The sequence below is a fragment of the Glycocaulis abyssi genome (genome assembly GCF_041429775.1).
Lineage (GTDB): Bacteria > Pseudomonadota > Alphaproteobacteria > Caulobacterales > Maricaulaceae > Glycocaulis > Glycocaulis abyssi.
Genome location: NZ_CP163421.1, coordinates 2,308,304 through 2,363,286 on the forward strand (window position 1 = coordinate 2,308,304; position 54,983 = coordinate 2,363,286).

General features: G+C 63.3%; 56 protein-coding genes and 1 tRNA gene. 31 read left to right on the top strand and 26 right to left on the bottom strand.

The features are described from left to right. Positions 1-208: 208 nt before the first annotated feature. The 3 genes from AB6B38_RS11225 (at position 209) to AB6B38_RS11235 (ending at position 1,808) form a co-directional block, all read left to right on the top strand. A complete protein-coding gene (locus AB6B38_RS11225) occupies positions 209-1,081 on the top strand; it encodes a metallophosphoesterase (protein WP_371392945.1) in 873 nt (290 codons plus the stop codon). Positions 1,082-1,166: 85 nt separating this feature from the next. After that, a tRNA-Arg gene (locus AB6B38_RS11230) sits at positions 1,167-1,243 on the top strand. Between the two features lie 145 nt (positions 1,244-1,388). After that, the gene (locus AB6B38_RS11235; protein ID WP_371392946.1) at positions 1,389-1,808 is read left to right on the top strand and encodes a response regulator; all 420 of its coding nucleotides are present in this window, start codon (positions 1,389-1,391) and stop codon (positions 1,806-1,808) included. Positions 1,809-1,814: 6 nt separating this feature from the next. On the opposite strand, the gene AB6B38_RS11240 is transcribed toward AB6B38_RS11235, so the two are convergent. Beyond that, a complete protein-coding gene (locus tag AB6B38_RS11240) occupies positions 1,815-2,363 on the bottom strand; it encodes a GAF domain-containing protein (protein ID WP_371395096.1) in 549 nt (182 codons plus the stop codon). A 172-nt stretch (positions 2,364-2,535) separates the two neighbouring features. On the opposite strand from AB6B38_RS11240, the gene AB6B38_RS11245 reads away from it, so the two are divergent. Continuing rightward, positions 2,536-3,327, top strand: coding sequence for an SDR family NAD(P)-dependent oxidoreductase (locus tag AB6B38_RS11245; protein WP_371392947.1), 792 nt, complete (start codon positions 2,536-2,538; stop codon positions 3,325-3,327). Here the strand turns inward: AB6B38_RS11245 and AB6B38_RS11250 are convergent, their stop codons facing one another. Then, positions 3,328-4,014 (bottom strand): response regulator transcription factor, encoded by a 687-nt coding sequence (locus tag AB6B38_RS11250; RefSeq protein ID WP_371392948.1) that lies wholly within the window; start codon positions 4,012-4,014, stop codon positions 3,328-3,330. Positions 4,015-4,135: 121 nt separating this feature from the next. Here AB6B38_RS11250 and AB6B38_RS11255 point away from each other — a divergent pair, with 121 nt between their 5' ends. Beyond that, entirely contained in the window at positions 4,136-4,645 is a 510-nt protein-coding gene (locus AB6B38_RS11255; protein WP_371392949.1) for a L,D-transpeptidase, read from the top strand. On the opposite strand, the gene hslU is transcribed toward AB6B38_RS11255, so the two are convergent. The 5 genes from hslU to AB6B38_RS11280 form a co-directional block, all read right to left on the bottom strand. Beyond that, complete coding sequence (gene hslU / locus AB6B38_RS11260; RefSeq protein ID WP_371392950.1) at positions 4,642-5,943, bottom strand: ATP-dependent protease ATPase subunit HslU; 1,302 nt, start codon at positions 5,941-5,943, stop codon at positions 4,642-4,644. The two genes, AB6B38_RS11255 and hslU, sit on opposite strands and share 4 nt — an antisense overlap. Positions 5,944-6,031: 88 nt before the next feature. After that, positions 6,032-7,150 (bottom strand): tRNA epoxyqueuosine(34) reductase QueG, encoded by a 1,119-nt coding sequence (gene queG / locus AB6B38_RS11265; protein WP_371395097.1) that lies wholly within the window; start codon positions 7,148-7,150, stop codon positions 6,032-6,034. After that, positions 7,150-7,713 (bottom strand): Smr/MutS family protein, encoded by a 564-nt coding sequence (locus AB6B38_RS11270; RefSeq protein ID WP_371392951.1) that lies wholly within the window; start codon positions 7,711-7,713, stop codon positions 7,150-7,152. The genes queG and AB6B38_RS11270 overlap by 1 nt, the downstream gene beginning before the upstream one ends. 6 nt (positions 7,714-7,719) lie before the next feature. Further along, positions 7,720-8,946, bottom strand: a complete 1,227-nt coding sequence (locus AB6B38_RS11275) for a murein transglycosylase A (protein ID WP_371392952.1) — start codon at positions 8,944-8,946, stop codon at positions 7,720-7,722. Then, positions 8,894-9,571: a Tim44/TimA family putative adaptor protein gene (locus AB6B38_RS11280; protein WP_371392953.1), complete on the bottom strand. Its 678-nt coding sequence runs from the start codon at positions 9,569-9,571 to the stop codon at positions 8,894-8,896. Before AB6B38_RS11280 ends, AB6B38_RS11275 begins: the two co-directional genes overlap by 53 nt. Positions 9,572-9,831: 260 nt before the next feature. Here AB6B38_RS11280 and secB point away from each other — a divergent pair, with 260 nt between their 5' ends. Beyond that, the gene (gene secB / locus AB6B38_RS11285; RefSeq protein ID WP_371392954.1) at positions 9,832-10,335 is read left to right on the top strand and encodes a protein-export chaperone SecB; all 504 of its coding nucleotides are present in this window, start codon (positions 9,832-9,834) and stop codon (positions 10,333-10,335) included. Here the strand turns inward: secB and dnaQ are convergent, their stop codons facing one another. Genes dnaQ through AB6B38_RS11310 form a run of 5 tightly spaced genes read right to left on the bottom strand, consistent with a single transcriptional unit; the run spans position 10,336 to position 13,898 of the window. Further along, on the bottom strand, positions 10,336-11,022 hold the full coding sequence (dnaQ, locus tag AB6B38_RS11290) for a DNA polymerase III subunit epsilon (RefSeq protein ID WP_371392955.1): 687 nt from the start codon (positions 11,020-11,022) through the stop codon (positions 10,336-10,338). Beyond that, positions 11,019-11,627, bottom strand: a complete 609-nt coding sequence (coaE, locus tag AB6B38_RS11295; RefSeq protein ID WP_371392956.1) for a dephospho-CoA kinase — start codon at positions 11,625-11,627, stop codon at positions 11,019-11,021. The genes dnaQ and coaE overlap by 4 nt, the downstream gene beginning before the upstream one ends. Beyond that, the gene (gene aroE, locus AB6B38_RS11300; RefSeq protein ID WP_371392957.1) at positions 11,624-12,457 is read right to left on the bottom strand and encodes a shikimate dehydrogenase; all 834 of its coding nucleotides are present in this window, start codon (positions 12,455-12,457) and stop codon (positions 11,624-11,626) included. Before aroE ends, coaE begins: the two co-directional genes overlap by 4 nt. Further along, complete coding sequence (locus AB6B38_RS11305; RefSeq protein WP_371392958.1) at positions 12,457-13,044, bottom strand: nucleoside triphosphate pyrophosphatase; 588 nt, start codon at positions 13,042-13,044, stop codon at positions 12,457-12,459. Before AB6B38_RS11305 ends, aroE begins: the two co-directional genes overlap by 1 nt. After that, entirely contained in the window at positions 13,041-13,898 is an 858-nt protein-coding gene (locus AB6B38_RS11310; RefSeq protein ID WP_371392959.1) for a pyruvate, water dikinase regulatory protein, read from the bottom strand. The genes AB6B38_RS11305 and AB6B38_RS11310 overlap by 4 nt, the downstream gene beginning before the upstream one ends. A gap of 534 nt (positions 13,899-14,432) precedes the next feature. Here AB6B38_RS11310 and hemE point away from each other — a divergent pair. The 5 genes from hemE (at position 14,433) to AB6B38_RS11335 (ending at position 19,602) form a co-directional block, all read left to right on the top strand. Beyond that, positions 14,433-15,458: a uroporphyrinogen decarboxylase gene (gene hemE, locus AB6B38_RS11315; protein ID WP_371392960.1), complete on the top strand. Its 1,026-nt coding sequence runs from the start codon at positions 14,433-14,435 to the stop codon at positions 15,456-15,458. Positions 15,459-15,490: 32 nt separating this feature from the next. Further along, on the top strand, positions 15,491-16,552 hold the full coding sequence (gene hemH, locus AB6B38_RS11320; protein WP_371392961.1) for a ferrochelatase: 1,062 nt from the start codon (positions 15,491-15,493) through the stop codon (positions 16,550-16,552). Further along, on the top strand, positions 16,552-16,998 hold the full coding sequence (gene hemJ / locus AB6B38_RS11325) for a protoporphyrinogen oxidase HemJ (protein ID WP_371392962.1): 447 nt from the start codon (positions 16,552-16,554) through the stop codon (positions 16,996-16,998). The genes hemH and hemJ overlap by 1 nt, the downstream gene beginning before the upstream one ends. Positions 16,999-17,345: 347 nt before the next feature. Next, positions 17,346-18,602, top strand: a complete 1,257-nt coding sequence (gene rho / locus AB6B38_RS11330) for a transcription termination factor Rho (RefSeq protein ID WP_371395098.1) — start codon at positions 17,346-17,348, stop codon at positions 18,600-18,602. 370 nt (positions 18,603-18,972) lie between these two features. Next, on the top strand, positions 18,973-19,602 hold the full coding sequence (locus AB6B38_RS11335) for a glutathione S-transferase family protein (RefSeq protein ID WP_371392963.1): 630 nt from the start codon (positions 18,973-18,975) through the stop codon (positions 19,600-19,602). 110 nt (positions 19,603-19,712) lie between these two features. Here AB6B38_RS11335 and AB6B38_RS11340 read toward each other — a convergent pair whose 3' ends face one another. Beyond that, positions 19,713-20,393 carry a dienelactone hydrolase family protein gene (locus AB6B38_RS11340; RefSeq protein WP_371392964.1) on the bottom strand — a complete coding sequence of 227 codons (681 nt, stop codon included), beginning with the start codon at positions 20,391-20,393 and terminating at the stop codon, positions 19,713-19,715. Positions 20,394-20,476: 83 nt separating this feature from the next. On the opposite strand from AB6B38_RS11340, the gene AB6B38_RS11345 reads away from it, so the two are divergent. The 6 genes from AB6B38_RS11345 (at position 20,477) to AB6B38_RS11370 (ending at position 26,423) form a co-directional block, all read left to right on the top strand. Next, positions 20,477-20,716 (top strand): DUF6489 family protein, encoded by a 240-nt coding sequence (locus tag AB6B38_RS11345; protein WP_371392965.1) that lies wholly within the window; start codon positions 20,477-20,479, stop codon positions 20,714-20,716. A gap of 10 nt (positions 20,717-20,726) precedes the next feature. Next, positions 20,727-22,052, top strand: coding sequence for a tRNA uridine-5-carboxymethylaminomethyl(34) synthesis GTPase MnmE (mnmE, locus tag AB6B38_RS11350; RefSeq protein WP_371392966.1), 1,326 nt, complete (start codon positions 20,727-20,729; stop codon positions 22,050-22,052). A 76-nt stretch (positions 22,053-22,128) separates the two neighbouring features. After that, complete coding sequence (gene mnmG, locus AB6B38_RS11355) at positions 22,129-24,027, top strand: tRNA uridine-5-carboxymethylaminomethyl(34) synthesis enzyme MnmG (RefSeq protein WP_371392967.1); 1,899 nt, start codon at positions 22,129-22,131, stop codon at positions 24,025-24,027. A 35-nt stretch (positions 24,028-24,062) separates the two neighbouring features. Then, complete coding sequence (gene rsmG, locus AB6B38_RS11360) at positions 24,063-24,680, top strand: 16S rRNA (guanine(527)-N(7))-methyltransferase RsmG (protein WP_371392968.1); 618 nt, start codon at positions 24,063-24,065, stop codon at positions 24,678-24,680. After that, positions 24,670-25,521 (top strand): ParA family protein, encoded by an 852-nt coding sequence (locus tag AB6B38_RS11365; RefSeq protein ID WP_371392969.1) that lies wholly within the window; start codon positions 24,670-24,672, stop codon positions 25,519-25,521. Before rsmG ends, AB6B38_RS11365 begins: the two co-directional genes overlap by 11 nt. Then, the gene (locus tag AB6B38_RS11370) at positions 25,518-26,423 is read left to right on the top strand and encodes a ParB/RepB/Spo0J family partition protein (protein ID WP_371392970.1); all 906 of its coding nucleotides are present in this window, start codon (positions 25,518-25,520) and stop codon (positions 26,421-26,423) included. Before AB6B38_RS11365 ends, AB6B38_RS11370 begins: the two co-directional genes overlap by 4 nt. Here AB6B38_RS11370 and holA read toward each other — a convergent pair. Genes holA through AB6B38_RS11385 form a run of 3 tightly spaced genes read right to left on the bottom strand, consistent with a single transcriptional unit; the run spans position 26,420 to position 28,526 of the window. Beyond that, on the bottom strand, positions 26,420-27,454 hold the full coding sequence (gene holA / locus AB6B38_RS11375; RefSeq protein WP_371392971.1) for a DNA polymerase III subunit delta: 1,035 nt from the start codon (positions 27,452-27,454) through the stop codon (positions 26,420-26,422). The genes AB6B38_RS11370 and holA overlap by 4 nt on opposite strands. Beyond that, on the bottom strand, positions 27,448-28,008 hold the full coding sequence (locus tag AB6B38_RS11380; protein WP_371392972.1) for a hypothetical protein: 561 nt from the start codon (positions 28,006-28,008) through the stop codon (positions 27,448-27,450). Before AB6B38_RS11380 ends, holA begins: the two co-directional genes overlap by 7 nt. A 32-nt stretch (positions 28,009-28,040) precedes the next feature. After that, a complete protein-coding gene (locus AB6B38_RS11385; protein ID WP_371392973.1) occupies positions 28,041-28,526 on the bottom strand; it encodes a DUF3576 domain-containing protein in 486 nt (161 codons plus the stop codon). Positions 28,527-28,844: 318 nt separating this feature from the next. Here AB6B38_RS11385 and AB6B38_RS11390 point away from each other — a divergent pair, with 318 nt between their 5' ends. Together AB6B38_RS11390 and AB6B38_RS11395 are read left to right on the top strand one after the other, a co-directional pair. Next, the gene (locus AB6B38_RS11390) at positions 28,845-30,083 is read left to right on the top strand and encodes a hypothetical protein (RefSeq protein WP_371392974.1); all 1,239 of its coding nucleotides are present in this window, start codon (positions 28,845-28,847) and stop codon (positions 30,081-30,083) included. A gap of 95 nt (positions 30,084-30,178) precedes the next feature. Continuing rightward, entirely contained in the window at positions 30,179-30,745 is a 567-nt protein-coding gene (locus AB6B38_RS11395; protein WP_371392975.1) for an NtrZ family periplasmic regulatory protein, read from the top strand. Positions 30,746-30,754: 9 nt separating this feature from the next. Here AB6B38_RS11395 and AB6B38_RS11400 read toward each other — a convergent pair whose 3' ends face one another. After that, on the bottom strand, positions 30,755-31,510 hold the full coding sequence (locus tag AB6B38_RS11400; protein WP_371392976.1) for an alpha/beta fold hydrolase: 756 nt from the start codon (positions 31,508-31,510) through the stop codon (positions 30,755-30,757). A 112-nt stretch (positions 31,511-31,622) separates the two neighbouring features. Between AB6B38_RS11400 and AB6B38_RS11405 the strand changes: the two genes are divergently transcribed. The 10 genes from AB6B38_RS11405 (at position 31,623) to pheT (ending at position 42,565) form a co-directional block, all read left to right on the top strand. Then, positions 31,623-32,780 carry a glycosyltransferase family 4 protein gene (locus AB6B38_RS11405; RefSeq protein WP_371392977.1) on the top strand — a complete coding sequence of 386 codons (1,158 nt, stop codon included), beginning with the start codon at positions 31,623-31,625 and terminating at the stop codon, positions 32,778-32,780. Continuing rightward, positions 32,777-33,763: a glycosyltransferase family 9 protein gene (locus AB6B38_RS11410; RefSeq protein WP_371392978.1), complete on the top strand. Its 987-nt coding sequence runs from the start codon at positions 32,777-32,779 to the stop codon at positions 33,761-33,763. Before AB6B38_RS11405 ends, AB6B38_RS11410 begins: the two co-directional genes overlap by 4 nt. A 145-nt stretch (positions 33,764-33,908) precedes the next feature. Then, a complete protein-coding gene (gene infC / locus AB6B38_RS11415; protein ID WP_371395099.1) occupies positions 33,909-34,448 on the top strand; it encodes a translation initiation factor IF-3 in 540 nt (179 codons plus the stop codon). A 169-nt stretch (positions 34,449-34,617) separates the two neighbouring features. Continuing rightward, entirely contained in the window at positions 34,618-35,646 is a 1,029-nt protein-coding gene (locus tag AB6B38_RS11420) for an alpha/beta hydrolase (RefSeq protein ID WP_371392979.1), read from the top strand. A 145-nt stretch (positions 35,647-35,791) separates the two neighbouring features. After that, the gene (locus AB6B38_RS11425; RefSeq protein WP_371392980.1) at positions 35,792-37,567 is read left to right on the top strand and encodes a hypothetical protein; all 1,776 of its coding nucleotides are present in this window, start codon (positions 35,792-35,794) and stop codon (positions 37,565-37,567) included. A 163-nt stretch (positions 37,568-37,730) separates the two neighbouring features. Beyond that, complete coding sequence (gene rpmI / locus AB6B38_RS11430) at positions 37,731-37,934, top strand: 50S ribosomal protein L35 (RefSeq protein WP_371392981.1); 204 nt, start codon at positions 37,731-37,733, stop codon at positions 37,932-37,934. A 44-nt stretch (positions 37,935-37,978) separates the two neighbouring features. Then, entirely contained in the window at positions 37,979-38,338 is a 360-nt protein-coding gene (gene rplT, locus AB6B38_RS11435; protein ID WP_371392982.1) for a 50S ribosomal protein L20, read from the top strand. Between the two features lie 192 nt (positions 38,339-38,530). After that, positions 38,531-39,604 (top strand): phenylalanine--tRNA ligase subunit alpha, encoded by a 1,074-nt coding sequence (gene pheS, locus AB6B38_RS11440; protein ID WP_371395100.1) that lies wholly within the window; start codon positions 38,531-38,533, stop codon positions 39,602-39,604. Positions 39,605-39,615: 11 nt separating this feature from the next. Beyond that, positions 39,616-39,975, top strand: a complete 360-nt coding sequence (locus tag AB6B38_RS11445; protein WP_371392983.1) for a hypothetical protein — start codon at positions 39,616-39,618, stop codon at positions 39,973-39,975. 154 nt (positions 39,976-40,129) lie between these two features. Beyond that, positions 40,130-42,565, top strand: coding sequence for a phenylalanine--tRNA ligase subunit beta (gene pheT / locus AB6B38_RS11450; RefSeq protein WP_371392984.1), 2,436 nt, complete (start codon positions 40,130-40,132; stop codon positions 42,563-42,565). Between the two features lie 54 nt (positions 42,566-42,619). Here the strand turns inward: pheT and AB6B38_RS11455 are convergent, their stop codons facing one another. Then, a complete protein-coding gene (locus tag AB6B38_RS11455; RefSeq protein ID WP_371392985.1) occupies positions 42,620-43,270 on the bottom strand; it encodes a DUF1134 domain-containing protein in 651 nt (216 codons plus the stop codon). Between the two features lie 156 nt (positions 43,271-43,426). Next, on the bottom strand, positions 43,427-43,888 hold the full coding sequence (locus AB6B38_RS11460; protein ID WP_371392986.1) for a BLUF domain-containing protein: 462 nt from the start codon (positions 43,886-43,888) through the stop codon (positions 43,427-43,429). A 146-nt stretch (positions 43,889-44,034) separates the two neighbouring features. Between AB6B38_RS11460 and lepA the strand changes: the two genes are divergently transcribed. Next, entirely contained in the window at positions 44,035-45,843 is a 1,809-nt protein-coding gene (gene lepA / locus AB6B38_RS11465; protein ID WP_371392987.1) for a translation elongation factor 4, read from the top strand. Between the two features lie 8 nt (positions 45,844-45,851). Beyond that, positions 45,852-46,781 carry an HNH endonuclease gene (locus AB6B38_RS11470; RefSeq protein WP_371392988.1) on the top strand — a complete coding sequence of 310 codons (930 nt, stop codon included), beginning with the start codon at positions 45,852-45,854 and terminating at the stop codon, positions 46,779-46,781. Here the strand turns inward: AB6B38_RS11470 and AB6B38_RS11475 are convergent. From AB6B38_RS11475 to AB6B38_RS11505, 7 genes are all read right to left on the bottom strand, one after another. Beyond that, entirely contained in the window at positions 46,747-47,202 is a 456-nt protein-coding gene (locus AB6B38_RS11475; RefSeq protein ID WP_371392989.1) for a very short patch repair endonuclease, read from the bottom strand. The two genes, AB6B38_RS11470 and AB6B38_RS11475, sit on opposite strands and share 35 nt — an antisense overlap. Then, entirely contained in the window at positions 47,195-48,427 is a 1,233-nt protein-coding gene (dcm, locus tag AB6B38_RS11480; protein ID WP_371392990.1) for a DNA (cytosine-5-)-methyltransferase, read from the bottom strand. The genes AB6B38_RS11475 and dcm overlap by 8 nt, the downstream gene beginning before the upstream one ends. A gap of 128 nt (positions 48,428-48,555) precedes the next feature. Then, positions 48,556-49,230 (bottom strand): copper chaperone PCu(A)C, encoded by a 675-nt coding sequence (locus tag AB6B38_RS11485; protein WP_371392991.1) that lies wholly within the window; start codon positions 49,228-49,230, stop codon positions 48,556-48,558. Next, the gene (locus AB6B38_RS11490; protein WP_371392992.1) at positions 49,227-49,421 is read right to left on the bottom strand and encodes a hypothetical protein; all 195 of its coding nucleotides are present in this window, start codon (positions 49,419-49,421) and stop codon (positions 49,227-49,229) included. The genes AB6B38_RS11485 and AB6B38_RS11490 overlap by 4 nt, the downstream gene beginning before the upstream one ends. After that, the gene (gene trpS, locus AB6B38_RS11495; RefSeq protein WP_371392993.1) at positions 49,399-50,436 is read right to left on the bottom strand and encodes a tryptophan--tRNA ligase; all 1,038 of its coding nucleotides are present in this window, start codon (positions 50,434-50,436) and stop codon (positions 49,399-49,401) included. Before trpS ends, AB6B38_RS11490 begins: the two co-directional genes overlap by 23 nt. A 103-nt stretch (positions 50,437-50,539) precedes the next feature. Beyond that, entirely contained in the window at positions 50,540-52,141 is a 1,602-nt protein-coding gene (gene murJ, locus AB6B38_RS11500; protein WP_371392994.1) for a murein biosynthesis integral membrane protein MurJ, read from the bottom strand. Positions 52,142-52,145: 4 nt separating this feature from the next. Then, positions 52,146-54,968: a [protein-PII] uridylyltransferase gene (locus tag AB6B38_RS11505; RefSeq protein WP_371392995.1), complete on the bottom strand. Its 2,823-nt coding sequence runs from the start codon at positions 54,966-54,968 to the stop codon at positions 52,146-52,148. Positions 54,969-54,983 lie beyond the last annotated feature (15 nt).

Here is a 54,983-nt window from a genome sequence, read left to right on the forward strand (position 1 = left end):
GACAGGAGGCCGATGACAGCCCGGTCACGGACTGGTGAAGTCTTGGTGATGTTTCGATGACGGGAAAATTACCGATAGGCGTAAGTTTGGTGACAGCTCAAAGCCGATTTGCGGGGCTGCTTTAAGCCGCCGGTTTCACCGCCTTGTCACAAAACCCGCGCAGTATAGCGGCCAGTACAGTTCCATGACATCAGGGTTTGCAAACACCATGGCCAACAGATTTCTCGCTCGCGTTGCCGCGACACTCCTCGCCTTCCTGCCGGCAACGGGGGCGGCATTCGCCCAGGACGGGGCGATAGACAGTGTGAGTGTACGCTTCGCCGTGCTCGGCGACGCCGAGCCCAAGCCGTGTGCGCTATTTCCCGGCGTGGAGGCTGCGGTGCGCGATGTGAACGCCCTGGCCGAAACCGGCCAGATCGACTTTGTTCTCGGCGTGGGCGATCTCGCCCACAAGGGCACGGAAATTCAGTACGAGAACGTCACGCCGGCGCTGCAGTCACTGACCCGTCCCTTCTACCCGATCATGGGCAATGAGGAGCATGGCGACACGGTAGAGCGGTATCTGGAATTCGCCGGCCAGTGGAACCCGGACGTTACCGAGGTGAGCTATACGCTGGAAGCTGGCCCGCTCACGCTGGTGATGGCCTCGCCTGATTTCAGCCGCCAGTTCAACGATGAGAGCATAGACTGGATACTCGAACAGGTGCGCGGGGCAGCCCCCCGCCCGGTCTTCCTGGTGGTGCACGCCGCCCAGATGGGTGTCTATCCGGACAGCCCGGACAAGGGCGTTGAAAACCCGCGCTTCCTCGAGATTGTCGCCGAACCCAACCTCGCCGCCGTGATCTCCGGTGATCTGCATATGGATATGGACCGCGTCGTTCACTCCCGGCAGATCGAGCACGTGCACTATCTTCACATTCCCGGTCTGGAACGTACGAAAGTTCCTGACGAAACCAGCCACACGCCCATGTTCAGGGTCTTCACCGTGTTTGATAGCGGAGAGGTTCAGGTTGACACCTTCGAGACCGGAAATCCGGAGTCTCTCGCTCGGCACGAATACCGTTTCAGCCTGCTGCAATAGCAGCTAAAGGCTATTACGGTCTCACCTCCGGGATGCGACATGCGCCATGACAGGCGCGCGCGCGTTGGCTATTGTCCGCTCCAGTGTCCCCGTAGCTCAGCAGGATAGAGCATCAGATTCCTAATCTGGGGGCCACAGGTTCGAATCCTGTCGGGGACACCAGTATTCCTGTGCTGCGCCACGCCCTTTGCAGGAACACGATAGAAAGCCGTACCGATTTCGCGCTGCAGCACGCAATTAAAGATTGCCCGCATGCCAGTTTCGCCCCTAGGCTCGGTTCAGAAGGCTTGCAGGGCGATCATCGGGCATGGGCGACATCACGCAACCAGCACGCATACTTCTGGTCGAGGATGACGACACGGAGGCCGGCCTGTTTGCCCGTATGCTGATACGCAAATCACCCCAGTGCACGGTTGATCGGGCTGCCAGCGGAGGCGAGGCACTGGCAAGCCTGTCTGAAGGCCCGCTGCCCGACTGCATAGTTCTGGATTTGCGTTTGCCGGGCGAGGACGGGATCTGGATACTCGAGCGCCTTCTGGAATCGCCGCAATGGCGCACCATCCCGGTGATCGTGTTCTCCGGCGATGTCTCGCGCCTGGGTCCGGCTTCCAGCCAGTACCCCAATGTCGCATCCAGCGTGCGCAAGCCTCACAGTGTCGAGGAGTATGAAGCCACGCTGCTCATCGTGTGCGCCATAGTCGGCGCCACCGTGTCAGCCGCAGCCTGACAGCCCTCAGGCCCGGCGCGGCAGGGCTTGCGGTGCCGATAGATAGTCCTGGCCGTTCAGGCGCCGCCCCAGCTCTTTAAGCTCCAGCCGCGTGCGGTGCGCGTCAATCGCATGCATCACCGCATCGGCCAGATGGCCCAGCAGCCTGACCTGCTCAGGCGGCAGATCGCGCGGCCTGGTATCGAGAATGCACAGCGAGCCGAGCGCATAGCCATCTTCCTCGATCAGCGGCGCCCCGGCATAAAAGCGCACATGAGGCGCGCCCGTGACCAGCGGATTCTGGGCAAAGCGCGCATCACGCGTCACATCGGGGACGACCATCGGTTCAAACCCGCCGATCGTGTGACTGCAAAAAGAGACCGAGCGCGGCGTCTCACGCAAGCCCACGCCCAGCACGGACTTGAACCATTGCCGCTCGGCATCAACCAGCGACACCAGTGCTATGGGCACGTCAAATGCCAGCGCTGCCGCCCGCGTCAGGCAGTCAAAGGCCGGATGCGGTGCAGTGTCGAGTATGGCGCAGGCGCGCAGGGCCGCGAGGCGCTGGAGTTCCATAGACAATATATCACATCCACTGAATCGATTCAGTGAGCAACACTATAGATAGAGCGTTGCACAACCGTAAAGGGTCCAGCCCAGCTCAGTCACACCCATGTGACCGGGAATGATTGCCAAGCCGCGCGCGCCGTCTAGTCTGGCTGCAAACCGGGGTTAGGAGAGTATGAACATGGATTTGAGCGGCAAGACCGCCATCATCACGGGCGGGGCCAGTGGAATCGGGCTGGCTGTGGCAAGAGCCCTGAACGCGAAAGGCACCCAAATCGCCATTGCCGACCTCAACGCGAGCGCTGCAGCCGAGGCCGGCGCGGCGCTGGGTGGTTTTGGTGAGGCCGTCAATGTAGGCGACGAAGCGGCCCTGGTGCGTTTCATCAACAAGGTTGAGCGCACGCTCGGCCCCGTCGATATCTACATGTCCAATGCGGGCCTTGGCTTTACCGACGGGCCGGGCTGGGGCGCAGGCGATGCGCCGAACGCCGCCTGGGATCTGTGCTGGCAAGTCAATGTGATGGCCAGCGTGTTTGCCGCGCGCCATCTCGCCCGCAGAATCGCCGCCCGGCAGGGCCACTTCATCATCACCTCATCAGCGGCAGGGCTTCTCGCCCAGATCGGGGATGCGCCCTATTCGGCCACCAAGGCGGCGGCCGTGTCCTTTGCCGAGTGCCTGGCCATCACCCATGGCGATGAGGGCTTGAACGTCCACTGCCTGTGCCCGGAAGGGGTAAACACGCCGCTGGTGCAGGGCATTGAGGGCGGCGCACAGGGGCTTGGCGGATATCTGGAAGCCGACGAGGTTGCCGGCATTCTGCTCAAGGCGATGGAAGAGAAACGCTTTCTGGTGATGACCCACGCCAATACGCCAGGCTATGTCGCCAACAAGGGACAGGACCGCGACCGCTGGGTCGGTGGCATGCGCAAGCTGCGCCGCATGCTGCTGGAAAAGCTGGGCCGCCCGATGTGATCAGGCTTGCAGGCGGTAACCGCCCGTATCGGTGACCAGGAGGCGCGCCTTGCCCGGATCAGGCTCGATCTTCTGGCGCAGCCTGTAGATATGGGTTTCCAGCGTGTGGGTGTTGGCCTCGCGATGATAGCCCCACACCCGGTCCAGCAGCTCCTCGCGGGCGACCGGCTTGCCGCCCGCCCGGTAGAGATATTTCAGTATGCTGGTCTCCTTCTCGGTCAGGCGGATGCGCTTGCCTTCCTGATTGACCAGCTGCTTCATGCCGGGCGTGAACACGTAAGGGCCGATATTCAGCACCGCATCCTCTGACGCCTCATAGCGCCTGAGCTGGGTGCGTACCCGCTCCAGCAGGACCCGGAAGGCAATCGGTTTTGCCAGAAAATCGCTGGCCCCCGATTGCAGCCCCTTCACATGATCCTCATCGGCCGACTGCGCGGTCAGAAGGATGATCGGCACGCTCTCGCCTTCTTCGCGCAAGGCCGCGCAGGCATCGCGCCCGTCCATGTCCGGCAGGCCGACATCGAAAATGACAATATCGGGATTGTCGCCGCGCACACGCTCCATGCCCTGGCTGGCATTGGCTGCTGTAATCACGGCAAACCCGTCCTCCAGGGCAAACTGTTCGGCCAGCGCCTCGCGCAGATCGGTGTCATCATCGATAATGAGAACGGTTTTTTCACCGGCCATGGCGGGCCAAGCCTCCCTGATAGGCGCACCACGCAAACATAGGGTGCGTTGCGGCCCCGCGCCAACTGCCTCTGGCTGCTTGCCAGCCGGGCAGGGCTGGCATCAGTCTGCCGGAATGAAAATGACCGCTCACAGCAATGGCGTCCTGCTGGCCGCCGGCCGCACGTTTCGATGCGCGCTTGGGCGCTCCGGTGTTGTTCGCGCTGATGAGAAGCGCGAAGGGGATGGGGCGAGCCCGGCCGGGGTGTGGACGGTGCGCCGCGCCCTATGGCGCGCAGATAGGCTGGAAAAGCCCCTAACCGCCCTGCCGCTGCAGATGATCGCCAGCGATGATGGCTGGTGTGATGCGCCCGGTGACCCTGCCTATAACCGGCCCGTGCGCATGCCCTGGCCAACGAGCCATGAAGTGATGTCGCGCGAGGACGGGCTCTATGATGTCGTTGTGGTGCTCAGCCATAATGATAGCCCGCCCGTGCCGGGGCTGGGTTCGGCCATCTTCCTGCATTGCGCCGCGCCTGATTATGCGCCCACCGAGGGCTGTATCGCGATTGCCCGCGATGAGCTGGTGGCGCTGCTTGAAGACATGAGCCCGGCCAGCACGCTGGAGATCAGTCCCGCCGTCTCGCCCTAGAGAATGAACTTTGACAGATCGGCATTGGCCGCCAGCGCCTTGACCCGCTCATGCACATAGGCGGCATCAATCACCAGCGTCTCGCCGGAACGGTCCGACGCAGTATAGCTGATCTCCTCGACCAGCCGTTCCAGTATCGTGTGCAGGCGGCGCGCGCCGATATTCTCAACGCTGGCATTCACCTCGGCTGCATAATCGGCAATCGCCTCGATCGCGCTGTCATCAAGGCTGAGCTCAAACCCTTCAGTGGCCATCAGGGCCACATATTGCGTGACAAGGCTCGCTTCCGGCTCGGTCAAGATGGCGCGGAAATCCTCGCGGGTTAGCGCTTTGAGCTCGACACGGATCGGCAGGCGGCCCTGCAGCTCGGGCAGAAGATCGCTCGGCTTGGTGACGTGGAAGGCACCCGAGGCAATGAACAGCACATGGTCGGTCTTCACCGGGCCATATTTGGTGGCCACCGTTGCCCCCTCGATCAGGGGCAGAAGATCGCGCTGCACGCCTTCGCGTGACACATCGGCGCCCCGTGCCTCCGAGCGCGCGGCAATCTTGTCGATCTCATCGAGAAAGACGATGCCTTCGTTTTCGGTCAGCCGCACCGCCTCGGCCTGGATCTGGCTGTCATCAAGCAGACGGTCGGCCTCCTCGTGCAGCAAAGGCTCATAGGCTTCGCGCACCGTCGTGCGGATGGTCTTGCGGCGGCGGCCCATCCCCTTGCCCAGCATGTCTCCCAGATTGATCATGCCGACACCGCCCATGCCGGGCAGGTCCAGACCCTGCAGCGGATTGGCATCATCTATAAGCTCGATCTCGATCTCCTTGGCATCCAGCTCGCCTGCATGCAGCTTGCGCCGGAAGCTGTCGCGCGTCGTGGTGCTGGCACCCGGCCCGACCAGCGCGTCCAGCACGCGCTTTTCAGCCGCTTCCTCCGCCCGCCCGCGTACCTCCTCGCGGCGGCGCTCACGCACCAGCGAGATCGCAATCTCGACCAGATCGCGCACGATGGAATCCACATCCCGCCCGACATAGCCAACTTCAGTGAACTTGGTGGCTTCCACCTTCAGGAAGGGCGCGCCGGCCAGCTTGGCCAGACGCCGCGAAATCTCGGTCTTGCCGACACCGGTGGGGCCGATCATCAGAATGTTTTTCGGCGTGATCTCCGCGCGCAGGTTTTCGTCCACGCGCTTCCTGCGCCAGCGATTGCGCAGCGCAATGGCCACTGCCTTCTTGGCGTCATGCTGGCCGATAATGTGGCGGTCCAGCTCGGAGACAATTTCGCGCGGCGACAAATCGGTCATCTACAGCCCTTGAAAAACATTATGAGATCAGGCGACCGCGCTCATGTAGGCAATCGGAACCGTACGGGAAACCCTTGGACCAGAACCGCTAGCAGGGATCAGTGTTCCATTCGGCGCAGACATCGCTATCGGTCTCGGCGGCAACCCTTGACGTCCGTTCGGTGAGAAAGCGCGCCGCATCCAGCCGGGACAGCGCCCAGACCGCTGCGCCACGCACCAAAGCGCTGTCATCATCCAGCCGGTCCAACACCGCCTCCAGCGCGTCCGGGCCGGTATCATTGCCCAGCGCAATCAGCACATTGCGTACAAACCGGTCCCGCCCGATGCGCTTGACCGGCGAAGCGGTGAACAGCGCGCGGAAACCCGCATCATCGAGGCGTGAAAGCTCGGCCAGCAAGGGCGCTTCCAGCTCGGCGCGGGCATGAAATGCGGTCTCTTGCGTACGCGCGGCAAACTTGTTCCACGGGCACACGGCCAGGCAGTCATCACAGCCATAGATGCGATTGCCCATGGCGGCCCGGAATTCGCGCGGTATGGGGCCTTTATGCTCGATGGTGAGGTAGGAGATGCAGCGGCGCGCATCGAGTTGATAGGGCGCAGGAAACGCGTCTGTGGGGCAGATATCGAGGCAGGCCCGGCACGACCCGCAATAATCGGTCTCAGGTGTGTCGGGAACGAGTTCCGCCTCGGTCAGCATCACGCCCAGAAACAGCCAGCTGCCCCAGTCCCGGCTGACCAGATTGGTGTGCTTGCCCTGCCAGCCCAGCCCGGAGCGCGCCGCCAGCGGCTTTTCCATCAGGGGCGCGGTATCGACAAAGACCTTCACGCCCTCACCCGTTTCGCCGTGAAAGGCGCGCGCCATCTGTTTGAGGCGCTTTTTGAGAAGATCGTGATAGTCCCGGTTGCGCGCATAGACCGAAATGACGGCCCGGTCGGTATGCGCAAGATCATCGAGCGGATCATGCTCCGGCCCGTAATTGAGGCCCACCACCACCGCCGAGCGGGCTTCCGGCCACATGGCAGTGGGGTGAACGCGCCGGTCCAGCGTCTCTTCCATCCAGCCCATACTGCCATGATGACCAGCCTCGACAAACGCACGCAGCCGGTCTCCCGCCTCCCAGCGCGCATCCGCGCGGGTTATGCGCACGGCGTCAAACCCGGCATCGCGCGCCAGCGCGCGCACCCTGTCAGAAAGCTGGGCCTTCATCATGCCCGCAGCATGACATAGAAGGCCCCCGCCCCGCCATGACGGGCATGGGCGGGCGCATAACCGCTGACCAGCACGGCAAAGTCCGGCTCGGCCAGCCATAGGGGCAGGCTGCGGCGCAAGACCCCCGGCAGGGAGGGCGCATCCGGCGTCCAGGGCTCAAACCGGCTTGTATCCTCTGCCCGCCCGGCGGCCCCCTTGCCGGTGATGACGAGGATAGTCTGATGGCCCTTCATGGCCGCGCGGGACAGAAAAGCCAGCAGCATCTGGCGGGCACGGGCGGCCGTCTCGCCATGCAGATCAATGCGCGCATCAATCTCCACACGCCCGCGGCGCACCTTGCGTTCGGCGCCGCGCTCCACCGGTGCCTTGCGCGGCACAGACCCGGCATTCAGCGCGGCAGGCGCAGCGCCGCTCCTGCCTCTGAGCAGGGTGGCAAACCCTTCCTCATTCACCGGTGGCTGAACGCGCATTCCGCCTGCCGGCAGGGGCCGGGCCGTGCGCGACACCTTGCGCCAGAGGGCGCGTTCTTCCGGTGTCAGGGTGCGCTTCGGCCCGCTCATGGCCTGTCACGATGTCCGGCGCAGCCGGGCCGCCAGCGCGTTGGGGAGGAGCAAGTGCCAGCGCGCGAAACTGTTCTGGCGCCCGGCCGTCTGTCCGGCCTCGTCACCCCAGCCAAAAAAGAGATCGCCGCGCACCGGGCCAGTAATGGCCCCGCCGGCATCCTGCGCGATGACCAGCCCCTGCCAGCGGCCCTGCCCCGACACTTCGCCATCAATAAACACCGGCATGCCCCAGGCATGGAAGGCCGGATCGACCGCCAGGCTCGCCATCGGTGTCAGCGGCACGCCCTGTGATCCCATCGGGCCGGTATTGGCGTCAGCGATCTCCTGCAGATCGAAGAACACATAGCGCGGATTTTCGTTGAAGAGCGGCGTCCACGCCGACGGGCCGTTACGCACCAGCCAGTTTTCGATGTGGTGTTTGGACGCCTGTCCCGGCGGCAGCTCGCCCCGGTCCAGAAGCAACCGGCCAATAGACACGTAAGGATGACCATTATGGGCGGCAAAGGCGGCCCGGCGCTGACTGCCATCATCAAACACCAGACGGCCAGAGCCTTGAATCTGCATGAAGAACACGTCGATCGGGCGGCCCCAGGCCAGCGGCACGCCGATATTCATCGCCTCGATCTCGGCGCGCGGACGCGCCTCGTCCGCCCCGCCAAACCGGTTCGCATCAAGCCCGGCAATGAGCTGGGACATGTCCCCGCGCGGCGCAACGCCGGGCCGCGCCCGGATCGCCATGGAAAACTCATTATCGGGATAATGGCGCGCCTGAACCATGGGCTCGTAATAGCCGGTCAGCCGCCCCTCGCCGCCCACCGAAACAGGCGCGAAGCGCGCCTCGAAGAAGCTGCGTGCCATCTGGGGTGTTGCGCCGCGCGCGATCAGGGTGAGCGCTTCGTCGCACACCGCATGCCAGTCACCGGCCCGGCCCGCATAGGGCGCGCGCTCATTAAGTGGACGGTCGGCCGGGCGGCGCTGGATCGCCTCGCAGCTTTGTCCAAACGAGCGCAAGGCCGCGCTGGCATCATGCCGGCTCCAGCCTTCGAGCGCGCCAAACCCCGATAGCGGGCGTAGATCGAGAGATGATACGGCAGGGGGTTGCGGCGCAGTGCCAGGCCCGTCAGGCACGCTGGCACAGGCCGAGATGACAAGGGTCAGGCAGAGCGCAAGAAGGGCGTCAGGCCGGGCGTACAGCGGAAAGCCGCCAGTTGGGGTTGTCGCTCGTGACATCGCGCTCAAAGCTCCAGATCTCGGCTACCGGGTGCAACGCCGCGATATCGCCCGAAACCACGCTGCCATCGCTGGCGCGGGTCTCGTGGGCGATCTCGGCAACGAATCGCACCTTGATCTTGGCCTTCGGCCCGTTAAGGGAAGCTTCCTGCAGACGCGCTTCCTTGATCCGGTCAATCTCGGTGGTCAGGGTTTCACCCTTCGCCGCCCGCGCCTCGATGGCTTCACGATAGGCAGTCAGGACGCGCGGCGAGAGCAAGGGCTCAAGCGCTTCCACATCCCCGCGCGCGAACGCACCGGCAATCATGCCATAGGCGGCTCGCGCGCCCTGGATGAACTCGGCGGCATCGAAACTGCCATCGGCATCGGCTATGGCTTCAAGCCCGTCATAGGCCGTATCATCAACATCAACCGTGCTAAACGCGGCCTGCGCGCGTTGCGGCGTGTCCTGGGACAGGGCCGTGTCGGAAACGGGCGCTGGCGCATCGCGGGTAACGGCCTTCTCGGCTTCCTCGCGCGCATGCTCTTCGGGCGAGCGCCCCACCGGGCGGCCCAAGGCCATGTAAAGCCGGATGCCGATGAACACGGCAAGACCTGCAAAAAAGAGTATCTGCAACAATTCCACGCGCACTTACCTCTTGGCCGCCCGCCTCGCGGGCGTGAATCTGGCCGTCCCTGTCTACTCATATAGGCCGTCAGGCGCTACAGGTCAGCCCGCGCAATGCAGGCTGCTCTTCTTGGCCGTGGTCTTGATCGCTGGCTTGCCCGCCACGGCGCGGCATGCTACCCGCCCAGACCTTGCACAGGAAGCGGGCCCATTCCAGCCCTGCTGCCGGCCTTCCAATGCCAAGGCTGGAAAAACGCCTACAGGAGCTTGCACCGAACATGGCTGATACCCCCAACACACCCGATCAGAGCGCAAATCCGGCCAGCGGGCCGAGCGTGAGAATACTGGGGCAGTATGTAAAGGACCTCTCCTTCGAAAATCCCGGCGCGCCCGACACGCTGCGCGGCAGCGCGGCCCAGCCCAATATCGATCTGGGCATTGATGTGCGCGTACGCGCGCTGGATGCGGAAAACTTCGAGGTCGAGCTGCTTCTTTCGGCCAAGGCTGAGCGCGAGAATGCCACCTTGTTCGTCTGCGAGCTGAGCTATGCCGGCCTGTTCCAGATCCGCGGCATGGACGAGCAGTCGCGCGAAGCCTTCCTGCTGGTCGAGGCCCCGCGCCTGACCTTCCCGTTTGCCCGCGAAATCGTGGCCAGCGCGACGCAAAATGGCGGCTTCCCGCCGCTCATGCTGGAGCCTGTCGATTTTGCCAGCCTCTATCGCCAGCAGCTCGCCCAGCGCGCGCAAGGCGGTTCGGGCAATCCGCCAGCCGGCAACGCCTGATCAGACGCCGAACTTTTTCCAGACGCGCGCCTCGCCCATCTCGGCCACAAAGCCTGCATGGAGGGCGCGCTCTTCGGGCGTGCTTGAAGGCTGCAAGGGGGTTGGGCGCGGCGGGCGCGGAGCATAACGCACCGTGCGGTCCGTGCCTTCCAGCCCGGCAAAGTCCAGCGCGCGCGTGCGCCCGCCATTAAGCTCCAGATACACTTCTGCCAGCAGATAGGCATCGATCAGCGCGCCATGCTTGGTGCGGCTTTCCAGCGAGATATCAAAGCGTTTGCACAGCGCATCCAGATTGGCCGGCGAGCCTGGAAAGCGCTCGCGCGCCATCGCGGCCGTATCCTTGAACCGGCTGTCGGGATAAGGGTCCAGCCCGGCGCGCGTCAGCTCCATATTGATGAAGCCCCGGTCAAAGGGCGCATTGTGCGCCACCATCACCGCATCCCCGACAAAGGCGATGAAATCCTGCGCCACCTCTTCAAAGCGCGGCTTGTCGCGCAGCATTTCGCGCGTATGCCCGGTAATGGCTGTTACTTCTGCCGGGATATCGCGGTCTGGATTGATGAGGGCGTGAAACTCGCGCCCCGTCGGGATCATGTTGATCACCTCGACACAGCCCAGCTCGGTCACCCGGTCGCCCTCGAGCGGGTAGAGCCCGGTCGTCTCTGTATCGAATATGATCTCTCTCATGGGCGCGGATTCTGACTGCTTTTGCGCAAGGCATCCAGAACGGCGCGCACCTGATGGCGCGCATCATCCACACCTTTTGACGTGTCGATGATGAAATCCGCCCGTTGCCGCTTTTCGCCATCGGGCGTCTGGCGCGCGAGGATCATGTCCAGCTTTTCCGCGTGCATGCCGTCACGGGCGAGTACCCGCGTCCGCTGGATATCCTCTGGCGCAGAGACAACCACGATCACATCGACATGATCCTCCATGCCGGTCTCGAACAGGAGCGGAATATCAAAAAGCACGCACCAGGCCCCATCCTTGCGCGCCTGCTCCAGGAAGCCCGCGCGCCGCGCCGCCACCAGCGGATGCACGATGGCTTCAAGACGGGCGAAGTCCGCAGGGCTTTCTTTCAGATGGGCGCTAAGCGCCTCGCGATCCACGCGCCCGTCCCTGACCACATCAGGAAACATGGCGCCGACCGGCTTTACCGCCTCGCCGCCCGGCGCATACATCGCCGCCACCGCCGCATCGGCGTCAAAGACCGGCACGCCCTGTTGTGCAAACAGGGCGGCGGTCGTGCTCTTGCCCATGCCGATCGAGCCGGTGAGGCCAATCGCGATCATGGCCTGCCCTCCAGCGCCGCTTCCAGCATGGCCCTGACCGGCGTACGGGCAGGAACAGGCTTGCCAAAAAAGGCTTCAAAGGCCGGGCGGGCCTGTCCGATCAGCATGGAAAGCCCGCCTACCGTGCGTAGGGCCCGCGAGCGCGCCTGCTTCAAAAGCCCGGTTTCCAGCGGCACATAGACCATGTCGAACACCAGCGCGTCTGCGGGGAGAATATCCAGTGGCAGCGCCAGTGCGGGCTGGCCCTTCATGCCAAGGCTGGTGGCGTTGATGACCAGACGCGCGCCCTCCAGCGCCCTTGGCGCCGCGTCCAGCCCGTGGATCTCCGCCGCGCAGCCCATCGAACGGGCAAGCTCTGCTGCCCTGTCAGGGCTGCGATTGACGATGCGCGCCGGCACACCAGCGGCCTTGAGCACGTAAAGCGCAGCGCGGGCAGCCCCGCCCGCGCCGATCAATACCGCCGGGCCGGTTTCCGCCTGCCAGCCGCCCTCGTCCAGCGTGGCCCTGATGCCGGTAATGTCGGTATTGTCGGCGTGAATCCTTGCCTTTTCAAACACCAGAACATTGGCGGCCCCCGCCGCGCGCGCCGCATCACTGGCGGTGTCGGCCAGCGCCAGCGCCGCCTCCTTGTGAGGGAGGGTCACGTTCACCCCGGCATATCCGGCCTCTCGCAGACGATGGATTGTGTCTGCAAAATCCTCCGGCGCGGCAGCGACGGGGCTGTACTCGCCCTCAATGCCGGCATCGTTCAGCCAGGCGGTCATCATGGCGGGCGAGAGCGAATGGCCGACCGGCCAGCCAATCACACCGGCCTTTCTGACCCCGCCCATCACGCCTCCAGCGCGCCGTGCTGGCGCAGCGCATCCAGCAGAGGCAGGAGCGGCAGGCCCAGAACGGCAAAGAAATCACCCTCCACCCGGTCAAACAACTGCGCGCCCAGCCCTTCATAGGCATACCCGCCGACACCCGCAGTCAGAATGGACCCGGCATCGCGCATATAGCGGTCCAGAAAAGCATCAGAGAATGCGCGCACCTGCATCTCGCACCGGCTTTCATACTGCCAGACGATCTCGCCATCGCGTGCCAGCACCAGCCCGCCGACCAGCGCATGGGTCTGGCCGCGCAACATGATCAGACGCTTGCGCGCCTCGTCGGGATCACACGATTTGTCATAGGCGCGGCCCTCAAACTCCAGCACCTGATCGGCCCCGAGGACCAGCTTCCCAGGTTGGCGCGGTGATACGGCCAGCGCCTTTTGCCGGGCCAGCTCCAGCGCCAGCTCGGCAGGACTGCCTGAGAATTTTGCCTTGACCGCGCCCTCATCAATATCGGCCGGATCGATGGTGAAAGGCACGCCGGCCTTTTCCAGAATGGCCCGCCGCGAGGCCGAGCCAGACGCCAGCACCAGCGCGGTCATGGTTTGCCCCCCGACATCTTGCCGCGATGCTCAGTCAGGAGGTTGATGATCTTGGCCGCCGTTTCCTCGATGGAGCGCCGCGTCACATCTATGGAGGGCACGTTATGGCGCGCAAACAGCCGCTTGGCGTAGATCAGCTCATCCTTAACGGAGTCTTCGTCGATATAGTCCGTCGAGCGGTCCTCATTGAGGTTCAAAAGCCTGTTGCGGCGGATCTGGATGATGCGCTCCGGCGTGGCATAAAGCCCGACAATGGCGGGCTTTTTCAGCGAGAACAGATTGTCGGGAAGCGGTGTGCCCGGCACCAGGGGTATGTTGGCGGCACGCACGCCGCGATTGCCCAGATAAATCGAGGTCGGTGTTTTCGAGGTCCGGCTGATCCCCAGCAAGATCACATCGGCGCTGGCCAGATCATCGCCCTGCCCGTCATCATGGGCCATGCAGTAATTCATTGCCTCGATACGCCGGTAGTAGTCCGCATCCAGCGTACGCTGGGCACCGGCACGCCCGGTCATCGGCGCACCGAGATAAGCCGACAGCGTGGTCTCGATAGGATCGAGCAGGGCAATGGCCGGGATGGACAACTCCGCGCAGCGCGTCTCCAGAGCCTCACGCAAGTCCGGATTGACGACCGTGTACATGACCACGCCGGGAAAGGCTTCCACATGCTCCAGCGCGCGTGCCATCTGGCGCGGAGAGCGGACCAGAGCAAACAGATGCTCGATCGGCTGGCCGCGTTCAAACTGCGCCGCCGAGGCCCGCATCGCGCTCATCAGCGTCTCGCCGGTGGAGTCAGAGATCATATGGACATGGAAATAGGTCTTCATGTCCGGCGCACGTTGGGAAGTGGGCATGGCATCCTTCAAGGGCGGCATATCTGTCTGCTCACTGAGCGTCGTTTCCAGCGATAGCCCGTTCCGCCCGGCCTGTGAACAAGCTGTCGGCAAACTGCGCGCATTGTCCCCGCTGACCGGCCTGCCCGGCCCTTTCCGGCATCAGAGCCAATTCCAACCCACACACCCTCCCCGCTTCTCCACCAGCGGGCAAATTTGCGCCGCCGCGAACATGTCTTGATGTTGAACACGCTGGAAATCGGGGCCTGCACCGGCAGGTTTATACCCGCCGCAAGAAAATTTAATCCTTTGTTAAACAATGTAAATTTTGGGTTAATAGCGAAATTCACACACCTGGGCAAAGACTGACGTGCGGCCAATTTTCCCACAGGGTGTGAAATGTGCGGACAACGCGCTAGTGAGACCGGGTTTTCCACGATACGGACAGACCTACGACTCATCTCCTTCCATTTTCTTTTTTTTATTGGATAGAAAGGAAGGGCGGGAAAGCCGCCGGTGAGCAGGCTGGGCGTCCAGACAAAGGAATAGCGATAAATGGCCGAACGCGCGCTTTTGAAGGTTCTGGGTGGAGAAGCCCTCAAAACCCCGCCCGTATGGCTGATGCGCCAGGCCGGGCGTTATCTGCCCGAATATCGCGCGGTGCGTGCCCAGCAGCCTGATTTCATCGCCTTCTGCCTGAACCCGCAAGCTGCCGCCGAAGTGACCCTGCAACCGATCCGGCGCTACGGGTTTGATGCCTCCATCGTCTTTGCCGACATATTGCTCATCCCCAACGCCATGGGCCAGAAGGTGTGGTTTGAGAAGGGCGAGGGGCCAAGGCTGGCCGCGATGAGCCTTGAAGCGCTGGCCGGTTTATCGCCTGAGGGTGCCGCCACACGCCTTTCTGCGGTCTGTGAGACGCTGAAACTGGTGCGCGCCGGCCTGCCAGACAGCTGCACGCTGATCGGCTTTGCCGGCGCGCCCTGGACGGTGGCGACCTATATGATCGAAGGCGGTGGATCGAAAGACCGCTGGAAGGCCCGCACCGCCGCCTGGAGCGAGCCTGAGAAGATGGACCGGCTCTTGGCCAATCTGACGGATGCCACGGCTGATTACCTGATTGCGCAGGCCGAAGCCGGGGCGGATGTTCTCAAACTCTTTGAAAGCTGGGCTGAAGGCTTGCCCGCGCCCTTGTTCAACCGCGTCGTCATCGCGCCCACGCGGCGCATTGTCGAGCGCGTGCGTGCAGCGGGCATCACCGCCCCCATTATCGGTTTTCCCAAAGGGGCCGGGCCGCACTATGTGCGCTATGCGGCAGAGACCGGGATCGATGCTATCGCCACCGATCATGGCCTCGATACCGACTGGGCGGCGGCCAATCTGCCCCGTTCCATGCCTGTTCAGGGACAGCTCGATCCGGCTGTTCTGAAAGCGGGGGGTGAGGCGCTGAAAGCAGAGGTCAGCCGCTTGCTCGACGCATGGGGGGGACGGCCCTATGTCTTCAATCTCGGCCACGGGATCAATCCCGATGTGCCGCCAGACCATGTGAGCGAGCTGCTGGCCCATATTCGCGGGGGCTAGCACGCGCCACACCCCAAGCCGGAGCAAAGCCCATGAGCCGCAAAATCGCTGTTGTCCTGTTCAATCTGGGCGGGCCGGACGGTCAGGAAAGCGTGAAGCCCTTCCTGCGCAACCTCTTCAATGATCCGGCGATCATTTACGCGCCCTGGCCCATCCGGCCCATGCTGGCCTGGCTGATATCCACCACGCGCGGGCCGAAAGCGGCCAGGGAATACGCCAAGATGGGCGGCGGTTCGCCCATCGTGCCGGAAACCGAAAAACAGGCCGCCGCTCTCACATCCGCGCTTCAGGCAGCTCTGCCGGGTGACGAGATCCGCTGCTTTCTGGCCATGCGCTACTGGCACCCCTTTACCCATGAGGCTGTTGAGGCTGTGAAGGCCTGGGGGGCAGATGACGTCGTCCTGCTCCCGCTCTACCCGCAATTTTCAACCACGACGACGGCGAGCTCGCTCAAAGCCTGGTCCGATGCGGGCGGGATGGAAGCCCGCACGATATGCTGTTTCCCGCGCGAGACCGATTTCATCGCCGCGCATTCAGACCTGATCCGCAAGGCATGGGAAGAGGCCGGACGGCCAGCGGATGCGCGCGTCCTGCACTCGGCCCATGGCCTGCCGGAGATCACTATTGAGCGCGGTGATCCGTATCAATGGCAGGTGGAGGAGACGGTAAAGGCCGTCACCGCCCTGCTGCCGGAACTGGGCGATCACATCACCTGCTTCCAGTCGAAGGTCGGCCCGCTCAAATGGATCGGCCCGTCAACCGAAGACATGGTGGAAGAAGCTGCCAGAGACGGAAAACACATCATCCTCTCGCCCATCGCCTTCGTGTCCGAACACATCGAAACGCTGGTTGAGCTGGACGAGGAGTATGCCGAGCTCGCCCATGAAAAGGGCGCGGCGGGCTATACCCGCGTACCGGCGCTGGGCGTGACGGAGGGCTTTGTCAGGGCGCTGTCCGGCCTTGTGGTATCGGCGCTTGATGGCCCGGCCGGACTGAAACCGCCCTCGGGGGTGCCCATATGCCCGGCTGAATTTGGCCGCTGCCCCTGCCGCGAAGCGGGTTATAACGCAGAAGCAAGCAAGGACGCTGCCTGATGGATTTCCTCCTGCCCTTCTACGATGTGTTCAAGGCTCTACACATCGTGTCCGTGATCTTCTGGATGGCCGGCATGCTCTACCTGCCGCGCCTGTTTGTGTATCACCACACAGCCATCGCGGGCGGGGAGCTGGAGACAGCGCTTCTGACGCAGGAAAAGAACCTGAACCGTATCATCATGGGCCCGGCTCTGATCGCGGTCTGGGTCTTTGCCATTCTGATGATTGCGGCGAACCCGGCGCTGTTCAGCCAAGGCTGGTTTCACGCCAAGCTGGCACTGGTGATCGCGCTGTCTGGCGTTCATGGCTTCTATGCGGCCAGCGCAAAGCGCTTTGCAAAGGGCGAGCGCCCGCGCAGCGAGAAATTCTGGCGCATCATGAACGAAGTGCCCGCGATTGCGGCAATCGCTATTGTCTTGCTGGCGATACTGAAGCCTTTCGCTTGACGCCAGGCGGCCCTTGTGTCACGCCTAGCTCATAACCGCCCGCTTGCGGACGGCTTCCCCCCTTAAACGTGCAATCGGTGGCGCTTCGCCTCGCGATCCGTCACGCTCTCGAAACACAGCATTGCCCGCACATGGTCCTTCGGGGCCGCACTCGCGGGGCCGGAACCAGCAGCGTGTGCCGGGCATTAGCCGCAAAGCGCATGACTGCCCCGCGCAATGGCCGGTCCCGGTCAGACATTTCACCTTCCCGCCCGCCTTTTTAAAAAGACCTCCCCATGACCGATCAGAACGACACGCCCGAAACCGATCTCGACGAGATTGTGACGCCGACCCCTGACGGGCGGCGCATGTCCTTGCAGGAGCTGAAGGAGAAATCTCCGGCAGACCTTCTCCAGCTGGCCGAAAGCCTCGATATCGAGAACGCGGCCTCGCTGCGCAAGCAGGGCATGATGTTCGCGATCCTGAAAGCGCTCGCCGAAGAGGGCGTCGAGATCCATGGCGGCGGAACGCTGGAAGTGCTGCAGGACGGGTTTGGCTTCCTGCGCTCGCCGGAAGCCAATTATCTTGCCGGTCCGGATGATATCTATGTCTCGCCGACCCAGATCCGCAAATTCGGCCTGCGCAATGGCGATACGGTGGACGGCGAGATTCGCGCCCCGCGCGATGGCGAGCGCTATTTTGCGCTTCTCAAGGTCAACGCGATCAATTTCCAGCTGGCCGACCAGGCCAAGCACAAGGTCCATTTCGACAATCTGACCCCGCTCTATCCTGAGAGCCGGTTCATCATGGAAAACCCGGACCCGACCCGCAAGGACCGCACCGGGCGCGTGATCGACATCGTCGCCCCGCTCGGCAAGGGCCAGCGCGCACTGATCGTTGCCCCGCCGCGTACCGGTAAAACCATGGTGCTGCAGAATATCGCGCACGCCATCGAGACCAATCACCCCGAATGCTACCTCATGGTGCTGCTCATAGACGAGCGCCCGGAGGAAGTGACCGACATGCAGCGCACGGTGAAGGGCGAGGTTATTGCCTCGACCTTTGACGAGCCGGCCACGCGCCACGTCCAGGTCGCCGAAATGGTGATCGAGAAGGCCAAACGCCTCGTCGAGCATGGCCGCGATGTGGTGATCCTGCTGGATTCCATCACGCGCCTGGGCCGCGCCTACAACACGGTCGTCCCCAGCTCCGGCAAGGTGCTGACCGGCGGTGTGGACGCCAACGCGCTGCAGCGCCCCAAGCGCTTCTTCGGTGCCGCCCGCAATATCGAGGAAGGCGGCTCGCTGACCATTATCGCCACCGCCCTGATCGATACCGGCAGCCGCATGGACGAGGTGATCTTCGAGGAATTCAAGGGCACGGGTAACTCGGAAATCGTGCTCGACCGCAAGGTCGCCGACAAGCGCGTCTTCCCGGCCATCGACATCCTCAAGTCCGGCACCCGCAAAGAGGAGCTGCTGGTCGACAAGAAGAATCTGGCCAAGACCTATGTGCTGCGCCGCATCCTTAACCCGATGGGTCCGCAGGACGCGATCGACTTCCTGCTCGGCAAGCTCAAAGAGACCAAGAGCAATGACGAGTTCTTCGACTCGATGAATACGTAAGGTTCGCCGTCTGCTTATTGGGTGTGGCAGTCCGGCGAGCAGAAGAAGCAACCATCGGCTTTGGAGTATCCCCGGCGTTTCGCTTCGTCTACGGCTCCTTTGCAGGACGCAAACTCGCCCAGATCTTCGCGGTTGGTTACGTTGGGGAGATATGAGCAAGTTTCGGCGTGCACCTCGTGGTCGCCGTTGCTTTGGGCGTTCTTGTTTACATAGTAGCGCATAGCGCAGTTCCTTTCGAATCAGAGGTTGTAATGGACTCGACTCAACCTCTGATTCCAGCGGGCCTGTAAAGAGGCGTGCATGACTTACCGGTTGGGATCTAAAGATTCCAATGACTTGAACTGCATGAATCTTGTTCGGAGAAGAGCTAATGAGCCACGACGCAAACCTGATCCTGTTCCACGCCCCCATGACCCGTTCCATCCGCGCCCGCTGGGCGATGGAGGAGATGGGGCTGGATTACCGGCTCGAGCGCGTTGCCTTCGACCGCGGCAATGTCGGCGGGGAGGAGTACCGCAAAATCCATCCCTTGCAGAAGATCCCGGCGCTCAAAGACGGCGATACGGTGATACTGGAATCGGTCGCGATCCTGGAATACCTGATCAATCGCTATGGGCCGACGCCCTTGCGTGTGGACCCGTCAGAGGCCGATTACCCGCGCTATATCGAGTGGCTGCATTATGCCGAAGGCTCGCTGGGCATGCCGGTGAACCTGCTTCTGGCCCACACCACCCTCCTGCCCGAAGCCCAGCGCAATGAGGGCATCGCCCGCTGGGCAAAAAAGGAAGTGGAGAAGCATCTGGATCTGATCGGCACGCGGGGCCTGGAGGGCCGGGACTGGCTGGCTGCAGACCGGTTTACCGCTGCCGACATCTCGCTGGGTTATTTGCTCTATCTTCTGAAAATCATCCGCCAGCTGAAAGACGCGCCCGCGCCTGTCCTGGCCTATTGGGAGCGCCTCACCGCGATGGAAAGCTGGCAAAAGGCCAGCGCGGAGTAGGAAGCTTCTGCGTGAAACCCCGGAAGCCCGGAGGGCTATCCGGGGCCTTGGGCCGGTTCGGCGATGAGGTCCCGGCTCTGCGCTGCGCTCGGCCGGGGTTTCACCTGTCCCTACCCCAGATGCTTTTCAAGGAAGGCCATGGTGCGGTTATTGGCCATTTCGGCGTCTTCGCGATGGAAATGGGCGCCGCCAACACGCGCAAAGGCGTGGTCGCGCTCAGGATAGAGATGCATTTCCACCTTCGGGTTGGCTTTCAGCCCGTCCAGAATCATTTTCTGGGCCTCTGGCGGCACGAACTGGTCCTTGCCGGCGATATGCAGCAATAGCGGTTTGGTGATCTTCCCGCCCTCGCCGATGCGGTCCTGAATGCCGACCCCGTAATAGCCCACGCTCGCGTCGCAGTCCGTGCGGCACGCCGTGAGATAGGCCAGCAGCCCGCCCAGGCAGTAGCCGACAGCGCCAACCTTGGCGGCGCCTTCGCCGTGCGCATGTGCGATCGTGGCGGCAATGTCTTCGATCCCCTTGTCGGGATCAAATTTACCAAACAGATCGAAGGCCTGCTTCCATTCGGCGTCGGTCTTGTCTGTGAGCTCGATGCCCGGCTCGATCCGCCAGAACAGGTCCGGGCAGATGGCGCGGTAGCCGCTGGCGGCCAGATCATCACAGATATCGCGCATCACCTGATTGATGCCGAAAATCTCCTGGATGACGATGATGGCCGGGCCCCTCCCGCGCGCGTAAGCGGAAAAGCTGCCGTCGGCGGTCTTGATGGTGAGCGTTTCGGCGGACATGACGTCTCCTTTGGCATCTGGCGCGGCGCGGCTTATGGTCGGCGGACCAAGCGCGACCCCTTTAGAACCAAGACGAGGCAGGCATGAAGGTCAATATCGAAATCGACTGCACCCCGGCCGAGGCACGCGCCTTTTTCGGCCTGCCGGACGTGACCCCGCTCAACGAGCAGCTGGTCGGCGAAATGAGCAAGCGCATGAGCGCCAATATGGATGCGCTGGAGCCGGACGCCCTGATGCGAAACTGGATGAGCATGGGCGGCGAATGGCAAAAACAGTTCATGTCGCTGATGAACCAGGCGGCCGGCGGAAAGTCCGGAAGCTAGACGCCCAGAGATGACCGATACGATTTTTGCTCTGGCCAGCGGCGCAGGCCGCGCAGGCGTTGCTGTGGTGCGGGCCTCGGGTCCGGATGCAGCGCCTGCCCTTGCTGCGCTGGCAGGCGCCCTGCCCGAACCGCGCCGGGCTGTTCTGAGACCCTTGAAAGCCCGCGATGGCACAGTGATCGACCGCGCCTTGCTCATCTGGTTTCCCGCGCCGGCGAGCTTTACCGGCGAGGATGTTGCCGAGTTTCATGTTCATGGCGGCCCGGCCGTTATCGAGGCGCTCTCTGCGGCACTGATGGCCGAAGGCCTGCGCCCGGCAGAGCCGGGCGAGTTTTCACGGCGCGCCTTTGCCCATGGCCGGATGGATCTGACCGAGGCTGAAGGCCTCGCCGATCTGATTGACGCGGAAACTGAAGCGCAGCGCCTGCAGGCACTCGCGCAGATGGACGGGGCGCTTGGCTCGCTTTACGGCGAGTGGCGCGAAGCCCTGATCGATACGCTGGCGGCCATTGAGGGCGAGATCGATTTTCCCGACGAGGATGATGTACCCGAGGGCCTGTCTGAGCGCGCTGGTCCGCCCTTGCGGGCGCTGTGCACCGGCATGCGGGCGCACCTCGCCGACAATCATCGTGGCGAGAGGGTGCGGGACGGGTTCGCAATTGCGGTCATCGGCGCGCCAAATGCCGGAAAGTCCAGCTTTATCAACTATATGGCGCGGCGCGATGCCGCCATTGTCAGCGATATTCCCGGCACCACGCGTGATGTCGTGGAAGTGCGCCTGATCCGGGCCGGTTTTGTCGTCTATATGGCCGATACAGCCGGTTTGCGCGAAGCGTCCGATGTGATCGAAGCCGAAGGCGTGCGCCGGGCGCTTGCCCGCGCCGAAAGCGCCGATATGCGCTGCCTGATGATCGACGTTTCACGTGAAACGCCGGACGCGGACCGCTTCGCCATGCTGCGTCCGGGCGATGTGGTCCTGCTGAACAAGACCGATCTCGCCAGTGTTGATGCGCCCGTACCAGAGGGCGTTACCGCCTTTGCGGTGTCAGTAAAGAACGGATCCGGTCTGGATGCTTTCAATACCTGGCTGGATGGCGAGCTGGTGGCGAGGCTGGGCGGGGCCGAGGCAGCGCCCTTGTCGCGCGCGCGCCACCGCCAGCTGGTCGAGCGGGCACTAGGCTCGTTGGAAGAGGCGCTGTCGCTTTTGTCCTCAAGGCCGGAGCTGGCGGGCGCGGAAGTGAACCGGGCGATCCGGGCGCTGGGAGAGTTGACCGGCGCGGTTGATATCGAGGATGTGCTCGACCGGGTGTTCAGCCAGTTCTGCATCGGCAAATAGGCCGCGAACTCGACTTGGGCGCGCCGATCATGTAAGCACGCGCTCCCCGGCAGGCTGGGCCGGACACAAGAAAGCCATGACCAGAGATTTGCTCAAGCCGGCCGAGGCCGCGCAACGCCAATGGGATGTGATCGTGATCGGCGGCGGCCATGCAGGCTGCGAGGCCGCGAGCGCGGCTGTGCGCCTGGGCGCGGCTACGCTGCTCCTCACCCATAAGGCCGCGACTATTGGCGAGATGAGCTGCAATCCGGCGATTGGCGGGCTGGGCAAGGGCCATCTGGTGCGTGAAGTGGACGCGCTGGACGGGCTGATGGGCCGTGTCGCGGACGCGTCTGGCATTCAGTTCCGCATGCTGAACGCCTCGAAGGGGCCGGCCGTGCGCGGGCCGCGCACCCAGTCGGACCGCAGGCTCTACCGCGAGGCGATGCAGGCCGCCCTGGCTGAACAGGCGAACCTGCACATCGTTGAAGCCGCTGCCGAGGATCTGATTGTCGAGGACAAGCGCTGTGCGGGCGTGGTGGACGGTGAAGGCCGCGTCTACCGTTCTGGCGCGGTCGTGCTGACCACCGGAACCTTCCTCAAAGGTGTCATCCATCGCGGCGATGAGCGCATTCCGGCGGGGCGTGTCGGCGATGCGCCCTCCATCGGCCTGTCAGACCGGCTCTACGGGCTGGGCCTTTCCATGGGGCGGCTGAAAACCGGAACCCCGGCGCGCCTTGATGGCTCCACGATTGACTGGGCCGGGCTCGACATGCAGTCGGCCGATGATGTGCCAACCCCCTTCTCCTTCCTGAATGACCGGATCAGCGTGCCGCAGATTGCCTGCGGCATCACGCGTACGACCGTTCAGACTCACAAGATCATTGAAGAGAATCTCGGCCATTCCGCCGTCTATGGCGGCAAAATCGCGGGGCGTGGCCCGCGCTACTGCCCGTCCATCGAGGACAAGGTGGTGCGTTTCGCCGACCGGACCAGCCACCAGATATTCCTGGAACCGGAAGGGCTGGACGACGACACCGTCTATCCGAACGGCATCTCCACCTCCCTGCCCGACCATATCCAGGACGCCTTCCTGAAGACCATCCCGGGGCTGGAGCGGGTGAAGGTCCGCCGCTACGGCTATGCGATCGAGTATGATTATGTCGATCCGCGCGAGCTGGATGCGACGCTCGGCGCGAAGCGCCTGCCGGGCCTGTGGCTGGCTGGTCAGATCAACGGCACGACCGGCTATGAGGAAGCGGCCGCGCAAGGCCTGATGGCGGGCTTCAATGCGGCGCTCGCCTGCGCGGGCAATCCGGCCTTCGTGCTCGACCGCTCGCAAGCCTATATCGGCGTGATGATCGACGATCTGATCACGCGCGGCGTCACCGAGCCCTACCGCATGTTCACCTCGCGCGCCGAATACCGGCTCAGCCTGCGCGCCGACAATGCCGACCAGCGCCTGACGCCTCTGGCGATCAGCCTCGGTGCGGCGAGTGTTTCACGTGAAACATCGTTTACGGCGCGTGCCGAAGCCCTTTCGGACGCGCGCGCCCTGCTGGAGCGCCTGAACCTGACACCGACCGGGGCGGCGAAAGCGGGACTATCGATCAATCAGGATGGCAAGCGCCGTTCCGCCATGGAACTCGCGGCCCACCCCCAGGTGGGTTGGGGCGCGATTTGCAAGGTGTGGCCGGAAATCGCCGCTCTGGAGCCCCCCATAGCCGCCCAGATGCAGAACGAGGCGGTATATCATGGCTATCTCGACCGGCAGGAAGCCGATGTGATGGCCTTCCGCCGGGACGAAGGCGTGCGCATCCCCGCAGATTTCGATTACCGGACTGTGGGCGGGCTTTCTCACGAGGTGCGCGAGAAGCTGGAACGCGCCCGCCCGGCCACGCTGGGTCAGGCGGGCCGCGTAGAAGGCGTGACGCCGGGCGCGTTGACGGCGCTGCTGGCCAGCGTGAAGCGGCTGGATCGCCGCCGGGCAGGCTGATGAATCACGAACGGACGTACGGCGCGGAAAGCTTCTTGGCAGACACGGGTGTTTCACGTGAAACACTGGAGCGCTTCATCGCGTGGCGGCGCCTGCTGGCCGAATGGTCGGCGCACACCAATCTGGTTGGCCGCGCGACGCTGGATGATTTCTGGTTCCGGCATGCGCTGGACAGCTGGCAGCTGCTTGATCTGGCCCCGCCGGGCGCAAACCGTTGGGCCGATATCGGGGCTGGCGCCGGCTTTCCGGGGCTCGCCATCGCGTTTGGTCTCGCAGACCGGGCGGTGCCGAATGCCAGGGTGACGCTCATTGAGTCCGTCGGGAAAAAGGCGGCCTTCCTGCGCGCGGTGCTGGCGGAGACGGAGCTGACATCACAGGCCGAGGTGCTGGCAGAGCGTGTCGAGGCACTGAATAGCCTGCCGCCCTTTGACGTGGTGACGGCCCGCGCGGTCGCGCCTTTGGAGAAATTGCTGGGCCTTATGGCACCATTTGTGGAAAACGGCGCAATTGCGCTGATTCCCAAGGGTGCGCGCCATGCAGAGGAATTGACCGCGGCGCGTAAAAGCTGGAACTTCGAGGCGAGCCTTCATCCAAGCCGTACCAGCGATGAAGCCGCCATCATCCGCATTGAAAGGCTGACCCGTGTCCGTTGATCCCCGTTCCGATACAGCGCCGCGCGCTGGTGCGCCCAAAGTCATCGCCATCGCCAACCAGAAGGGCGGTGTCGGCAAGACGACGACGGCGATCAATCTGGCAACCGCCCTGGCGGCCATCGGCAAGCGGGTCATCGTTCTCGATCTCGATCCGCAGGGCAATGCGTCCACGGGCTTGGGCGTGCCGCGCACCGAGCGCAAGGCCACCAGCTATGATGTGCTGGTCAATGAGCGCCCGATCGAGGAAGCGCTCGTGGATACGGCCGTGCCGGGGCTTGGCATAATCCCTTCTGATGTCGATTTGTCGGGCGCAGAGCTGGAATTGTCCGCCGCGCCACGCCGCTCCTACCGGCTGCGCCATGCGGTCGACAAGTTCCGCCGCTTTCTCGCCGCCCGCGCAACCCATTGCGATTACATCCTGATTGACTGCCCGCCCTCGCTAAACCTGCTCACGGTCAATGCGATGACGGCGGCCGATTCCGTACTGGTTCCGCTGCAGTGCGAGTTCTTCGCGCTGGAGGGCCTCAGCCAGCTGATGCGAACGGTCGATCTGGTACGCGGCAATCTCAACAAGAATCTGGAGATTCAAGGGGTTGTGCTAACCATGTATGACCGCCGGAACAATCTGTCGTCTCAGGTCGCCGCCGATGTGCGCGCGCATTTCGGTGACCGGGTCTATGAGACGGTGATACCGCGCAATGTGCGTGTCTCCGAGGCGCCCTCCTTTGGCAAGCCAGTCCTGCTCTATGATCTCGCCTGCCCCGGATCACAGGCTTATGTCCGCCTCGCGCGTGAGCTGGTCCGTCAGGAGCGCAGGCCCGCTGAGGCGGTGCCGGCATGAGCGCGCAAGAACGCCCGCGCGGCCTCGGCCGCGGCCTTTCCGCCCTTCTTGGCGAGGGCGAAGACGCTGACAATATGCGCGGCGGCGACGCTGCGTCCGGTCAGTCTTCAGGCGCAGGGCCGAAGGCATTGCCGCTCGATATGATCGAGCCGAACCCGGACCAGCCGCGCAAACGCTTTTCCGAAGACGAGCTCGCCGCTCTAGCGGCCTCTATTGCCGAGCGCGGCGTGCTGCAGCCCATTCTGGTGCGTCCGGCTCCGGGTAAGACCGGGCACTACCAGATCGTGGCGGGCGAACGGCGCTGGCGCGCAGCCCAGCGCGCCCGGCTGCACGAGATTCCGGCCGTTATCCGCGAGTTTACCGACCGTGAAACGCTGGAAATCGCCATTGTCGAGAACGTCCAGCGCCAGGATCTTAATGCGGTGGAGGAAGCGCGCGGTTATCGCCAGCTGATCGAGGCATTCGGTCATACCCAGGAAGATGTGGCGCGGGCTGTTGGCAAGTCACGCGCCCACATCGCCAACACGCTGCGTCTTCTGGCCCTGCCCGCACCCGTTCTCGATCATCTCGAAGCTGGGCGTCTGTCGGCAGGCCACGCGCGTGCCATTGCCACGGCTGGCGATCCTTCGGCGCTGGCAGAAAAAATCATTGCCGATGGCCTGTCGGTGAGGGCTGCGGAGGCTCTGGCCCGCAAAGAGCAGGCCCCGGAGCGCAAGGCGCGCGGCGGCGGTCTGGAAAAAGCGCAAAAAGATGCTGATACGCGCTCGCTGGAAGCCGATCTCGCCGAGCGTCTGGGTCTCGATGTGGAAATTATCCATCGCGGCGAAGCAGGCGAGATACGCGTGCGCTATTCCACGCTGGAACAGCTCGACGATCTGTGCCGGCGCCTGTCCTCGCGCTAGCGGGCCCGGGCCGGAGAGGCTGCCCGCGCCAGACGCAGCAGGGTTTCGCCCGCCAGCGCCTCGGCCGGTGAGCCAGAGCGCTTGATCGCGCGCTCGGTTTCAAACGCGATTTCGCGCGCGCGCGCAATGCGCGCACGGCTCCAGGCCCGGGCAGCCGCCTGAAAGCGCTGCGCAGGCGGGCCAAAACGCGGCGCGCCGGACCGGGCGAGGGCGCCCTGATCGCCGCCCAGCTGATGGTAGCGCTCTATCTGGTCAATCTTGCGCTGCAGGGCGCGCACGATGGCGACCGGACTGGTGCCCGATTCCAGCGCGCGGCGGTATTGCAGGTCCGCTTCCTGGATTTCCCCGCACAAGGCAGCGTCTATCACCTTGTCCAGAGCCGCGTCAGCGCTTTCAGTGGAGATCGCCGCAATATCTTCCAGCGTGATCTCGCCTCCATCGAAGCCTTTGTAAAGTATCAGCTTTTCTATCTCTGAGCGCGCCAGCTCCCGGTCGCCTTCCAGAATCCCGGCCAGCGTGTGACGGGCATCGGCGGCCAGCGCCAATCCGGCAGTTTTGAAGCTTTCTTCCGCGATGGCGATGAGATCGCGGGCATTATCCTCATAGCAGGCAATGGCGGCGGACTTTTTGCCGTCTTCAGCAGCTTTGCGCAGCTTTGACGCCTTGGTGAGGTTACCGGCCTCGACGACCAGGCGTCCTTCGGCCGGCATTTCACCGGCTTCGAACTCGCTGATCCAGCGGGCTACTGGCGCGCTATCGCCTGACAGGCGCACCCGCACCAGGCGCTCGCCGCCCATGAGCGACATGGCCGCCATGGCATCGGCCAGCGCCGCCGCGTCGGCCTTGATGTCCTCATCGGTGAAGCGGGTGACATTGAAGGGATCGTCAGGATCACCGGCAATCGAGCGCGACAGGGCCTGTGCGCGCTCCCTGACCAGTCCGGAATCCGGTCCGAAGATCACAAAGACACGCAAATCAGGCGGCGGGGATTTGAGAAGCCGGTCAACAGATCCGCCCGACGGCTTCACCACGGCCCGTCACCCTCATAAGGCTCTTCCAGCGGATCATAAGCGGCCGGAGCAGGGTCGGGCCGGGTGCGGGCCTGTGCGCGCTGGCGCAGGTTTGCCAGAATATCGCGGACAACCGCGTCAGCGACCATCTCGGCCGCGCGCCGCTCGGCATTGCTCCGCGCCGCTACGAGCGCATAGGGCTCACGCGGCGTCTCAAAGACCACGCGTTCGGTAATGCGGCCTCTGGCCGGGTTTCTGCCTGAAAGCTGGTAGCTGGCACGGATATTCAGTGCGACGCGCGTTGCCTGTCCGTCGGCGGAGACGCCGAGGCGCTGCTGACGCGTTCTAAGTGTTACCGAAAGCGTGCCGGCATCGCCCTGCGAGACGCCAACGCGTTCAAGAAGGGCGGTTTCGGTGAGATAGGACAGTCTTTCATCACCGGAAACGCTGACCGTCACATTGGCAAGGGTCTCGGCGCTCTGACCCCCATAGAGCGGTTGAAAGCCGCAGGCCGCCAGCACGACAAACGCCGCGGCGGCAATCAGATTGCGGGCTGAAACCGGCACTGCGCGCATTGCGTTCGGGGCCTCGTGCCTTGCTCGTCCGGTCAGGAACCGGGAAGCTGGGAAATCCGCATCTGGCGCGCCCGCGTCAGGATGGCGTTTTCCACCTGGACGCGCGTGCCCTGATCCACGGCCACATCGGTCCAGTCCCCGGTATCGGGATTGCGGGCCTGACGGAAGATCTGGACACTCAGCGCATCGGCGCGCAGCCGGCTGTCAAGCACATAGACCGTTGCCTTGAAACGCTCTTCGGGAGCTTCAGGATTGGCATACCAGTCGGTGATGATGACACCGCCGAAAGGATCAATCTGGTCAAGCGGCATGAAGGAGAGCGTGTCCAGCGAGGCGCGCCACAGAAACGTGTTGACGCCAATGCCCGCATCGGGCGCTGTCGCGCGCGGTCCGCTGCCGAGCAGGCCGCCGAAAAGTCCGCGATTCTCGCGTTCGGTGCTCGACCGCGATGCGCAGCCGGCCACCATGCTGGCTACGGCGACAACACTCAGAACCGTTACAAGCGGCCGTGAGAGCATGGGGCAAACCTCCAGGGAAATGGATAACACTGATTAAGAGCGTATTTCGATAGCCGCCACAAAAGACCAGAGCGGACACAAGCGCAACCCGTCTCCTGCTTCTATAGCATGCGCCCGCGCCCTGGCCAGAGCGATGATCTGACAGGTCCGGAGCCGCCAGCGCCGCGCCGGACCGTTGCACTCTTGTGACACTTCGCCCCGCAAGCCCGCCGGGTGTGATCCCGGCAGCTTGACCGCCGGGATCGCCCTGCCGCATCGTCATCTCGCGCGTCCGGGGGAAAGCGGGGGCGCCCACGGCGAGGCCGCGAGAGAAGGACCATGATGACAGCGCTTCGCGCTCAGCTTCGGGCCTTCACAATTCTCGCGGCCGCGCCTGTTCTTGCCCTTGCTGCGTATTGCACGCCAGCGCAGGCGCAAGAGACCCCCTTCCAGCTCGATACAGATTTTCAGCTGAGCGCCGACATCGTGCTTGCGCCGGGCGCGAGCAGCGCTGCCCGTTCGGGCCCTTATGGCGAGATACGGCTCGATTTGACCGCTGAGCGCGTACTGGAGAATACAAACAGGATCGGCTTTGCCGGCGGCCTGGTGGCGCGCCGCGATTCCGGGCGGGCAGGGCTGGCCCAGAGCATCGGCAATTGTCCGCCGGGCGCGGCTGACTGCTTTGATGCAGGCGGTCTGGTGCCGGTGGGCGCCTTTACCGGATTTGCCGCAGGCCCCGGGATTGCGGGCGATGATCCCGCCTTTGCGGTGGAAACCGCCTTTGTCTACTGGCGTGGCGGGCTGGCAGAAGTGCGCGCCGGCTACGGGCCGGGCGCAGCCGCGCTGGAAAGCGATCCCCTGCCGGGCGCGTTCTGGCTGATGCGGGCCGATGCCACCCGGGCTGACCCGGCAGGGCGCAATTTCGCGTCAGTGGCCAATACGATGTCGGGCCATGCCCCCAAACTTCTGGTGCGCAGCGTGCGTCTGGCAGGTTTCCGCGCGGCGGCCTCCTTCACGCCGGACGGCGATGTGTGCGGTGCCAGCTATTGCCGCCCATCATCCCGGCCGGGGCTTATCGCGGCGGCCAGCGTGCGTGACATAGCCGAGCTGGGTGTGTCCTTCGACCATCGTTTTGCCGCCAGCGGCGTGCGCTGGACAGCCGGTATGGGGCTGTCGCACGGGCGCGCGGCCGGTAATGCCAGCGCCTTTTTCGACGATCCCTGGGCCGTTTCGGCCCGCCTGATCCGCAGTCAGGGCGCGTGGAAGGCGGGGCTCGGCGCGCTTTTAAGCAATGATGGCGTTTCCGGTGCCCGCTACAGCGCCCAAGCGGCCAGCCTTGCCTATGAACGCGGCGACTGGCTGTTCTCCTTGGAGGCGTCGCGCGCGCGCTCCAGCCTTGTCCATGCGCATAGTGACAGCGTGCTTGCGGGTGCATCACGCTATTTCGAGTCCGGGTTCATTCTGGGCGTGGGCCTTGCCCATAGCCGCGCGGGGGAAGCTGACTTGTCCGGGCCTGAGCGGACGACGCAGACGGGCGGGACCACGCGCCTCTTCCTCGAAGCAGGGTTGCGCTTTTGACACGCTTCGCGCCGATTCGCATCACAACTCCGGCAACCCTGTTGGGTTTGCAGCGTTACTGGCGTATATCAAATCCTGTGATTGCGGAGAAAACCATGCGTTTGCGCGTGACAGTCCTGTCGGCCTTGCCGGTCGTGATGGCCCTTGCCATCGCGCCGACTGCGCTGGCGCAGGATTCCGGCATGCGCGACGGGTTCAATCTTCGCGGCACCGCCTTCTCCGATCTCACCTCGCTTGAGCGCCTGCAGGATCTGGCCGAACAGGCAGAAGCCGATCAGGCGCTGTCGGCGCGTGAAGATGCGGCGCGGCGTGACGCTGCCCTTCTGTCCGTGCCGGACCAGCCTACGGGTTCTGCAACCGCCTGGCAGCAACGCTTCACCATGGCACCGGCAGGCACGATGGCTTCGGTCTGGGGTGAGCAGGCAGAGCAGTTCCGCTTTTCTGCCGGTGAGCGCTGGGGCATTTCGCTGGGTATCTCCCAGCGCATGCGTGGCCCGGCATTCGAGCTGCAGGATGTGAGCGCAGGCGCGTTCTATTCACTGACCGACCGGGTGCGTATTGGCGGTGAATTCCGCTTCACCTCCCCGGAAGAAGATGTGTTTGGTGAAGAGCCGGAACGCCGCACGCCGCAACTGCGGTTTGAATCGGCTTTCCGTTTCTAGGCCCTAACCCTATCCTGTCTTTTCAATCTGACGGCACAGCGCTTCAACGCTGGCGACCAGCCTGTCTATGTCCGCGGGCGTGGACAGCCGGTGATCGCCGCTCTTGCTGATATGCACGGCCATGTCGCTGGAGGTCAGGCACCCGGCGAGCGCCATGGCATGTTGCCAGGGCACATCCGCGTCGGCCATGCCCTGTAATATCTGCACCGGGCCATCAAACCGTACCGGCCCGTCCAGCAACAACCATTGACGCGCCTCCTCGATCAGCCCGCGCGTGATGATGAGCGGCTCGCCATACTCCGATGGCTGTGCCCACTCGCCATGCGTCAGAATTGCGTTGCGGACACTGTCAGGAAAGCCCGCCCACATCAGTTTCTCGGTAAAGTCAGGCGCAGGCGCTATCAGCACCATCCCTGCCACCCGTTCAGGGCGTGCCAGCGCCGCCAGCAATGCCGTCCACGCGCCCATGGAGGAGCCGACGAGCACCAGCGGCCCTTCGGTCAGCGTGTCGATGATCTGGAGCGCATCCTCGCGCCACATGCCGATACGGGCATCGCGCCAGCTGCCGCCAGACTGGCCATGGGCAAAATAGTCAAAGCGGACAAAGGCGCGGGCCTGCGCGCGCGCCCATTGATCGAGCGCCAGCACCTTGGTGCCCTCCATGTCGGAGCGCAGCCCGCCCAGCCAGACAATGCCCGGACCCTTGCCGGAATGGCGTTCATAGGCGAGCTGGACACCATCGCCCCGGTCAAGAAATTGTGGCATTCGGGAGCCTTCTAGCTATGGCTGGCGTTTGCGCCCTGCTGGCCCCATCATTATGACGCAGGCCAGTTGGTTCAACCGCCTGGCCGCACATTCATCCGGAAAACGCCCGCCCATGAAAATTCTCCAGCTGATTCCAGAGCTTGAAGCGGGCGGGGCCGAGCGCACCACGATTGATGTCGCGCAGGCCATCGTGGATTCGGGCGGCGAGGCGCTGGTGGCAAGCCTTGGCGGGCGGATGGAAGAGGAGTTGGCCGCTATCGGCGGTGAACTGATCCGCCTCGACATGAAGACCAAGAACCCGCTGACCATCGTGGCCAATTCGCGCCGGCTTGCCGCTCTGGCCCGTGAACGCGGCGTGGACATCATTCATGCCCGGTCGCGCGCACCGGCCTGGAGCGGGCTGGAAGCCGCCCGGCGGGCGCATATTCCCTTCGTGACGACCTATCACGGCACCTATAATGCCCGAACCGGGCTGAAACGTTTCTACAATTCTGTGATGGCGCGCGGCGACGCCGTTATCGCCAACTCGCATTTTATTGCCGACCATATCCGGGCCGAGCACTACAAGGTGCTGGCCGAAAGACGCGCCGACCTCTCCCATCTGCATGTCATTCCGCGCGGGGTTGATCTGGCCCGGCTGGATCCGGCGCGTGTAGACCCGCTGGAAGTTGACAGCCTGCGTTCAGCCTGGCTGGACGGGCGGGACGGCCCGGTCATCCTGCTGCCCGCGCGCCTGACAGCGTGGAAGGGCCAGATGCTGGCCATTGACGCGGTGGCGGGCCTTGCCGGGCGCCTGCCGGGTCCGGCGCCTGTACTGGTATGCGCCGGTGATGCGCAGGGGCGTGACGGATATGTCGAGCAGTTGCGCAATCACGCGGCAGAAGCGGGCGTGGCGCTGGTGCTGCCCGGCCATATCGCAGACATGGCGCGCGCCTATATGGCCGCCGATATCGTCATCAACCCGTCCCTTGAGCCGGAAGCCTTTGGCCGCACGCTGGCCGAGGCCATGGCCATGGAGCGCCCGGTGATCGCGGCGGCACATGGCGGTCCTCTGGAAATCCTGGCCGGCACGCAGACAGGCTGGCTGTTTGCGCCGGGAAGCGACGCCGGTCTGGCAGAGCAGATGAAGGCGGTGCTTGATCTTGACGCCGAGGCAAAAAAATTGCGCGGGCATTTGGCGCGCCAACGTGTTATCGCCCATTATTCGCGCGAGGCGCTGCAGGGATCGACCTTGCGGGTATATCGGGAACTTCTAGACTATCGCCCATGATTGAGAACGAGCCGCCAAAGGAACAGGTGCTGGTCGTCCACGAAGGCGATCTGCGTGCGACCGTGCGCATGATGGCGGCTGCGCGTCTGATCCGCGAGCATCACCGCAAGGCGCGCATCACCTTTCTGACCACGCCCGAATATGAGGGTCTGGTGAAATACTGCCCGTATTTCAACGCTGTTGAGGCAAGCCTGCGCGATACAGCCAAGAAGGGCTTTTTTGAACGGGTAAAGCTCGCCCGCGCCTCGAAGTTTGATTTCGTCTATGATCTGTGCGGCTCGGACGCTGCCCGCAAGCTGAAGGGCGCGATGCGCCTGTCGCGCGGCCATTGGATAGACGGCGCGCCAGACCCCAAATCACCTGACCATCCGGCCGAACAGATGGCCGACCGGCTTGGCGATGCCGGTATCGGCCGCACCGGTCATCAGCTGGGCGAGGCGCCGCCGCCCATGCTCGACTGGGTTGATTTCGTGGCCAAGCGCTCGCGTACTCTGGAGCCGGCCTATTTCGGCCTGCAGGGCCGCTACGCCCTGTTTGCGCCCGCAGGCGACGAGTTCCAGCCTGCTTTTCGCTGGCCGAAAGACCGCTGGGCATCACTGGCCCATGAGCTGAAAGAGCAGGGCGTCGAGCCGGTCATTGTCGGTGGACCCTCCACGCGCGAGATCGGCCGCTATATCGCCCATGTCACGCCCGGCGCGCGCGACCTTACGGGCCGCGCCAACCTCGTCCAGCTGGCAGGGCTGGGCCGCAAGGCCAGCTTTTCCTTTGGCGAGGATGTGGATCTTCTGCATCTTCTCGTCGCTGCCGGCTCCCCGGCTGTCATGTTCCATCCCGGTGCCGAACCGCCTCACATGGCGTCTCCGCGCGGTCCGGAAAGCGTGATTCTCATGCACGCACCGACACTTGCGCAGATTTCGGTTGCCGAGGCCGTGCAGTCCATGCGGGTCGCCGGCGGCTTTGCGCGTAGCCCTGAAGCGGCCTGAATGTCTTGATTTTACCAGTCATCTCACGATATGCGCATGCATCGGAAACGCGATATCGTGCGTTGACGCCATTGACGAGTTTTGTTTGCCGGGAGCGGGAGCTGGTCAAGCCTCCCCGGTCCGGCGCTGTAACAGGAGAAGACGCATAGCCCGACGCCCCCACGCCGCGCCGCCTGCCAAGAAGGACGGGCCGCGCATCAATGGAGACATTCGCGTTCCGCGAGTGCTCCTGATTGACGAAAATGGCGAAAAACAAGGCGAGATGCCGATCGAAGCCGCGCTGGACGCTGCGGCCGAGGCAGGACTCGACCTTATTGAAGTCTCACCCACCGCCAACCCGCCTGTCTGCAAGCTGGCTGATTTCGGCAAGCTGAAATATGCCGAGCAGAAGAAGAAGGCGGAAGCCCGCAAGAAGCAGAAGACGCAGGATATCAAAGAGATAAAGATGCGTCCGAATATCGATACGCATGATTATGAGGTGAAAACCCGGTCCATGCGGCGCTTCTTCGAGGACGGGGACAAGGTGAAGATCACCTTGCGCTTCCGGGGCCGGGAAATGGCGCACCAGGATCGCGGCATGGTGATCTTCGACCGCGTGAAAGCCGATTTCGGCGACATCGCAAAGGTGGAGTTCGAGCCCAAGCTCGAAGGCCGCCAGATGATCATGGTGATGGCGCCGCGCTAGGGCGGAGCAGTTGCAGTACGCAAATGGGGCCAGCCTCTCGGGGGCTGGCCCTTTTTTGTCCTGATGCCTGTTACTGGAAATTAATTTATTGATTTTCGATATATGTGTTTGTATGGCCGAACAAGCGTAGACGGGTGTTGTCTGCGTATAACAATCAAGAGACACACATATGGTCAGGCCAGCTTTTTTTGCTTCTGTACTCGCCATCTCGGCAATAACCACGGGGGCCTTTGCTGGCCCTCTCCAATCGGACATTCAGGTCGAGGCGGGCAACACCCGTCTCGCCGGCACCCTTACTGTACCGGCCGAGCCGCCGCGCGCCCTCCTGGTAATGATTACCGGAAGCGGACCGCATGGCCGCGACGGTGTAATCTCAGGAGCGCCGATGTTTGCCGAGCTGGCCGATGCTCTTGCCGCTGGCGGGGTTGCGACGATCCGCGTCGATGAGGCGGGGGTGGGCGAGTCCACGGGCGAGCGCACGCAAAGCTTCCGCGAACGCATTCCGCATGTCACGGCCACCCTTGACCATGCCCGCTCCCTTGAGGGATTTGCCGGTATTCCTGTCGGGTTTTACGGGCATTCAGAAGGGGCTTCACTGGCCGTACTGGTAGCTGCAGAGCGTGCGCAGCATGTGGACCTTCTGGTGCTGGCGGGCGCGCCGGGCGCGCGTGGTCACAACGTCTGGGTTGACCAGCAGCACACGCTTCTGACCGGTCAATTCCCGCATCTGGACCCTGACGGCATCCGCGGGGCTCTCACGGCTGTGGCTGACGCCTCCATAGCGGGTCAGCCTGAACCAGTTTACGCTGCCGTGCGGGCGCTTTTCGAGCTGCTTGAAGCTCCCGATCATGTCTATGAGGACGGGTCGTTCGAGCAATATGCCTCCCGCATGGCCAGCATCGAAATGGCTGATTTTCTGGATTACGACCCCGCGCCAGCCTTTGGCGGGCTGCAGGTGCCAACCCTTGCGGTGTGGGGAGCCATTGATCGTCAGACTTCGCCCGCGCTCAATGCCCCGATTCTCGAACGGGTACGCGGCGATGACCCGGCCTACACCGCTGTGGTCCTGCCCGATCAGGACCACTTTTTCCTGAGGGGCGCCGGACTGGAGCCCGGAGAGCACCGCTTCGGTGAAATGAGCCTTGCTCCTGAACTGCCCGATGCAATTATTTCCTGGCTCGACGCGACGCTGCGCTAACGCGTTCTGTCTGCCAGATAATGGCGCAAAGCCGGTGGCACCCATGTGCTGCCGGCTTTTTTGCGCCTAGGCAGCGCCGGCCTTTTGGGCCTAGTCTCCTGCCGCGAGTCGGACGCTGATGGCATCCACGCAAGGAGGCTCTTCCATGAAATACCTCGTATCCTTTGGCGTTCTGGCAGCTTTTGCCATTGCACCCGCCGCCCTGTCCCAGACACCGCACGGTGAGGCGCAAGGCCGCCATGGCTCCGTGACGCTGTCTGCAGGCTTTCCCGACGATCCGCGCACCTTTGCCGTTCAGGCGGGCGGTGCCATGCGCGCTTCGCGCCTGGGCGGTGCGGGCTGTGTGGGCTTCATCACCGAGGACCCGACCTTCATCCTGACCTATGAGGATGCAGGCGATGTGTTTGATCTCATGCTCTCGGCGGCGTCGGAAACCGACACCACCATGTCGGTGCGTACCCCTGATGGCACGGTACTGTGCGATGATGACAGTGCGGGCAATCTCGGCCCCGGCATCACGGTAGAGAGCCCTGCCAGCGGGGCCTACGAGATCTGGGTCGGCACCTATTCTGCCGGTGCGGGCTATCCTGATACCGCCTTGCATATTTCCGAGCTGGCCTACTCCACCGCCAATCCCTTCGCCCGTACGGTCAATGCCGAGGCGCCACCTGCCACGACGCTGTCCTTGCGTGCGGGCTTCCGCAATGACCCGGCGAGCATTGAGGTTTCACAAGGCGGGGATGTACGCCTCGGCCCGCTTGGTACCGCCTGTGTCGGTTTCGGGTCGGAAGCGCCCAGCGCCCGCCTGACCTACCGGGCTGGCCGCTACCAGCTTTACATCTCCACCGAGAGCGAGCGCGATGGCACGATTGCCGTTCTCGCGCCCGATGGCAGCTGGCATTGCGATGATGATGGCGCAGGCAGCCTTGATCCGGGTGTGACCTTCGCTGAGCCGCAATCTGGCGACTATCTGATCTGGGCCGGTACATTCAGCGATATCGGCGAGCAGACGGCTACCTTGCACGTTTCTGAAATCGGCTATGCCGGCATCGATAATTCGGTGGATGTGTCAGGAACGCCCCATGACGGAAGCTACCGGCTGGAAGCGGGCTTTTCGCCCAACCCGTTCGCGATGGGAGTCAGGGTGGGCGGACCTGTAAGCGCCCAGCTGGCCCTGGCGTCCGGCCACACGGTCGTCGAGGGCTTTTGCTATGGCCATATGACGCGCGAACCCACCATGCGCCTGACCTGGACCGGCAATGGAGAGCCGCTTTACATCTCGGCAGCCAGCGATGTCGATACCCTGCTTCTGGTCAACGCGCCTGATGGCGGCTGGTGGTGTGATGATGACAGCGCAGGCGGCGTTGATCCCGGCCTTGTGATCGATGACGCGTCCAGCGGTGTCTACGACATCTATGTCGCCACCTTCTCGTCAGACGAGACATCCACCGCCACTGTTTACATCTCCGAAACGGGCTGGGGCGCTGAAGCGCTGTCCATGCGGGTGGACACAACGCTGGAGCCGCGTTCTGGCGCGGTGACCATTGATCCGGCCAGCGTGGCCCTGCCCTATGAGGCGGAGCTGCAGGCGGGCGGCCCGCTGCGTGCCTTCCAGGCCGGCTTTCAGAGCAATGATTACTGTGTCGGCCATATCAGCCGGGAGCCGAGCTATATCGTGAACTGGACGCCTGACGCGCCCCTGCCTTTCACGATCTATCTCGATGCCGAGCGCGACACCACGCTGGCCGTGATGACGCCTGATGGCAGCTGGCGCTGTGATGATGACGGCTCGGTGGGCCTCAATGCCGGGATCAACTTCCCGGCGGGCGAGGCGGGCCTGTATTACGTCTATGCGGGCACATACGGTGCGCAGGAAGCACCGGCCACGCTGTACGTGGCGGAAGGTGAAGCCCCGCGCTAGGAATGAGCACAGGTGTGCCGGAAGGCGTGAGACGCTTGCGTTTCACGCCTTCTTGCGTATAACCACGCGCTCTTTAGTCCGGTCAGTCAGGCCCACGACATGCCTGCTGGCCGTTTAACGGCTCGCCGCGCTTTGCGCCCGGCACCCATATCAGGAGACCGAAATGTCGAAGATGAAGACCAAAAGCGGCGCCAAGAAGCGCTTCAAGGTAACGGCGACCGGCAAGGTGCTGGCCGCCCAGTCCGGCAAACGTCACGGCATGATCAAGCGGACGCCCAAGCAGATCCGCCAGAAGCGCGGCACCGACACTCTGGCGGCGCCCGACGCGAAGATCGTGAAACAACACTACCTGCCCTACAGCCGCTAACGCGCTGGCCGGTACGTATACCCAACGTTTGAAGGACTGATATCATGGCTCGCGTTTCCGCAGGACCCGCTTCCCACGCTCGTCACCGCAAGGTGATAAAGGCTGCCAAAGGCTATTATGGCCGCCGCAAGAACACGTTCCGTGCTGCCAACCAGGCTGTCGAAAAAGCCGGTCAGTACGCCTATCGCGACCGCCGCGTCAAGAAGCGTAATTTCCGTTCACTCTGGATCCAGCGCATCAATGCCGCTGCCCGTCTGAACGATCTCACCTATGCCACGTTTATGAACGGGCTCAAGAAGGCCGGTATCGAGCTCGACCGCAAGGTTCTCTCCGATATCGCCACTCGTGAGCCCGAAGCCTTCACCGCCCTGGCTGACCAGGCGCGTTCGGCTCTCAAGGCGTAAGTGGCAGGTCCGGGCTGGCAACCAGCCCCTTTACGGATCAAAAAAGCCCGCCTGCGAGCCCCGCAGGCGGGCTTTTTTCTGTCCGCTTGAAGCCAGGATTTGAACCTTCCCGTCAAAAGGGTCTAAGACCCGCCTGACTCTTTGAAGGCTGTAACGGGCCTCACCGGAAAAACGGAACGAGCGATGACGACGATTGACGATCTTGCCGCGCTGGAAGCGCGCTACATGGCGGCGCTGGACGCGGCCGGTAACATGCCTGCGCTGGATGAGGTGCGGGTGGCCGCGCTCGGCAAGAAGGGCGAGGTCAGCCTGAAAATGCGCGATCTGGGCGGTATGAGCCCGGAGGAGCGCAAAGTCTTCGGCCCGGCGCTGAACGGCGTCAAGGACCGGCTCAACGCCGCGATCGAGGCAAAGAAGGCCGCTCTTGAGGCCGAAGCGCTCAACGCCGCGCTGAGCACCGAGCGCGTCGACATCACCCTGCCCGCCCCGCGCGCGCCCAAAGGCACGCTGCATCCGGTGAGCCAGGTGATGGAAGAGCTTGCCGTGATCTTTGCCGATATGGGCTTTGCCGTCGCCGAAGGCCCGGACGTGGAAGATGATTTTCATAATTTCACCGCGCTCAACTTCCCGGCTGACCACCCCGCGCGTGACACCCACGACACCTTCTTCATGGAGAGGGGCGAGGACGGGACGGCCAAGCTCCTGCGCACCCACACCTCGCCGGTGCAGATCCGCACGCTGATGAATTCGCAGCCGCCTGTGCGCATCATCGCGCCGGGCCGGGTCTATCGCTGTGACTGGGATCAGACCCACACGCCCATGTTCCATCAGGTCGAGGGCCTTGTGATCGACAAGGATACCCATATGGGCCACCTCAAAGGGTGCCTGATCGACTTCATCGCGGCCTTTTTCGAGACCGACGAGGTGGAGGTGCGTTTTCGCCCCCACCACTTCCCCTTCACCGAGCCGAGCGCGGAGATGGATGTGCGCTATGAGCGCGTGGGCGATGCGGTCAAGGTGGGCTCCGGCGATAAATGGCTGGAGATTCTGGGCTGTGGCATGGTGCATCCCAACGTGATTCGCGCCTGCGGGCTGGACCCGGATGTCTATCAGGGCTTCGCCTTCGGCATGGGCGTCGACCGTCTTGCCATGCTGAAATACGGGATGAGCGATCTGCGCCCCTTCTTCGAGCCGGACCCGCGCTGGCTTTCCCATTATGGCTTCTCGCCGCTATTGCAGGCGAACCTCGCGACCGGACTGAGCTAGGAGACTGCATTATGTCGATCGACTACATCCTTGGCCCGCGAGAGCCGAACGGCACCTATGACCGCGAGGCGATCTTGAACTGGTTTCGTGGTCGTTCCGGCTACGAATCTCCAAATAGCCGCCAGGCGGTCCGCGACCGCGGGGACAACTACGTCCTTTTCGATCTGGCCGAAGAACCTGTCCTTGATCCGGAGCTGGATGAAGAGCGCCCAATTTTCATTGAAGCTCACACTGGCGTCGGAGGCGGTGAGAAGGCTTTCATGGAGAACGTGGCGGAAATCAGAGAGCTCTGCCAAGCGTTTGACTTGCTTGTTTGTGACCCACAGGGGGAGCGATTTGCGTTTCTGGAGCCCGCCGAGGTGTTAGGGTGACCGACCTTACCGACATGGCCTGCTCCGATGTTCTGATGGCTCCAGCCTGTGCCGTCCGCTCCAGTCTCAGCCAGCGCAGGACGCCTGACGCCATTACCAATCATCTCTCCGACAGCAGCCTTTCAAGCTCTCACGTGCACCGGACCTGACCGTCATGAAATTCACCCTCTCCTGGCTCAAGGAACATCTTGAGACCGACAAAACGCTTACCGAAATCGCCGATGCGATGACGATGGCGGGCCTCGAGATCGAGCACATCGACAACCCGGCTGACAGGCTGGCCGCGTTCACGGTCGCGCACGTGAAAGATGCCCAGCCGCACCCGGATGCGGACAAGCTGCGCGTCTGCACTGTGGAAACGGTCGATGGCGTCAAGCAGATCGTCTGCGGCGCGCCCAATGCGCGCGCCGGCATGACGGCGATCTATGCGCCGCTGGGCGCGTATATTCCGGGCCTCGACTTCGCGCTCGATGCCAAGCCGCGCAAGATTCGCGGCGTGGAAAGCCACGGCATGCTCTGCTCCACCAAGGAGCTGGAAGCGGGCGAAGACCATGACGGCATTGCCGACCTGACAGGCGACTGGGCCGTCGGCACACCGGCGGCCGAGGCTTTGGGCCTCAATGATCCTGTCATCGACTTTGAAGTCACGCCCAACCGGCCTGACTGGCTGGGCGTGCACGGCATTGCCCGCGATCTTGCCGCTGCCGGTGTCGGTACGTTCAAGGACGAGACTGTTGCGCCGGTGAAGGGTTCCTTCCCCTGCCCGGTAAAAATCGAGACCGCATGGCCGGAAGCCTGCCCGGTGTTCGCCGGCCGGGTGGTTCGGGGCGTAAAGAATGGTCCGTCCCCGGAATGGCTGCAAAAGCGCCTCAAAGCGATAGGTCTTCGCCCGATCAATACGCTCGCTGATATCACCAATCTCATCTCGCATGAGCGCGCGCGTCCTTTGCATGTCTATGATCTCTCCAAGATCGGAACGACCATTCGTGCTAGACGTGGTGGTGTCTTCAATCTCACAAAGGATGGTGAGGTGATGCCCGGAACTGAGCGTCCGGAATACCTGGATGCGCTCGACGGCGGAAAGTACGTCCTCCGCCCCCACCATTGCGTTATCGCCGATGATACTAGGGCTCTCGGCCTTGGCGGCGTTATGGGCGGCGAGTACTCCGGCTGCTCTGGCACTACCGTTGACGTCTTCATCGAAAGCGCCTGGTTTGAGCCATCCATAATCCGCACGACCGGTCGTGAGACGGGCATCATCTCCGATGCGCGCTATCGTTTTGAGCGCGGCGTGGATACCGGTTCCGTCCTCCCCGGTCTGGAGCTCGCCACCCGCCTGATCCTGGAGCTGTGCGGCGGTGAGGCGTCTGAAATTTATGTGGCGGGCGAAATTCCGGCTGATCCGGCACCGATTCAGTTCGATCCTGTGCGCGTGGGCCGTCTTACCGGTCTCGACATGTCGCATGACCGCATCGCCAATATCCTCACCGCTCTGGGCTTTGGCGTGGATCGGGCAGGCCCGGTATGGACAGTGACCGTGCCGAGCTGGCGGCGTGACTGTACCCAGGGCGCAGACCTGATCGAGGAAGTGGCCCGTATCGAAGGTTATGACCGCCTGCCCGCAACCAGCCTGAAGCGTCCTGCCGGGCGGTTTGAAGCGCCTGCCACGCCGATGCAGAACCGCGTGCGTGCGGCGCGCCGGGCTGCGGCCAACCGGGGTTATCAGGAAGCTGTCACCTGGTCGTTCTGCCGGGAGGATCAGGCCGCACTTTTCGGTGGGCACGGGACGGGGCTCAAGCTCGCCAATCCGATTTCCTCGGAGCTGGATGTGATGCGCCCCACCGCGCTGATCCATCTCCTCCTGTCCTTGCAGAAAAGCCTCGACAAGGGGCTGGCCGATCCGCGCTATTTCGAGGCCGGGCCGATCTATCTGGATGATAGCCCCACCGGGCAGCGCACCGTGGTGTCGCTGGTTCGCCAGGCCGAAACCGTCCGTGACTGGAAAAGCGCCAGCAAGCCGGACGTGTTCGACGCCAAGGCCGATGCGCTGGCCGTTCTCGAGGCGGCCGGTGCGCCGGTTGCCAATCTGCAGGCCGCGCCCGAAGCGCGCTCCTGGTGGCATCCCGGCCGGTCCGGCGTCCTGCGCCTGGGTCCGAAAAATATCCTCGCCGAGTTTGGCGAGATCCATCCCGGTGTCCTGAAAACCCTCGGCGTGGAGGGCCGGGTGCTGGCCGTTGAGGCATTCCTCGATGCCATCCCGGCCTCGAAGGCGAAGGGACTGAAATCGCGTCCCGCCTTGCAGGTCTCCGATCTGATGGCGGTACGGCGCGACTTTGCCTTCCTGACGCCGGAGAGCGTGCCAGCGGGCGATCTCATGCGGGCGCTGGCCGGAGCTGACAAGCAGCTTATCTCGGATGTGGCGCTGTTTGACCGCTATGCGGGCAAGGGCGTGCCGGAGGGCCATGTCTCGCTGGCGGTGGAAATTACCCTTCAGCCAACCGACAAGACGCTGACTGATGCCGAGATTGATGCGGTATCAAAGCGCATCATCGCGGCGGCTGAAAAGCAGGGCGCAAGGCTGAGAGGCTGATGGCCTGCTCGGGCACGCAAATCCCCCGCCCTTGGGCGGGGGATGGCGATATGCCTAGAAGGGCAGGATATTACGGCGGCGCGAATAGGCCAGATAGCCCACATTCGCACCGGCGCGGAAACCGACGCCAGAGCGGATCGGGGCCAGCGTGATATAGTCGGCGCGCTGATAGTTCACGCCCATCCCGGCCACGAAATAGGCCGTGCCTTCGACACCCGGAAAGCGCTGATAGATCCGGTCAGGCTGGTCGAGATTATAGACGAGGGTAAAGACCCGGCTGGCATTGCCGCCGGCATCAAACCCGACCGACGGCCCCTGCCAGTACACCCGCTGGGTGCCGGTCTCGCCGCGCAGGACCATATCGCCCTGGCCATAACGCAGGCCGACACCGACCGCGCCGGACGCCTCTTCACCGATGATATAGCCGACCGGCTCGCCCAGATCGGAGAAGATGCGCTCCACCAGAACACCGGCGGCTTCAGCCGTGACGCCGAAGAAGTCCGACACGGCCTCAACGATCTCGGTGCTGGTATAGGTTTCGCGCTCGGACTGGACTTGCGCGTCCGGCTCAGCGGCAGGCTGGGCGGGTTGGCTTTGCGCGGTATTGGCCGGAGCCGAGGCGCAGGCAGCCATGACCATGCCAAAAGCAGCGGCAATGGCCGCAAGCCGGGCATCACGGCTGGAAATCGAGGTAAGGCGCATCATGGTAATCTCCGCGAAAGACGGGCAGGGCCGGGACCGGCCCACCACCTGTCAGCCCCCTTCCGTCCATCCATGCTGCGCCTTGGTTAAGGCGCAATTAAGGACAGGGCGGACCGGGCAGGCTTCCCCGAAGAATGCGCGAGTGCGCCAGTTCGTTCCCTACTGGGCGGGCTGGATATCCTCGCCTGCAGGCGGCGCCATCTGGAAGCTGGACATGGTGTTGAAGCTGACAAACAGCATATGCAGTTCCGGCGACAGGTTTTCGGGCAGATGGGCTTTGAGCGAATCCGTTGTCAGGGCGAACGCGCCCGCACCATCCCCTGATGCCGTGCGCGCATAGGCCATGGCCCAGCCGCCAAACACCCTCTCCCCGGCGCTGCCAGACAGGACACGCACGACGCCGCTATGGCGGGTGTCCTTGCATATGGAGCCAAATACCCGCTCCACGCTGTCAGGCGGGCCTTCGAGCAATTGCATGAAATTGAAGCCGTTAAATATCAGAAGTCCGGTTATGTCTTCTGCTTCGTTGCGGGCACGCGCCGTGTCCACAATGGCATCAATATCGGTCAGCATAAGGTCCGGATGGGCCGTGCTGACATACACCAGGCGCGAAATATTCATGGATATCCTTGTCGGGCGGACTCTCGCCCCCTGTCACACCCGATCCCGGTAACAGATAAGCCGCAAATCGTGACGATTTAAAGTCCCGCATGCCGTGCCGCGCAATGCGCTTGGCGCAAGGCCCTTGCGGTGCTACTTCCCCGCCCATGAGCACCAATCCCGCCAATATCCGCAATTTCTCCATCGTGGCCCATATCGACCACGGCAAATCGACGCTCGCTGACCGGCTGATCCAGTTCACCGGCGGGCTGACCGACCGTGAGATGAAGGAGCAGGTGCTCGACAATATGGAGCTGGAGCGCGAGCGCGGCATCACCATCAAGGCGCAGACCGTGCGCCTGGATTACACCGCCCGCAATGGCGAGAAATACGTCCTGAACCTGATCGACACGCCCGGCCATGTGGACTTCGCCTACGAAGTCTCGCGCTCGCTTTCGGCGTGCGAGGGCGCGCTGCTGGTCGTGGACGCCGCGCAAGGCGTGGAAGCCCAGACACTCGCCAATGTCTATGCCGCGATCGAGGTCGATCTGGAAATCGTGCCGGTGCTCAACAAGATCGACCTGCCGGCCGCCGAACCCGACCGGGTGCGCGCCCAGATCGAGGATGTGATCGGCATTGAGGCGCATGACGCGCTGGAAATCTCCGCCAAGACCGGGCTGGGCATTGAGGAGGTTCTCGAAGCCATCGTGCACCGCCTGCCGGCGCCTGCAGCCGGCGATCCCGATGCGCCGCTCAAGGCCCTGCTCGTGGATAGCTGGTATGATGCCTATCTCGGCGTGATCTGCCTTGTACGCATCCATGAAGGCACGCTGAAAAAAGGCATGCGCGTGCGCCTGATGGGTACGGGCGCGAACTACAATGTGGACGGGGTGGGTGTGTTCCGGCCCACCAAGGTGAATGTGGATTCGCTGGGTCCGGGCGAAATCGGCTTTCTCAACGCCTCGATCAAGCAGGTGCGCGATGCGCGCGTCGGTGACACCATCACCGAGGAAAAGCGCCCCACCTCCTCCATGCTGCCAGGCTTCAAGCCTGCCATTCCGGTGGTGTTCTGCGGGCTCTTCCCCGTCGATGCCAATGATTTCGAGGATTTGCGCGACGCGGTGGAGCGTCTGGCGCTCAACGACGCCTCGTTCAGCTTCGAGATGGAGACCAGCGCGGCGCTGGGCTTCGGTTTCCGCTGCGGCTTCCTGGGGCTCCTGCATCTGGAGGTCATCCGCGAGCGGCTGGAGCGCGAATATGATGTAGACCTCATCACCACCGCCCCGTCCGTGATCTACAAGATCAAGATGACCGATGGCGAGGTGATTGATCTGCATAACCCCGCCGATATGCCGGACCCCGTGCGTATCGACACGATTTCAGAGCCGTGGATCAAGGCGACCATTCTGGTACCCGACGAGTATCTGGGCGGTGTGCTGAAACTGTGTGAAGATCGGCGCGGTATCCAGAAAGAGCTCACCTATGCGGGCAGCCGCGCCATGCTGGTCTATGAGCTGCCCTTGAACGAGGTGGTGTTTGATTTCTATGACCGGCTGAAAAGCGTCACCAAGGGCTATGCCAGCTTTGACTACCAGTTCATCGAGCACCGCGAAGGCGACCTCGTGAAAATGTCGATCCTCGTCAATGAGGAGCCGGTCGACGCGCTCTCCATGATCGTGCACCGCGCGCGCGCCGAGATGCGTGGCCGGGGCATGTGCGAGAAGCTCAAAGACCTGATCCCCCGGCACATGTTCAAAATCCCGATCCAGGCGGCCATTGGCGGGCGCGTGATCGCGCGCGAAACCCTCTCCGCCCTGCGCAAGGACGTGACGGCGAAATGCTATGGCGGCGATGCCAGCCGCAAGCGCAAGCTGCTGGACAAGCAGAAAGCCGGCAAGAAGAAGATGCGCCAGTTCGGCCGCGTCGAAATCCCGCAGGAAGCCTTTATTGCCGCGCTGAAAATGGACGGGGATTAGGGGGACGTATGGCAGACTTTGACGCACCCGTATTCAAGATTCTGGCCAATAACGATACTGGTGCCGCAAGTGGCCACCAAGGAGGTCTTGTTGTCCCCAAGGCACTTGAACAATACTTTCCGCGCCTGACGGGAGAGACTTCTGCTGAAACTCCCACACTTGACGCGAATGTTACGCTTGAACTTTGGGTAGGCCCTCAACGTCTGGCTATCGTGCAAAGCCGATATCAATTTCAGACGTGGGGCGGTGAACGTAGTCCAGAACGCAGACTTACCGGAGGGTTCTCTGATTGGCGAAACCAGGCCAAGGGAGGAGATGTTGCGATCTTCAAGCGTAGCTTGGACGATGAGTACTATTACCAACTCACGCTCATCCGGTCGGAGGAACTGACCGACGAATTGGCTCACGCTATTGCTGGCCGGAAATTTGGCGTTTTGCACCCCGAACAAGCCCCGACCGCCAACGAAGAGATCGATGAAGCTGAAAACCAGCTATTGACCAGCGAACGCCCCCAGCCACTGTTCGTGGAACGTGAACAACGCGATACGTCCGCCCGGCGACCAGTTAGATCGTATGCGTTCAGAGGCGCGGTCATTAAGGCTTATGGCGGACTTTGCTCCGTGACCGGCGAAGCAATATTTTCACCCTCCGGGGCATCCAGTTGTGATGCTGCGCACATCATTCCGGTTGAGGCCGGCGGCGCAGATGTGCTGGGGAACGGAATTTGTCTTAGAAAAGACCTACATTGGGCATTTGATAACGGTCTCTGGACGGTTTCGAAAGAACGGAAGGTCCTAGTGTCCTCAAAACTTGATCAGGAGCGGAACAAGCTATTGACCAAGCTGGCCAATTCGTCACTGTTGCTGCCTAAATCGAAAACATGGCACCCCGTCGACGAGGCGCTTAACTGGCACAACGAGAACCGATTTCTCCGTTAGACCGTTTTGATTGAAAAAAGTCTTCCAGCACAGCCAACTGGTTGGAAAGATTGCCTTGTTGTCGTAGAGCGCATTCCCAGCAGACGAAGGTTCGCCAACCGTCCAACTGAAGGGCGACTATAGCCTCCGCGTCCCGCTCCCGGTTCCGCCCGATCTTCTCCCGCCAGAATTCTTCCCGTGTCTTGGGCCATTTGAACAGATGGCAGTCATGGCCGTGCCAGAAGCAGCCATGCACGAAGATGGCAACCCGGTATTTGGGCAGGACGATATCTGGCTTCCCCGGTAGATCCTTGCGGTGAAGCCGGAAACGGTATCCGCGTGCATGCAGCGCGCGCCGGACCAGCATTTCGGGCCGGGTATCCCTGCCCTTGATACCAGCCATCATCTGGCTGCGTTTTTCGCGAGAGACGATATCAGCCATCAGTGCCGGAACGCGGTGCCTGCTCCATATTCAGGCCAAGCGCGCGCTCCAGAAATGGCTCGACATGCCGCGCTACAGCTTCCACGGCAGGTACCACAACAGAGTTGCCGAACTGGCGATAAGCTTGCGTGTCCGAAACAGGAATCTTCCATTCCCGCTCCCCACGCTCAAAACCCATCAGCCGGGCGCATTCGGTTGGCGTAAGCCGTCGCGGGCGCCCGACGGGCTGCTCGATCAGGATTTCCGAACCGTCCTTGTAGTAGCGGGCCGAGAGAGTGCGCGCGACATCCTGAGGGCCGCAGAGACCGAAGCCAAACCCGTTGCCTTGGCTGGCATGCTTTTCCTTGTAGCCTTGCAGATAGCCCCAAAGATGTTCGGTGAGGGTATATTTCGGGTCCACTTCATTGTGGGACTGGAGAATATCGCCCAGCACAGGCCATTCGGCTTCTGGCGGAATTTGCTTCCCGAAATCATCGAACTTGAAGCCGGTGTCTTCCCGGAAACCCACAATGAAGATGCGTTCGCGCTTCTGCGGCACCCATGGCCGGGCCGAAACCACACGCCAGTCGATGTGATAGCCCAACTCGTTCTCGAGCCGATCCTTTATTATGGCAAATGTCCGGCCCTTGTCGTGACGTTCCAGATTCTTGACATTCTCCAGCACGAAAGCGGCAGGCCGGTGGTGTTTGAGAATGTTGAGGACATCGAAGAACAGGTTTCCCTGCTCTTCGCACTCAAAGCCGTGCGCCCGGCCCAGTGCGTTCTTCTTGGATACGCCCGCAATGGAGAAGGGTTGGCATGGGAAGCCGGCCAGCAACAAGTCGTGTGCCGGGATCAATGACGGATCGGCACTATAGGGCCGGATATCACCCGCATACTGGTGGGTGAACGGGTCATCCTGAAAGTTGGCCTTGTAAGTTTGCATGGCGAACCGGTCCCACTCGCTGGTGAAGACGCAGTGCCCGCCTATGGACTCAAAACCAAGGCGCAAGCCGCCAATGCCGGCAAACAGGTCGATGAAGCGGAACCGGTCAGAGGGCTTTGATTGCTTCGCCTTTCCAGCAGATGCGATGCTCCTGAGCAGGGTTAGTTCCCCTTGCCTTGGCAGGCTTTCGCCGCGCTCGTACCGGTAAGCTGTGGCAGACGAAACGCCCAGCAAGGCCGCAATCTCGTTGACCGGCATACCGAGCGAGTGGCGCAAAGCAGAAAATTCGGTCTGGTTCATGTAACACCGCTAGGCTGATTTGTGTCAGGATGACAATATCCAACACAGTTACATGTTCTTTTTATGTTCTCAACACAAAAAACGCCGCCGGATCGTCTCCGGCGGCGTTCTGCGTTCAGCTGGCGTGTCTACTCGCCTGCGTCTTCTTCGGGTGCGGGCTCGTGATAATCGCCGCGCTGGTGGGCGTCGCCATGATCCATGCCAGAGTGGTCCATGCCGGCATGCGGATCAGCGGGCCCGGCATCGGCTTCCGGCGCGGTGAAGCTAAGCGGCAGGCGCACCGTGCTGGTGGCCCCGCTGGCAAACTCCAGCGTCATTTCCATTTCGCCATCAAGGCTCGCGGTATCGACGCCGAAAATCATCATATGATCGCCGCCCGGAGCAAGGCTGACCGTTTCGCCGGCAGGCAGGTCAATGGCTTCCACCTGGCGCATGCGCATCACCTCGCCATCATCCTCCATCGTGTGGAGTTCCACGCGGGCGGCAATCGGCGAGCTCGCACCGACCAGCTGGTCATCCTCTGCGCCTGCGCGCAAGGAGACATAGCCTGCCGTGACATCGCGGCCCGCAGGCGGGGTGCGCACCCAGCCAGAGAGAAGCGTGGGCGCGGCCACTTCCGGCGCTGCATCCTGTATATCGCTGGCAGGCTCGGCCTCGTGAGCGGCGGGGGTGGTTTCGGGCGCCTCATCTACGCTCCCCGGAGCAGCCGCGTCACCGCAGGCTGCCAGCAGCAGTGCAGCCAGCGAGACAGCGCCCAGCCGGGTGGCCGTGGCGGGAGAGGCAGGGGTACGGATAAGCGTCATTTCAATATCTCCAGAGGGCTGGCGCGAAACGGTACAGGACGGCAGGGCCTTGCGCGCTGACGGGTCTGGCCGCGCCCGCGAGGACCAATGCGCGCATCGTCCATATAGGTGTCGCGCGCCGGCCCGGCAGGCAAGCCCTGCAGGAAAATTTCGTGGCCCTCGCGGCGATCAGCCGCGCCAATAGCCCACAAGATCACGCGCCTCGGCGATCACCGGCTCGGCCACCGCACGGGCCTTTTCGGCCCCTGCGGCGAGGATGCGGTCGATCTCGGCGCGGTCAGACAGAAGGCGCGCATAAGTGTCTGAAATGGGGCTGAGGAACTCTACCGCCACTTCGGCCAGGCGCGGCTTGAACACGCCAAAGCCCTGACCGCCAAACTCGTCCAGCACGGCCTGGCTGCTGGTGCCGGTCAGCGCCGCATAGATGCCGACGAGATTCTTCGCTTCCGGGCGGCCTTCCAGCTCCTTGGTGCTGGCGGGCAGGGCTTCCGGATCGGTCTTGGCCTTCCTGATCTTGCGCGCAATCGCGTCGGCATCGTCAGCCAGATTGATGCGGGAATTGTCGCTCGGATCGGATTTCGACATCTTCGCACTGCCGTCCTTGAGCGACATGATGCGCGCGCCATCGGGCATGATGACGGGTTCCGGCAGCGGAAACACGGCCTCGCCCTTGCCAAAGTCGCGGTTGAAGCGCGCGGCGATGTCGCGCGACAGCTCCAGATGCTGCTTCTGGTCCTCGCCGACGGGCACATGGGTTGCCTTGTAGACGAGGATGTCAGCGGCCTGCAGGACCGGATAGGTGAACAGGCCGACGCTCGCGCGCTCGGCGTCCTTGCCCGCCTTGTCCTTGAACTGCGTCATGCGCTCCAGCCAGCCAAGCCGGGCCACACAATTGAAGATCCAGGCAAGCTCTGCGTGTTCACGCACAGACGACTGGGCAAAGACGGCGCTGCGCGACGGGTCGACGCCTGCGGCGAGATAGGCGGCTGCCACGTTGCGCACAGCATCGGGCAGGGCGGCCGGATCGTGCGGCATGGTCATGGCGTGCATGTCCACCACGCAGTAGAAGCAGGGCACGCCGCGCTCCTGCAGCGCCACCCAGTTCTTCAGCGCCCCCAGATAATTGCCAAGATGCAGCGCGCCGGTCGGCTGCATGCCCGACAGGATACGCTCAGGGCCTTTGTACTCGGTGGGGGTGTCGCTCATGGGCATGTGCTCGAATGAAGGAGGCAGGAAGTACCGCAGACAAACCTGCAGGAGGCGCCGGTTTAGCGGCGCTGACGGTCAGGCTCAAGGCGCAGGCGCGGCGTTAATCGCGGCTATCGCTGGCGGGCAGGGTTTTGCTGGTCCGCTGTGGCTTTAGCGCCTCGGCGAGTTCAGAGGGCTTTATCGCCCCCAGCGCCAGCCCGGCACCGCCGAACACGGCCAGCCCGGCGAAAACGACAAGGCCGAGGCTGGTAAGGTTCTGCCAGCTCAGCCCCGGCAAGGGCAGCGCCGTCGCCACCAGGCCGGGTACCAGGCCAGCCAATAGCCAGACCGTGCCTGCCATGATGAGCGAGGCCAGCAGGAGGCGCGGCAGTGCACCCATCAGGCGGGTATCAACGCGTAATAGCCCGCGCGCGCGCAGCGTGATCGCCAGCAGGCCCGCATTCACCCATCCGGCCAGGCTCGACGCGATGGCCAGGCCGACAAAGCCCAGCCCGCCAAAGAACAGGGTGAGGGCAAGCACGAAATTCACCGCCACGGCGGCCAGCGCAAAGCGCATCGGGGTTTTGGTGTCCTCGCGGGCAAAGAAGCCCGGCGCCAGCACTTTCACCAGAACGAAAGCGGGCAGGCCCAGCCCGGCAATGGCCAGCACGATCGCGGTGTTGGACGTGTCCAGCTGAGTAAACTCGCCGCGCTGGTAAAGCCCGGCTGTAATCAGCTCCGGGATGGCCAGAAAGGCAAAGGAGGCCGGCAGGGTCAGCGCCAGCGCGATTTCAATCGCCCGGTTCATGGCAAAATGCCCGCCCTTCTCATCACCGGAGCGGAAGCGGCGGGTCAGATTGGGCAGCAGGGCTATGCCCATCGCAATGCCGATCATGCCCAGAGGCAGCTGGTAGAGGCGTTCGGCATAGTTCAGCCAGGACCGCGCGCCTTCCTCCAGCGTGGCGATGGACGAGGTGACAACGATATTGACCTGCATGGCGCTGGCCGCCAGCGCGCCGGGAATGCCTAGCGCAATGAGGCGCTTTACGCGCGCGGTCAGCTTGGGCGGTAGCAGGCGCAAGTGCAGTCCGGCCCGCATGGCCACCGTCCATAATAGCGCCACCTGCATCACGCCTGAAGCTGTCACCGATGCGGCCAGCCAGATGACCAGCTCTTCGGGCGGGCCCAGATCGAACAGCAAAACGCCGATCATGGCGACATTGAGCAGGACCGGCGCACCGGCTGCCGCGGCAAACCGGCCATTACTGTTCAACCCGCCGGAGATCAGCGCGGTCACCACCATGGCCAGCAGGTAGGGCATCATGATCTGCAACAGCAGGACGGCCAGCATCATGCCATCGGGATCGCCTATCCGGCCGGGAAAGAAGATATAGGCAAGCCATGGCGCAAACACCTGAAAAGCGACAACGAGAAGGGTCGTAAACGTCGCCATGAAGGACAGGGCTTCAGAGGCAAACCGGTCGGCTTCTGCGCGGTCCTTCTCCTCCAGCTGGCGCGCATAAAGCGGCACGAAGGCCGCATTGAACGCCCCTTCGGCAAGCACCCGCCGAAAGGTGTTGGGGATGGTCATGGCCTGGAAGAAGGTGTCGGCCACCGGCCCGGCACCCAGCCGTGCAGCGGTGAGAATCTCGCGGGCCAGACCGGCTATCCGGCTGACCAGGGTGAGGATGCTGATAACCCCCAGATTGCGTAAGAGCCGCATCGTGTCAGCGTCCCGCGCTCGCTTCGGCGCGCAGGCGTGACGGCGCCCCGCTGGCGCCTGCCTCGCCGGAGCCAAGTACGTTCATCAGGGCGCTGGCGAGCGCTTTTTCAGTCTCCGGATCGGCAATCTTGCGGCCCTGCTGGGTGACGTAGAAGACATCGACCGCCCGTTCGCCATAGCCGTCAATGCGCGCAGCCTGAATGGAACAGCCCAGATCCGTAATCGCACGCGCCAGATCGTGTAGCAGGCCGGGGCGGTCGCGCCCCGACGCCTCGATGACCAGCGCGCCGTCGGCCGCCTGACCTTCCAGCTTCACATAGGGGCTGACGGTGAAAGCCGCCTCGCGCCGGGCCACGCGCCGGGCCGGGATCACGATCTCGCCGCCCAGACCGCCGCGCGCGGCCTCTTCCACGCGGGCCCGCAGCCGGTCGAGCGCGGACAGGTCTGACCAGCCATAAGGCTTGCCGCCCTGTTCCTGCACGTAAAACACGTCAAAGGCCGCGCCCCAGCTCGTGGTGGCAACCTGCGCGCCGACCACGTTTGCGCCCGCGAGCGCCAGTGCGCCGGCAATATCGGCAAACAGCCCGTCCCGGTCCGGCGCCAGTATCAGCACCTCGGCGGCCGAACGGCGCCTGTCCACGCGCACCCCGCACGCCACATCGCGGCCCCGGCTTTCAGCCGCGCGTACAAAGGCGGCGTGGCGCAGCCGGTCGCTCTCGGCGAAGGACAGCCAGTAGCTGTCATCAAGGCTGGCAATCCAGCGCTCGCCAAACTCTGGGTCTATCCGCTCCATATCAGCGCGGAACAGGGTACGGGCGCGGTCTGCGCGCGCATGCAGCCGGGCGCGCGCCTCCTCCTCACCAGCGCGCTCGCCGCCTGCCAGCACGGCGGCTGTGGCCTCGTAGAGATCGCGGATCAGCTGGGCCTTCCAGCCATTCCATACGCCGGGACCCACGGCGCGGATATCGACCACCGTCAGCACGGTCAGAAGGCGCAGCCGCTCCATATTCGCGACGCGTCCGGCAAAATCGAGCACGGTGCGCGGATCAGAGAGGTCACGGCGCTGCGCGGCATCGCTCATTTCGAGATGATTGGCGATCAGCCAGGCCACCAGCTCGGTTTCGGCTTCCTCGATGCCCAGCCTTTCGCAGGCGCTGCGCGCACGCTCTGCCCCTTCAATGCACTGATCGCCATTGCCCTTGCCGGTATCGTGCAGCAGCACGGCCAGATGCAGGGCGCGCCGATGGGTGATCTCCGGGAAAATGCGGGTTGCCAGCGGGTGGTCGGCAATCAGCTTGCCTTGCTCGATCTCGCGCAGCAGGCCCAGCGCGTTTAGCGTGTGCTCATCGACCGTGAAGCGGTGATACATGTTGAACTGGGTGCGCGCGACGATATCGCCAAATTCAGGAATATAGGCGCCCAGAAGGCCCGCCTCGGTCATTGCCCGCAAGGTGATGCGCGGATCGTCGGATTCCAGCAATATGGCAAAGAAGCTGCGCGCGGCGCGTTCATCGCGGCGCAAGCCGTCATCCACCAGCCGCAATGAACGCGAAACCAGCGCCACCGCATCCGGGTGCAGGTCGAGATGGCGCGCAGCGGCCAGCTCGAACAGGGTCAGCATCAGGACCGGGTCTTCCTCCACCCGCGAGGGATCAGCGAAAGCAAGCCTGCCCGACCGGACTACGAAACCGGCCTCTGCAAGGGCGTCATCGCCCTTCTGGACGCCATCGGCCGGCATGAAACGGCCAATGCCCGATGGCGGGTCTTTCAGCTCATCAGCTTCCAGCTTGGCGCAGACAAGGCGCGTCAGCGCGCCGACATCAATGGCGCGCTTGAAATAGTCGCGCATGAAGTCTTCGACGCCCAGCGTGTCCTCGCTGTCGGCATAGCCCATCAGCGCGGAGATTTCCGGCTGGGTATCGAAGGTCAGCCGGTCATCCTTGCGGCCATTGAGCGTATGCAGGTGAAAGCGCACCGCCCAGTAGAAGTCTTCCGCGCGCAGATAGCGCTCCACGTCCTGAACGGTCAGCAATCCGCTCGCCACCCAGCGCTCCATCGCGTCATTGCCGTAGAGCACCTGCGCCAGCCAGCGCAGGGTCTGCAGATCGCGCAAGGCGCCCTTGCCGTCCTTGATATTAGGCTCGACCGCATAGCGGCTATCGCCCTGCCGGTCGACGCGCGTATCGCGTTCGGAAAGCTTGGCCGCGATGAAGGGCGCAATGGATTCGCGGGTGCGGTGGGCGCGGTCAAATTTGAGGCGCAGCGTGCTCACCAGCCGCTCATCGCCTGACACCCAGCGCAGATCGAGAAGCGCGGTACGCTCCGAAACGTCATCGCCAGCCAGCGCCAGCGCCTCGTCCACGGTACGGATCGCGCCCCCGCCAATGTTGAGCCCGCAATCCCACAGCACGTAGAGCATGCGCTCCACGATGGCCTCGGCCCCTTCGCGCGGCGGCGTGCCGGTGAGGAAAAGCAGATCGATATCCGATTGCGGGGCCAGCTCGCCCGCCCCCCAGCCGCCCAGCGCACACACGGCAAGGCCCGGCGCGGTCGCACCCGCCTCGTCGAAATCGGTGGCAACCGAATCAAACAGGGCGCGGATGGCGGCATTCATCACACCGGACAGCGCGCGTGCCGCCTCCAGCCCGCCGCCCTTGCCCGCCAGCTTGCTCGCGGCATGGGCGCGCCCGGCGGCGATGAATTTTTTGAGCCGGCCAATGCCGGCCTGACGCGCTGCTGCCTGTTCCCAGCCCTCACGGGTGGCAGCGGCCAGCTCCGCGCGCAAGCGCAGGCCGTCAAGCGAAGCAGGAAGGGCAGAAAGACGCATGGGGAGCGTCTTACG

Excerpts from the sequence above, each read along its gene's own strand:
- AB6B38_RS11445 (WP_371392983.1), top strand. The coding sequence starts at position 39,616 with ATGTCGATCGACTACATCCTTGGCCCGCGAGAGCCGAACGGCACCTAT.
- coaE (WP_371392956.1), bottom strand. The coding sequence starts at position 11,627 with ATGATCGCGATTGGCCTCACCGGCTCGATCGGCATGGGCAAGAGCACG.
- lepA (WP_371392987.1), top strand. The coding sequence starts at position 44,035 with ATGAGCACCAATCCCGCCAATATCCGCAATTTCTCCATCGTGGCCCAT.
- AB6B38_RS11235 (WP_371392946.1), top strand. The coding sequence starts at position 1,389 with ATGGGCGACATCACGCAACCAGCACGCATACTTCTGGTCGAGGATGAC.
- hemJ (WP_371392962.1), top strand. The coding sequence starts at position 16,552 with ATGGATTTCCTCCTGCCCTTCTACGATGTGTTCAAGGCTCTACACATC.
- rpmI (WP_371392981.1), top strand. The coding sequence starts at position 37,731 with ATGTCGAAGATGAAGACCAAAAGCGGCGCCAAGAAGCGCTTCAAGGTA.
- AB6B38_RS11470 (WP_371392988.1), top strand. The coding sequence starts at position 45,852 with ATGGCAGACTTTGACGCACCCGTATTCAAGATTCTGGCCAATAACGAT.
- AB6B38_RS11250 (WP_371392948.1), bottom strand. The coding sequence starts at position 4,014 with ATGGCCGGTGAAAAAACCGTTCTCATTATCGATGATGACACCGATCTG.
- AB6B38_RS11275 (WP_371392952.1), bottom strand. The coding sequence starts at position 8,946 with ATGTCACGAGCGACAACCCCAACTGGCGGCTTTCCGCTGTACGCCCGG.
- AB6B38_RS11255 (WP_371392949.1), top strand. The coding sequence starts at position 4,136 with ATGACCGCTCACAGCAATGGCGTCCTGCTGGCCGCCGGCCGCACGTTT.
- mnmG (WP_371392967.1), top strand. The coding sequence starts at position 22,129 with ATGACCAGAGATTTGCTCAAGCCGGCCGAGGCCGCGCAACGCCAATGG.
- rplT (WP_371392982.1), top strand. The coding sequence starts at position 37,979 with ATGGCTCGCGTTTCCGCAGGACCCGCTTCCCACGCTCGTCACCGCAAG.
- pheT (WP_371392984.1), top strand. The coding sequence starts at position 40,130 with ATGAAATTCACCCTCTCCTGGCTCAAGGAACATCTTGAGACCGACAAA.
- hslU (WP_371392950.1), bottom strand. The coding sequence starts at position 5,943 with ATGACCGATTTGTCGCCGCGCGAAATTGTCTCCGAGCTGGACCGCCAC.
- AB6B38_RS11340 (WP_371392964.1), bottom strand. The coding sequence starts at position 20,393 with ATGTCCGCCGAAACGCTCACCATCAAGACCGCCGACGGCAGCTTTTCC.
- AB6B38_RS11455 (WP_371392985.1), bottom strand. The coding sequence starts at position 43,270 with ATGATGCGCCTTACCTCGATTTCCAGCCGTGATGCCCGGCTTGCGGCC.
- dnaQ (WP_371392955.1), bottom strand. The coding sequence starts at position 11,022 with ATGAGAGAGATCATATTCGATACAGAGACGACCGGGCTCTACCCGCTC.
- AB6B38_RS11460 (WP_371392986.1), bottom strand. The coding sequence starts at position 43,888 with ATGAATATTTCGCGCCTGGTGTATGTCAGCACGGCCCATCCGGACCTT.
- AB6B38_RS11425 (WP_371392980.1), top strand. The coding sequence starts at position 35,792 with ATGAAATACCTCGTATCCTTTGGCGTTCTGGCAGCTTTTGCCATTGCA.
- AB6B38_RS11505 (WP_371392995.1), bottom strand. The coding sequence starts at position 54,968 with ATGCGTCTTTCTGCCCTTCCTGCTTCGCTTGACGGCCTGCGCTTGCGC.
- AB6B38_RS11395 (WP_371392975.1), top strand. The coding sequence starts at position 30,179 with ATGCGTTTGCGCGTGACAGTCCTGTCGGCCTTGCCGGTCGTGATGGCC.
- AB6B38_RS11270 (WP_371392951.1), bottom strand. The coding sequence starts at position 7,713 with ATGAGCGGGCCGAAGCGCACCCTGACACCGGAAGAACGCGCCCTCTGG.
- trpS (WP_371392993.1), bottom strand. The coding sequence starts at position 50,436 with ATGAGCGACACCCCCACCGAGTACAAAGGCCCTGAGCGTATCCTGTCG.
- AB6B38_RS11240 (WP_371395096.1), bottom strand. The coding sequence starts at position 2,363 with ATGGAACTCCAGCGCCTCGCGGCCCTGCGCGCCTGCGCCATACTCGAC.
- mnmE (WP_371392966.1), top strand. The coding sequence starts at position 20,727 with ATGACCGATACGATTTTTGCTCTGGCCAGCGGCGCAGGCCGCGCAGGC.
- rho (WP_371395098.1), top strand. The coding sequence starts at position 17,346 with ATGTCCTTGCAGGAGCTGAAGGAGAAATCTCCGGCAGACCTTCTCCAG.
- hemE (WP_371392960.1), top strand. The coding sequence starts at position 14,433 with ATGGCCGAACGCGCGCTTTTGAAGGTTCTGGGTGGAGAAGCCCTCAAA.
- AB6B38_RS11225 (WP_371392945.1), top strand. The coding sequence starts at position 209 with ATGGCCAACAGATTTCTCGCTCGCGTTGCCGCGACACTCCTCGCCTTC.
- murJ (WP_371392994.1), bottom strand. The coding sequence starts at position 52,141 with ATGCGGCTCTTACGCAATCTGGGGGTTATCAGCATCCTCACCCTGGTC.
- AB6B38_RS11385 (WP_371392973.1), bottom strand. The coding sequence starts at position 28,526 with ATGCTCTCACGGCCGCTTGTAACGGTTCTGAGTGTTGTCGCCGTAGCC.
- dcm (WP_371392990.1), bottom strand. The coding sequence starts at position 48,427 with ATGAACCAGACCGAATTTTCTGCTTTGCGCCACTCGCTCGGTATGCCG.
- AB6B38_RS11485 (WP_371392991.1), bottom strand. The coding sequence starts at position 49,230 with ATGACGCTTATCCGTACCCCTGCCTCTCCCGCCACGGCCACCCGGCTG.
- AB6B38_RS11410 (WP_371392978.1), top strand. The coding sequence starts at position 32,777 with ATGATTGAGAACGAGCCGCCAAAGGAACAGGTGCTGGTCGTCCACGAA.
- AB6B38_RS11380 (WP_371392972.1), bottom strand. The coding sequence starts at position 28,008 with ATGCGCGCAGTGCCGGTTTCAGCCCGCAATCTGATTGCCGCCGCGGCG.
- AB6B38_RS11245 (WP_371392947.1), top strand. The coding sequence starts at position 2,536 with ATGGATTTGAGCGGCAAGACCGCCATCATCACGGGCGGGGCCAGTGGA.
- AB6B38_RS11420 (WP_371392979.1), top strand. The coding sequence starts at position 34,618 with ATGGTCAGGCCAGCTTTTTTTGCTTCTGTACTCGCCATCTCGGCAATA.
- AB6B38_RS11335 (WP_371392963.1), top strand. The coding sequence starts at position 18,973 with ATGAGCCACGACGCAAACCTGATCCTGTTCCACGCCCCCATGACCCGT.
- hemH (WP_371392961.1), top strand. The coding sequence starts at position 15,491 with ATGAGCCGCAAAATCGCTGTTGTCCTGTTCAATCTGGGCGGGCCGGAC.
- AB6B38_RS11475 (WP_371392989.1), bottom strand. The coding sequence starts at position 47,202 with ATGGCTGATATCGTCTCTCGCGAAAAACGCAGCCAGATGATGGCTGGT.
- AB6B38_RS11305 (WP_371392958.1), bottom strand. The coding sequence starts at position 13,044 with ATGACCGCGCTGGTGCTGGCGTCTGGCTCGGCCTCGCGGCGGGCCATT.
- AB6B38_RS11390 (WP_371392974.1), top strand. The coding sequence starts at position 28,845 with ATGATGACAGCGCTTCGCGCTCAGCTTCGGGCCTTCACAATTCTCGCG.
- secB (WP_371392954.1), top strand. The coding sequence starts at position 9,832 with ATGGCTGATACCCCCAACACACCCGATCAGAGCGCAAATCCGGCCAGC.
- AB6B38_RS11405 (WP_371392977.1), top strand. The coding sequence starts at position 31,623 with ATGAAAATTCTCCAGCTGATTCCAGAGCTTGAAGCGGGCGGGGCCGAG.
- queG (WP_371395097.1), bottom strand. The coding sequence starts at position 7,150 with ATGAAGGCCCAGCTTTCTGACAGGGTGCGCGCGCTGGCGCGCGATGCC.
- AB6B38_RS11310 (WP_371392959.1), bottom strand. The coding sequence starts at position 13,898 with ATGCCCACTTCCCAACGTGCGCCGGACATGAAGACCTATTTCCATGTC.
- aroE (WP_371392957.1), bottom strand. The coding sequence starts at position 12,457 with ATGGGCGGGGTCAGAAAGGCCGGTGTGATTGGCTGGCCGGTCGGCCAT.
- AB6B38_RS11370 (WP_371392970.1), top strand. The coding sequence starts at position 25,518 with ATGAGCGCGCAAGAACGCCCGCGCGGCCTCGGCCGCGGCCTTTCCGCC.
- AB6B38_RS11400 (WP_371392976.1), bottom strand. The coding sequence starts at position 31,510 with ATGCCACAATTTCTTGACCGGGGCGATGGTGTCCAGCTCGCCTATGAA.
- AB6B38_RS11345 (WP_371392965.1), top strand. The coding sequence starts at position 20,477 with ATGAAGGTCAATATCGAAATCGACTGCACCCCGGCCGAGGCACGCGCC.